This is a genomic window from Mycolicibacter arupensis, assembly GCF_002086515.1.
Lineage (GTDB): Bacteria > Actinomycetota > Actinomycetes > Mycobacteriales > Mycobacteriaceae > Mycobacterium > Mycobacterium arupense.
On record NZ_MVHH01000017.1, the window covers coordinates 1 to 57,671 of the forward strand.

The 57,671-nt window shown below is 68.7% G+C and carries 49 protein-coding genes, 1 tRNA gene and 1 pseudogene (1 of these 51 running past the window's edge); 26 read left to right on the forward strand and 25 right to left on the reverse strand.

Translation table 11 applies throughout. The features are described 5' to 3' along the window. Positions 1–63 precede the first annotated feature (63 nt). Positions 64–2,037: an acetate--CoA ligase gene (gene acs / locus BST15_RS10395; RefSeq protein ID WP_046191266.1), complete on the reverse strand. Its 1,974-nt coding sequence runs from the start codon at positions 2,035–2,037 to the stop codon at positions 64–66. Between the two features lie 41 nt (positions 2,038–2,078). Here acs and BST15_RS10400 point away from each other — a divergent pair, with 41 nt between their 5' ends. After that, entirely contained in the window at positions 2,079–2,825 is a 747-nt protein-coding gene (locus tag BST15_RS10400; RefSeq protein WP_046191267.1) for a hypothetical protein, read from the forward strand. A gap of 426 nt (positions 2,826–3,251) precedes the next feature. Here the strand turns inward: BST15_RS10400 and BST15_RS10410 are convergent, their stop codons facing one another. Then, positions 3,252–4,082, reverse strand: coding sequence for an HAD-IB family hydrolase (locus BST15_RS10410; RefSeq protein ID WP_046191270.1), 831 nt, complete (start codon positions 4,080–4,082; stop codon positions 3,252–3,254). Between the two features lie 454 nt (positions 4,083–4,536). On the opposite strand from BST15_RS10410, the gene ssd reads away from it, so the two are divergent. The 7 genes from ssd (at position 4,537) to BST15_RS10445 (ending at position 9,152) form a co-directional block, all read left to right on the forward strand. Then, positions 4,537–5,619, forward strand: a complete 1,083-nt coding sequence (gene ssd, locus BST15_RS10415; RefSeq protein WP_083070933.1) for a septum site-determining protein Ssd — start codon at positions 4,537–4,539, stop codon at positions 5,617–5,619. Further along, a complete protein-coding gene (locus BST15_RS10420; protein WP_046191268.1) occupies positions 5,616–6,791 on the forward strand; it encodes a TadA family conjugal transfer-associated ATPase in 1,176 nt (391 codons plus the stop codon). The genes ssd and BST15_RS10420 overlap by 4 nt, the downstream gene beginning before the upstream one ends. Next, the gene (locus BST15_RS10425) at positions 6,788–7,600 is read left to right on the forward strand and encodes a type II secretion system F family protein (protein ID WP_083070934.1); all 813 of its coding nucleotides are present in this window, start codon (positions 6,788–6,790) and stop codon (positions 7,598–7,600) included. The genes BST15_RS10420 and BST15_RS10425 overlap by 4 nt, the downstream gene beginning before the upstream one ends. After that, a complete protein-coding gene (locus tag BST15_RS10430; RefSeq protein WP_188108760.1) occupies positions 7,597–8,187 on the forward strand; it encodes a type II secretion system F family protein in 591 nt (196 codons plus the stop codon). The genes BST15_RS10425 and BST15_RS10430 overlap by 4 nt, the downstream gene beginning before the upstream one ends. Before the next feature lie 73 nt (positions 8,188–8,260). After that, complete coding sequence (locus BST15_RS10435; protein ID WP_046191415.1) at positions 8,261–8,470, forward strand: DUF4244 domain-containing protein; 210 nt, start codon at positions 8,261–8,263, stop codon at positions 8,468–8,470. Positions 8,471–8,476: 6 nt separating this feature from the next. Beyond that, the gene (locus BST15_RS10440) at positions 8,477–8,824 is read left to right on the forward strand and encodes a TadE family type IV pilus minor pilin (RefSeq protein ID WP_083070935.1); all 348 of its coding nucleotides are present in this window, start codon (positions 8,477–8,479) and stop codon (positions 8,822–8,824) included. Positions 8,825–8,840: 16 nt separating this feature from the next. Continuing rightward, on the forward strand, positions 8,841–9,152 hold the full coding sequence (locus BST15_RS10445) for an Rv3654c family TadE-like protein (RefSeq protein ID WP_234708298.1): 312 nt from the start codon (positions 8,841–8,843) through the stop codon (positions 9,150–9,152). Here the strand turns inward: BST15_RS10445 and BST15_RS10450 are convergent. Both BST15_RS10450 and BST15_RS10455 read right to left on the reverse strand, forming a co-directional pair. Continuing rightward, positions 9,149–10,180, reverse strand: a complete 1,032-nt coding sequence (locus BST15_RS10450; RefSeq protein WP_046191414.1) for a PAS domain-containing protein — start codon at positions 10,178–10,180, stop codon at positions 9,149–9,151. The two genes, BST15_RS10445 and BST15_RS10450, sit on opposite strands and share 4 nt — an antisense overlap. A gap of 298 nt (positions 10,181–10,478) precedes the next feature. After that, positions 10,479–12,839, reverse strand: a complete 2,361-nt coding sequence (locus tag BST15_RS10455) for a DEAD/DEAH box helicase (RefSeq protein ID WP_046686428.1) — start codon at positions 12,837–12,839, stop codon at positions 10,479–10,481. Between the two features lie 367 nt (positions 12,840–13,206). On the opposite strand from BST15_RS10455, the gene BST15_RS10460 reads away from it, so the two are divergent. From BST15_RS10460 to topA, 3 genes are all read left to right on the forward strand, one after another. Continuing rightward, complete coding sequence (locus BST15_RS10460; RefSeq protein ID WP_005138711.1) at positions 13,207–13,410, forward strand: cold-shock protein; 204 nt, start codon at positions 13,207–13,209, stop codon at positions 13,408–13,410. Positions 13,411–13,535: 125 nt separating this feature from the next. Further along, positions 13,536–14,147: a hypothetical protein gene (locus tag BST15_RS10465; RefSeq protein WP_046189716.1), complete on the forward strand. Its 612-nt coding sequence runs from the start codon at positions 13,536–13,538 to the stop codon at positions 14,145–14,147. A gap of 116 nt (positions 14,148–14,263) precedes the next feature. Then, positions 14,264–17,065, forward strand: a complete 2,802-nt coding sequence (topA, locus tag BST15_RS10470) for a type I DNA topoisomerase (RefSeq protein WP_046189722.1) — start codon at positions 14,264–14,266, stop codon at positions 17,063–17,065. Between the two features lies 1 nt (position 17,066). Here the strand turns inward: topA and BST15_RS10475 are convergent, their stop codons facing one another. Continuing rightward, positions 17,067–18,713 carry an adenylate/guanylate cyclase domain-containing protein gene (locus BST15_RS10475; protein ID WP_046189721.1) on the reverse strand — a complete coding sequence of 549 codons (1,647 nt, stop codon included), beginning with the start codon at positions 18,711–18,713 and terminating at the stop codon, positions 17,067–17,069. 69 nt (positions 18,714–18,782) lie between these two features. Between BST15_RS10475 and BST15_RS10480 the strand changes: the two genes are divergently transcribed. Beyond that, on the forward strand, positions 18,783–20,009 hold the full coding sequence (locus tag BST15_RS10480; protein ID WP_198528303.1) for a DNA polymerase III subunit delta': 1,227 nt from the start codon (positions 18,783–18,785) through the stop codon (positions 20,007–20,009). Positions 20,010–20,038: 29 nt separating this feature from the next. Continuing rightward, positions 20,039–20,114, forward strand: a tRNA-Thr gene (locus BST15_RS10485). 13 nt (positions 20,115–20,127) lie between these two features. Here the strand turns inward: BST15_RS10485 and BST15_RS10490 are convergent. Together BST15_RS10490 and BST15_RS10495 are read right to left on the reverse strand one after the other, a co-directional pair. After that, positions 20,128–20,763, reverse strand: a complete 636-nt coding sequence (locus BST15_RS10490; protein ID WP_046189714.1) for a maleylpyruvate isomerase family mycothiol-dependent enzyme — start codon at positions 20,761–20,763, stop codon at positions 20,128–20,130. Beyond that, on the reverse strand, positions 20,747–21,646 hold the full coding sequence (locus BST15_RS10495; RefSeq protein ID WP_046189713.1) for an alpha/beta hydrolase: 900 nt from the start codon (positions 21,644–21,646) through the stop codon (positions 20,747–20,749). Before BST15_RS10495 ends, BST15_RS10490 begins: the two co-directional genes overlap by 17 nt. Positions 21,647–21,719: 73 nt before the next feature. Here BST15_RS10495 and BST15_RS10500 point away from each other — a divergent pair, with 73 nt between their 5' ends. Both BST15_RS10500 and BST15_RS10505 read left to right on the forward strand, forming a co-directional pair. Beyond that, on the forward strand, positions 21,720–22,355 hold the full coding sequence (locus BST15_RS10500) for a TetR/AcrR family transcriptional regulator (RefSeq protein ID WP_046189720.1): 636 nt from the start codon (positions 21,720–21,722) through the stop codon (positions 22,353–22,355). Between the two features lie 91 nt (positions 22,356–22,446). Continuing rightward, positions 22,447–23,262: pseudogene (locus tag BST15_RS10505) on the forward strand (class I SAM-dependent methyltransferase); the annotation flags it as partial. A gap of 4 nt (positions 23,263–23,266) precedes the next feature. On the opposite strand, the gene epsC reads toward BST15_RS10505, so the two are convergent. Genes epsC through BST15_RS10525 form a run of 4 tightly spaced genes read right to left on the reverse strand, consistent with a single transcriptional unit; the run spans position 23,267 to position 27,398 of the window. After that, on the reverse strand, positions 23,267–23,854 hold the full coding sequence (gene epsC / locus BST15_RS10510) for a serine O-acetyltransferase EpsC (protein ID WP_046189719.1): 588 nt from the start codon (positions 23,852–23,854) through the stop codon (positions 23,267–23,269). Positions 23,855–23,862: 8 nt separating this feature from the next. Beyond that, the gene (gene cysK / locus BST15_RS10515; RefSeq protein ID WP_046189711.1) at positions 23,863–24,798 is read right to left on the reverse strand and encodes a cysteine synthase A; all 936 of its coding nucleotides are present in this window, start codon (positions 24,796–24,798) and stop codon (positions 23,863–23,865) included. Positions 24,799–24,832: 34 nt separating this feature from the next. After that, the gene (locus BST15_RS10520; protein ID WP_046189710.1) at positions 24,833–26,488 is read right to left on the reverse strand and encodes a family 2A encapsulin nanocompartment cargo protein cysteine desulfurase; all 1,656 of its coding nucleotides are present in this window, start codon (positions 26,486–26,488) and stop codon (positions 24,833–24,835) included. Next, complete coding sequence (locus BST15_RS10525; RefSeq protein WP_046189709.1) at positions 26,475–27,398, reverse strand: family 2A encapsulin nanocompartment shell protein; 924 nt, start codon at positions 27,396–27,398, stop codon at positions 26,475–26,477. Before BST15_RS10525 ends, BST15_RS10520 begins: the two co-directional genes overlap by 14 nt. 286 nt (positions 27,399–27,684) lie before the next feature. Between BST15_RS10525 and BST15_RS10530 the strand changes: the two genes are divergently transcribed. Beyond that, positions 27,685–28,977 carry a TQXA domain-containing protein gene (locus tag BST15_RS10530; RefSeq protein ID WP_046189708.1) on the forward strand — a complete coding sequence of 431 codons (1,293 nt, stop codon included), beginning with the start codon at positions 27,685–27,687 and terminating at the stop codon, positions 28,975–28,977. Positions 28,978–28,986: 9 nt separating this feature from the next. Here BST15_RS10530 and BST15_RS10535 read toward each other — a convergent pair whose 3' ends face one another. The 5 genes from BST15_RS10535 to BST15_RS10555 all read right to left on the reverse strand — a co-directional run bounded on the left by BST15_RS10535 (position 28,987) and on the right by BST15_RS10555 (position 38,214). After that, the gene (locus BST15_RS10535) at positions 28,987–30,342 is read right to left on the reverse strand and encodes a M1 family metallopeptidase (RefSeq protein WP_046189707.1); all 1,356 of its coding nucleotides are present in this window, start codon (positions 30,340–30,342) and stop codon (positions 28,987–28,989) included. Then, the gene (locus BST15_RS10540; protein ID WP_046189706.1) at positions 30,339–34,262 is read right to left on the reverse strand and encodes a Pls/PosA family non-ribosomal peptide synthetase; all 3,924 of its coding nucleotides are present in this window, start codon (positions 34,260–34,262) and stop codon (positions 30,339–30,341) included. Before BST15_RS10540 ends, BST15_RS10535 begins: the two co-directional genes overlap by 4 nt. Positions 34,263–34,355: 93 nt before the next feature. Beyond that, the gene (locus tag BST15_RS10545; protein ID WP_046189705.1) at positions 34,356–35,621 is read right to left on the reverse strand and encodes an APC family permease; all 1,266 of its coding nucleotides are present in this window, start codon (positions 35,619–35,621) and stop codon (positions 34,356–34,358) included. A 17-nt stretch (positions 35,622–35,638) separates the two neighbouring features. Next, on the reverse strand, positions 35,639–36,355 hold the full coding sequence (locus tag BST15_RS10550; protein ID WP_046189718.1) for a VIT1/CCC1 transporter family protein: 717 nt from the start codon (positions 36,353–36,355) through the stop codon (positions 35,639–35,641). Positions 36,356–36,420: 65 nt separating this feature from the next. Further along, a complete protein-coding gene (locus BST15_RS10555) occupies positions 36,421–38,214 on the reverse strand; it encodes a hypothetical protein (protein ID WP_046189704.1) in 1,794 nt (597 codons plus the stop codon). Between the two features lie 32 nt (positions 38,215–38,246). On the opposite strand from BST15_RS10555, the gene BST15_RS10560 reads away from it, so the two are divergent. Beyond that, the gene (locus BST15_RS10560) at positions 38,247–39,191 is read left to right on the forward strand and encodes an NAD-dependent epimerase/dehydratase family protein (RefSeq protein WP_046189703.1); all 945 of its coding nucleotides are present in this window, start codon (positions 38,247–38,249) and stop codon (positions 39,189–39,191) included. A 148-nt stretch (positions 39,192–39,339) separates the two neighbouring features. Further along, positions 39,340–43,956 (forward strand): cation-translocating P-type ATPase, encoded by a 4,617-nt coding sequence (locus tag BST15_RS10565; RefSeq protein ID WP_083070937.1) that lies wholly within the window; start codon positions 39,340–39,342, stop codon positions 43,954–43,956. A 10-nt stretch (positions 43,957–43,966) separates the two neighbouring features. On the opposite strand, the gene BST15_RS22085 is transcribed toward BST15_RS10565, so the two are convergent. The 4 genes from BST15_RS22085 to BST15_RS10580 form a co-directional block, all read right to left on the reverse strand. Further along, positions 43,967–44,137 (reverse strand): Rv1535 domain-containing protein, encoded by a 171-nt coding sequence (locus tag BST15_RS22085; RefSeq protein ID WP_165757114.1) that lies wholly within the window; start codon positions 44,135–44,137, stop codon positions 43,967–43,969. 87 nt (positions 44,138–44,224) lie between these two features. Then, positions 44,225–44,578, reverse strand: a complete 354-nt coding sequence (locus tag BST15_RS10570; RefSeq protein ID WP_046191108.1) for a DUF2304 domain-containing protein — start codon at positions 44,576–44,578, stop codon at positions 44,225–44,227. A gap of 30 nt (positions 44,579–44,608) precedes the next feature. Then, entirely contained in the window at positions 44,609–45,307 is a 699-nt protein-coding gene (locus BST15_RS10575) for a glycosyltransferase family 2 protein (protein WP_046191109.1), read from the reverse strand. A 27-nt stretch (positions 45,308–45,334) separates the two neighbouring features. Then, positions 45,335–46,534, reverse strand: coding sequence for a polysaccharide biosynthesis protein (locus BST15_RS10580; protein ID WP_046191115.1), 1,200 nt, complete (start codon positions 46,532–46,534; stop codon positions 45,335–45,337). Positions 46,535–46,687: 153 nt separating this feature from the next. Between BST15_RS10580 and BST15_RS10585 the strand changes: the two genes are divergently transcribed. Further along, entirely contained in the window at positions 46,688–47,701 is a 1,014-nt protein-coding gene (locus BST15_RS10585; protein WP_046191110.1) for a TerC family protein, read from the forward strand. Positions 47,702–47,766: 65 nt separating this feature from the next. On the opposite strand, the gene BST15_RS10590 is transcribed toward BST15_RS10585, so the two are convergent. Next, positions 47,767–48,255, reverse strand: a complete 489-nt coding sequence (locus BST15_RS10590) for an inorganic diphosphatase (RefSeq protein WP_046191111.1) — start codon at positions 48,253–48,255, stop codon at positions 47,767–47,769. An 82-nt stretch (positions 48,256–48,337) separates the two neighbouring features. Between BST15_RS10590 and dacB the strand changes: the two genes are divergently transcribed. The 7 genes from dacB to BST15_RS10625 all read left to right on the forward strand — a co-directional run bounded on the left by dacB (position 48,338) and on the right by BST15_RS10625 (position 56,014). After that, complete coding sequence (gene dacB / locus BST15_RS10595; RefSeq protein WP_046191112.1) at positions 48,338–49,714, forward strand: D-alanyl-D-alanine carboxypeptidase/D-alanyl-D-alanine endopeptidase; 1,377 nt, start codon at positions 48,338–48,340, stop codon at positions 49,712–49,714. Continuing rightward, complete coding sequence (locus BST15_RS10600) at positions 49,711–50,757, forward strand: zinc-dependent metalloprotease (protein ID WP_046191113.1); 1,047 nt, start codon at positions 49,711–49,713, stop codon at positions 50,755–50,757. Before dacB ends, BST15_RS10600 begins: the two co-directional genes overlap by 4 nt. Continuing rightward, a complete protein-coding gene (gene tilS, locus BST15_RS10605; protein ID WP_046294137.1) occupies positions 50,736–51,698 on the forward strand; it encodes a tRNA lysidine(34) synthetase TilS in 963 nt (320 codons plus the stop codon). Before BST15_RS10600 ends, tilS begins: the two co-directional genes overlap by 22 nt. Before the next feature lie 27 nt (positions 51,699–51,725). Beyond that, positions 51,726–52,352: a hypoxanthine phosphoribosyltransferase gene (gene hpt, locus BST15_RS10610; protein ID WP_046190354.1), complete on the forward strand. Its 627-nt coding sequence runs from the start codon at positions 51,726–51,728 to the stop codon at positions 52,350–52,352. Between the two features lie 280 nt (positions 52,353–52,632). Continuing rightward, positions 52,633–54,177 (forward strand): circularly permuted type 2 ATP-grasp protein, encoded by a 1,545-nt coding sequence (locus tag BST15_RS10615; protein ID WP_082103888.1) that lies wholly within the window; start codon positions 52,633–52,635, stop codon positions 54,175–54,177. Further along, complete coding sequence (locus tag BST15_RS10620) at positions 54,177–55,169, forward strand: alpha-E domain-containing protein (protein WP_109370838.1); 993 nt, start codon at positions 54,177–54,179, stop codon at positions 55,167–55,169. The genes BST15_RS10615 and BST15_RS10620 overlap by 1 nt, the downstream gene beginning before the upstream one ends. Next, the gene (locus tag BST15_RS10625) at positions 55,166–56,014 is read left to right on the forward strand and encodes a transglutaminase family protein (protein ID WP_046190350.1); all 849 of its coding nucleotides are present in this window, start codon (positions 55,166–55,168) and stop codon (positions 56,012–56,014) included. Before BST15_RS10620 ends, BST15_RS10625 begins: the two co-directional genes overlap by 4 nt. A gap of 20 nt (positions 56,015–56,034) precedes the next feature. On the opposite strand, the gene BST15_RS21725 is transcribed toward BST15_RS10625, so the two are convergent. The 4 genes from BST15_RS21725 to BST15_RS10640 all read right to left on the reverse strand — a co-directional run. Continuing rightward, positions 56,035–56,538, reverse strand: coding sequence for a hypothetical protein (locus BST15_RS21725; protein ID WP_133053193.1), 504 nt, complete (start codon positions 56,536–56,538; stop codon positions 56,035–56,037). Positions 56,539–56,595: 57 nt separating this feature from the next. Beyond that, positions 56,596–57,075 carry a DUF5994 family protein gene (locus BST15_RS10630; RefSeq protein WP_046190349.1) on the reverse strand — a complete coding sequence of 160 codons (480 nt, stop codon included), beginning with the start codon at positions 57,073–57,075 and terminating at the stop codon, positions 56,596–56,598. A gap of 199 nt (positions 57,076–57,274) precedes the next feature. Next, positions 57,275–57,409 carry a WS/DGAT domain-containing protein gene (locus tag BST15_RS23260; RefSeq protein WP_083070938.1) on the reverse strand — a complete coding sequence of 45 codons (135 nt, stop codon included), beginning with the start codon at positions 57,407–57,409 and terminating at the stop codon, positions 57,275–57,277. A 46-nt stretch (positions 57,410–57,455) separates the two neighbouring features. Next, positions 57,456–57,671 carry the 3' portion of a heavy-metal-associated domain-containing protein gene (locus tag BST15_RS10640; protein WP_131701211.1) on the reverse strand. Its footprint extends 117 nt past the window's final position, so the window shows 216 of its 333 coding nt (coding positions 118–333); its start codon lies beyond the right edge, outside the window; it ends in the stop codon at positions 57,456–57,458.

The window sequence follows — 57,671 nt, forward strand, 5'->3', positions numbered from 1 at the left end:
CTTCATGTCACCACGCCACGCCGTACCTAACGTCCGTGGTCACAACAGCTAGCCCGGTGTGGCCTAGTCGGCCGCCCGGATAGCGTCGAACACGCTGGGGTCCACCAGCGTTGAGGTGTCGCCGAGATCGCGTCCGTCTGCCACGTCGCGCAGCAGCCGCCGCATGATCTTGCCGCTGCGGGTTTTGGGCAGCTCGGGCACCACATGGACGTTGCGGGGCTTGGCGATCGGTGAGATCTCTATCGAGACGCGCTCGCGAAGCTCGCCGACGATCGAATTGCCGAGGCTGCTGTGCGACGCGGCGAGCACCACGAACGCGCAGATCCGTTGGCCGGTCTGCTGGTCGATGGCGCCGACCACCGCGGCTTCGGCCACCGCTTCGTGGCTGACCAAGGCGGATTCCACCTCTGCGGTGGAGATGCGGTGCCCGGACACGTTCATCACGTCATCGATCCGGCCCAGCACCCAGATGTCGCCGTCGGCGTCGTAGCGGGCGCCGTCACCGGCGAAATACCAGCCCTGCTCGGCGAACCGCGACCAGTAGGTGTCGATGAAGCGTTGCCGGTCACCCCAGATGCCGCGTGTCATGGACGGCCACGGCTGGTCGATGACCAGGTAACCCGACACCGGTTCCCCGCCGGCATCGTCCGGAGACAACTGATCGCCGTGGTCGTCGACGATGCGAGCGGAGATCCCGGGCAGTGGCGTCATCGCGGCGCCCGGCTTGGCCGCGGCCACCCCGGGCAGCGGGGTGATCATCGCCGCGCCGGTCTCGGTCTGCCACCACGTGTCGACCACCGGCACCGCATCGGCGCCGATCACCCGGCGGTACCAGCGCCAGGCCTCGGGGTTGATCGGTTCGCCGACCGAACCCAGCAGACGCAGGCTGGACAGATCGTGAGCATCGGGCACCTCCCGGCCCCACTTCATGAACGTGCGGATCAACGTTGGTGCGGTGTAATAGATTGTCACACCGTACTTTTCGATGATCTGGAAATGCCGGTGGTGGTCCGGAAAATCGGGGGTGCCCTCGTAGATCACCTCGGTGGCGCCGTTGGCCAGCGGCCCGTACACCGCATAGGTGTGGCCGGTGACCCACCCGACGTCGGCGGTGCACCAGAAGACGTCGGATGCGGCTTTGAGGTCGAAGACGTTGTGGTGGGTGTAGGCGGCCTGGGTCAGGTAGCCGCCGCTGGTGTGCACGATGCCCTTGGGCTTACCCGTGGTGCCCGACGTGTAGAGCAGGAACAGCGGCTGCTCGGCCTCGAAAGCCTCGGGGGTGTGCTGCGATGCCGCGGGCTCCACCACGTCGTGCCACCACAGGTCGCGATCGGGATTCCACGAGACGTCGCCTCCGGTGCGACGCACCACGAGCACGTGCTCGACACTGCTGTGCTCGGCGGCGTCGTCCAAAGCCTCGTCGACCGCGGGCTTGAGCGGTGCCGGTTGGCCGCGGCGGAACTGACCGTCGGAGGTGATGACCACCTTGGCCTGGGCGTCGTCGATCCGGGAACGCAGCGCGTGCGCGGAGAAGCCGGCGAACACCACGGTGTGCAAGACACCCAGCCGCGCGCATGCCAGCATCGCGATGACGGCTTCGGGGATCATCGGCAGGTAGATGGCCACCCGGTCACCGGCGACCAGTCCCAGCCCGGTCAGCGCGTTCGCGGCGCGCGAGACTTCGGCCAGCAGGTCGGCGTAGGTGATGGTGCGGGTATCGCCGACGGGCTCACCCTCCCAGTGGATCGCCACCCGGTCGCCGTGGCCTTGTTCCACGTGGCGATCCACGCAGTTGTAGGCCACGTTGAGCCTGCCGTCGGCGAACCAGCGCGCGAACGGGGCGTCGGTGTAGTCGAGGACCTCGGTGAACGGGGTTGCCCAGCTCAACCGGTTGGCCTGCTCGGCCCAGAATGCGAGGCGATCGGAATCGGCTGCACGGTACAACTCGGGACCCGCGTTGGCCTGTGCGGCGAACTGCGCCGACGGCGGATACGTCGATGCTGCGGGGGCGGGAGAGGTGTCTGAGTTGCTGCTCACCGTCAGGAGCCTAATCACCGCGGCGGTAGTGTCTATAGCCCGTGACCAATGCCCGGGATCCACTCGCCCCATTACTGGCGTTGCCCGGTGTGGCCGAGGCCAGTGAGCAGGTCCGCGACGAGTTGGCGCGGGTGCACCGGCACAAGACGAACATGCGGGGCTGGCCGGTCAGCGCCGCGGAGGCTTCCCTGCGGGCGGCGCGGGCCTCATCAGTGCTCGACGGGGGGCCCGCGGCCGTGGATGCCGCGGCGACTTCCGATCCGGTGTTCGCCGGTGCCCTGCGGGTTGCCCAGGCGTTGGAGGGCGGAGAGACCACGTTGGTCGAGGTGTGGCGGCGTGCGCCGCTGCAGGCCTTGGCGCGGCTGCACGTGTTGGCCGCCGCGGACCTCGTCGAGGAGGACCGCCTTGGGCGGCCCGAGGGCGGTGCGGCCGTGGGCCGGCGACTGGAGATGCTGGCCGACCTCGCCACCGGGGGCACTTCGGTGGCCGCACCGGTTTTCGCCGCGGTGGTGCACGGTGAACTGCTGACACTGGCGCCGTTCGGCAGTGCCGATGGGGTGGTGGCTCGCGGCGCGGCCCGGCTGGTCACGATCGCCAGCGGGTTGGACAGGCACGGACTGGGCGTACCCGAGGTGAGCTGGATGCGCCAGGCGCGCGACTACCGGCGGGCCGCGCAGGAGTTCGCGAGTGGTTCGGCTGAGGGTGTCACCGCGTGGCTGCTGCTGTGTTGCGGCGCGATGCGCACTGGTGCGCTTGATGCTCTGGGGATTGCTGAGGCAGGTCGCTAGGCGCCTGTGGCGACCCTGCAGAACGTACGAAGCGGGCGGCGATCCGAAGGGATTCGGCTCGCCGCCCGCTAGTACGGTACACGGTTACCAAGCGTCCAACGTGGGCTGCGTGGGTGGCCTCGGCGCTCCTGCGGTGTTCTTCGGCTGCAACCCCACCCAAAGGGCTGCTAACACCGATCACGTTCCGCAATTACGCAGGCCCGCAACACTTCTGCCATCTTCGCGGCTGTGGCTCCGCGTGGGTACCGCTCTCCGTACTGGGAAGTGCGGCTCGGGAGATCGATCCTTCTCTTCCGGGTCGACCCTGGCCTTGCCGGCTTCCGTGCTTCCTTTGTACTACGTGATGCACGCCACAGCAAGGGTCAATCGCGCACAGTGCGCGCGGTGTCATCGGATTGTGACCAGTGATGTTTGCTGGCAGGTGGGTCAGCGCGCGAATCGACGCAGCACGGAGTAGGTCAGGGCTCCGGCGGCCAGTGCGCTGATTCCGACGGCTGCGGTGGTGGCCAGGGCGGCACCGGACGGTGCCGGAATCCGGTCCCGCAGCGAGACCGGACGCGAGAAGGTCAGTATCGGCCAGCCGTGGGCGAGCGCTTCCTTGCGCAGCGCGCGGTCGGGGTTGACCGCCGACGGATGCCCGACCACCTGCAGCATGGGCAGGTCTGTGATCGAGTCCGAGTACGCATAGCAGTGCTCGAGCGGGTAGCCCTCGCGAGCGGCCAGCTCGCGGATCGCCTGCACCTTGCCTTCGCCGTAGCAGTAGAACGCGATCTCCCCGGTGTACTTGCCGTCGGCGACGACCATCCTGGTCGCCATGGCGTGCGTCGCGCCCAACGCGCGGGCGATCGGCGCGACGATCTCCTCGCCGGAGGCCGACACCACCACCACGTCCCGGCCGCACAGCTTGTGGTCGGCGATCAGTTCGGCCGCCTCGGCGAAGATCAGCGGCGTGACCACGTCGTGAATCGTCTCGTTGACGATCGCCTTGACCTGATCCACATTCCAGCCCGTGCACATGTTGGTCAGGTGGGCCCGCATCCGCTCCATCTGGTCATGGTCGGCACCCGAGAGCAGCATGAGAAATTGCGCGTAGCTCGACTTGAGAACCGTACGACGATTGATCAGTCCCTGGTCCATAAAGGGTTTGCTGAACGCCAGCGCGCTGGACTTCGCGATCACCGTCTGGTCGAGGTCCAGAAAGGCTGCGGTACGGGTCCTAGGTGGCCCGGAAAGATCGGTGGGGGCCGCCGACGGGATAGGTGGTGACTGCGGCTGCGGGGTGGATGCGGTCACCGCTTCAGCATAGGTCGGCGGCCTCAACCAAGCGGGCGCTACGCCCGAAAGAGCACCTCACGCACAGTGAGGCACAGCCGGCGTGCATTTGATGTAACACTTGCGCCCGACCACCCAGTCATGTGTATAGTGGCATCACTCGGCTTATGCCGAGGGTGTATCGGCCCGACCCCCCGGGGTTGATACGCGACGACCTCCGCCTCCTCCCCCCCTGGCGGGGGTCGTCTTTTTTCACCGGTAAAAAATTCGCCGGAGCCTCCTCCCGTTGACTGAAACGTGTTTCAGATCTGGCTATGCATACGAATAGTTTGATTTATTCGTCCTAGCATTACCCCGGGTTATCCACAGTCGGATTTTTCATCCACAGTTGGCATGGTCGTCATGGCGCTCAGGGGCGCTGTCGCGCCACGGTGAGGCGGTGAACGCCGCCACCGGCCTGTTGTCCCTCGTCACCCAAGCCGCCCTGCGCGACGAAGTCGATCGGGTGGCCGCGGCGGTCGGTATGCGCGTGATCCACCTCGGCCCCGCCATGCCGAGCCGCAGAGCCTGGTCGGCGGCGTCGGCCGTCGTGCTTGACCGCGAGGCCGCCGCTCGGTGTGGTCCGGCCAGGCTGCCGCGCCGCCCCCATGTGGTGGTGCTCACCGGCGTTTCGCCCACTGCGGCCGACTGGCAGGCCGGGGTGGCAGCAGGTGCGCAAGGCGTGCTGGCATTGCCCGTCGACGCCCACGAGTTGGTGACCGAGCTGGCCGAGGCGGGCGAGTCGGTGCGCGACGGCGGCCGTTGCGGCGATGTCATCGCCGTGATCGGCGCGCGCGGCGGGGCAGGGGCTTCGCTGCTGGCCGCGGCACTGGCGCAGAGCGCTGGAGACGCACTGCTGGTGGACTTGGATGCGTGGGGCGGGGGCATCGACCTGCTGGTCGGAACCGAGCGCACCTCCGGCCTGCGCTGGCGTGACCTGACGCAGCGCAGCGGGCGACTGACCTGGCCGGCGCTGCGCGCCGCGCTACCCCGCCAGCGTGGGGTGAGTGTCCTGTCGGCCGCATCGATCGGCCACCCCGAGGCTGACGTGCCCGACATCGACAGCGGCACCGTCGAAGCCGTCGTGGATGCGGCCCGTCGCGGCGGGGTCACCGTGGTCTGCGACCTACCGCGGACGTGGACCGATCCGGTCGAGGCGGCCTTAGGGGCCGCAGATCTGGCTGTGCTCGTGAGCCCCTGCGACGTGCGTTCGTGTGCCGCGGGCGCCTCGATCGCGTCGCGACTTCGGGCGCTGAACCCCAATGTCGGACTCGTCGCGCGTGGACCGGCCCCGGGCGGCCTGCGCGCTGCCGAGGTGGCCGACATCGTCGGGCTCCCCCTGCTGACCTCGCTACGGGCCGAGCCGCGGCTGTCTCACCGGCTGGAGTACACGGGTCTGAGGTTGCATCGCCGTGCCCCGCTGGCCGTGGCGGCGGCGCGAGTCCTTGCCGTTCTGCCCCAGCGGAAAGCCTTGGTGTCATGAGGGATTCGCTGATCGACCGCGTCCGGGAGCGTCTCGCGGCGCAGTCGGGGGAGTCGTCGGCATTGCGGCCGCAGATGGTGGCGGCAGCGATCCGCGCCGAATCCGGCGGCGTCCTGGGCGACACCGAGATGCTGTCCAGTCTGCGGGTGCTGCAGACCGAGCTGACCGGCGCCGGAGTGCTGGAGCCCCTGCTGTGTGCGGCCGGCACCACCGACGTGCTGGTCACCGCCCCGGATGCGGTGTGGGTCGACGACGGTGGCGGCCTGCGGCGTACCGAGATCCGCTTTGCCGACGAAGCTGCGGTTCGGCGGCTGGCCCAGCGGCTGGCGGTAGCCGCGGGGCGCCGGCTCGACGACGCTCAACCCTGGGTGGACGGACAACTGCGCGGGATCGGCACCGGCGAATTCACCGTGCGCCTGCATGCGATCCTGCCGCCCATCGCCGCCGACGGCACCTGTCTGTCGTTACGGGTGCTGCGGCCGGCCACCCAGGATCTTGCCGCCCTTATCGAGGTGGGCGCCATCGCACCGCAGGCTGCCGAGTTGCTGTCCGACGTCATTGCCGCGCGGCTGGCGTTCCTGGTCTCCGGTGGGACCGGAGCAGGCAAGACGACGCTGCTGTCCGCACTGCTCGGCTCGGTCGGTGACGGGGAGCGCCTGATCTGCGTCGAGGATGCACCCGAGCTACAGCCCCGCCACCCGCATCTGGTCCGACTGGTGGCGCGCGCGGCCAACGTCGAAGGCGCCGGTGCGGTGGAGTTACGCGACCTGGTTCGGCAGGCCCTGCGGATGCGCCCGGACCGGTTGGTGATCGGAGAGGTGCGGGGCGCAGAAGTGGTCGATCTGCTCGCGGCCTTGAACACCGGCCACGACGGCGGCGCCGGAACAGTGCATGCCAACAACCCAGCCGACGTGCCCGCCCGGCTTGAAGCGCTCGCCGCGCTGGGTGGTCTGGACCGTGTCGGCCTGCACAGCCAACTGGCGGCAGCCGTCCAAGTGCTGGTGCACGTCGCACGGGGGCCTGACGGCAGACGCCGGCTCACCGACATCTCACTGCTGCGCCGTGCCGATTCCTGGCAGGTCCAGGCGGCACCGGTATGGCAGGCCGGGATCGGCCTGACTCGCCATGCCGGCGAGTTGCACGACCTGCTGCGCGATCGGTTGCCCGCATGATCGGACCGGCGAGTTCCGCGCTGGCGTTGGCCATGGCGCTGCTGCTGGGCGTGTCACCGCGCGGCCGTCTTGCACCTGACAGCCGCCCGCGCCACGGACAGGGGCGCCGTGGGGCCGTTCGGTGGGGCCTTATCAGCGTGACGATCGGCGCGGTTGCGCTCGCTGGGATCGTCCTACCGCTCGGCGTTTGGCTGGCCGGTCTGGTGGTGGTGGCCACGGCCGCGGTACGACGCCGCCGTAGCAGCCGGCACCGGCGGGCGGCGGCGGAGTCGCGGGCCTGGGAAGCCGCGCTGGAGGTCCTGGCCGGTGAGCTGCGTATTGGCGCACATCCGCTGCGGGCATTCGCCGTCGCGGCCGCCGAATCCACCCACCGCGGGGTTGCGGCAGGTCTGGGCGGCGTCGCCGCTCGGGCCCGGCTGGGCGCCGACGTCGCGCACGGCCTGCGCGATGCGGCGCGCGCGTCGGCGCTGCCCGGGCAGTGGGAGCGGCTCGCCGCCTACTGGGAGCTCGGGGGGCGCCACGGCGTGGCGATCGCCAGCTTGATGCAGGCCGCGCAGAACGACATGACTGCCCGACACCGATTCTCGGCGCGCACCGCAGCCGGGATGGCCGGCGCTCGCGCCTCGGCGACACTTCTGGCCGGCCTGCCGGTGCTCGGGGTGCTGCTGGGCCAAGTGATCGGCGCGCGTCCGGTCCCGTTCCTGCTCAGCGAATCGGGAGGAGTGCTGGCCCTGATAGGGGTGAGTCTGGTCTGCGCGGGCCTGCTGTGGTCGGATCGGATCACCAGCGGGCTGGGTGGCGGCGCGTGAGCGGCGCCGCGCTGTTGCTGGCCCTGGCGATACTTGCCGCTGCAGGGCCGGCGACGGTCCGGTCACGTGCTGGATCACTGCGAGCGCAGCCCCCGCCGCTGCGCGCGGCTGATCGGGGAGTCGACGCGCTGGCGCTCGCCGCGGACCTGGAGGTGTTCGCGCTGTGTCTGAACGCGGGAATGTCGGTCTCGGGAGCGGCCGCCGCCACTGCCCGGCATGCGCCGCCACAGCTGGCGGCGGCCCTGCGCCGGGGCTCGGATCTGTTAGCGCTCGGTGCCGAACCGGGAATCGCCTGGTCGGAGCCCAACAGCCGCGATGGCGGTGGCCTCGACTCGACGACCACCGCAGTGCTGCGCCTGGCCCGAAGATCCGGGTCCTCCGGTGTGGCGTTGGCTACTGGTCTCGGCGAGCTCGCCGTCCAGTGCCGATCCGAGGCTTCGGATTCTGCCACGGCCGCCGCGGAGCGGGCCGGGGTGCTGATCGCCGGCCCACTGGGGTTGTGCTTCCTGCCTGCCTTTGTCTGCCTGGGCATCGTGCCGGTGGTGGCCGGTCTGGCCGGCGATGTCCTGCGATCGGGTCTGCTGTGATCGCGCCGATGCTTCGCGGGCCGGCCGCGGAAACCCGACGGGTGTTGATCAAGGAGGAGCGATGAAAAGTTTTATGCCGCAAGCACGTAGCGTGGTCCGCGGTCTCGGTGCGAAGCTGGCGCTACTGGCTTATGACGAATCCGGGATGTCCACGGTGGAGTACGCGATCGGCACCGTGGCCGCAGCGGCGTTCGGCGCGATCCTGTACACGGTGGTCACCGGCGATTCGATCGTGTCGGCGTTGAATCGGGTCATCGCCCGTGCGTTGAGCACCAAAGTCTGACAGGCGATGTGCGGCCATGCGCCCTGCGCCGACGACGCCGGCGCCAGCACGGTCGAGGCGGCATTCGCGCTGGCGGCGCTGGTCTCGGTGCTTGTGCTGTGTGTGGCCGGGATCAGCGCGGTATCTACCCAGATCCGGTGCATCGACGCAGCACGCGAAGCGGCCCGGCTGGGGGCGCGCGGTGATGTCTCCGCGGTCACCGTCGTGGTGCGGCAGATCGCCCCGGCCGGTGCGACGGTGCAGCTGCATGCCGAAGGTGACCTGGTGGTGGCGCGGGTCACCGCTCGCCCGATCCTGTTGCCCGGCTTGGCCGTCGCGGCCGAGTCCGTCTCGGCGCTCGAACCGCCGGGGTGAGGCCGGCGCAGCCACCGTGGCCGCCGCCGCGATGGTCGCCACGCTGCTGAGCCTTACCGGCGGTGGATTCCTGCTCGGCGGCGCGGTCATCGCGCGGCACCGTGCGCAGGCCGTGGCCGACCTGGCCGCACTGGCCGGCGCAAGCGGGGTTCCGGCTGGGCCGGCGAGCGCCTGCGAGCAAGCCGTCAGGCTGGGCTCGCGGATGCGGGCCGGTGAAATCAACTGCGCTGTAGAGGGACTCGATGTGGTGATCGCTGTGGCGATACCCGTGCCCGGCTGGCGGTTCGGTCCCGCCCGTGCGGCCGCGCGCGCCGGGCCAGCCGGTTAGGGAGATCCGGAGGTACCCAAACCCGCCCCGTTGACTTCGGCCTCGGTGGGCACGCGGAGCGCGACCAAGGCGGCCATGGTGCCTTCGTCGAGTTCCACCTGGGTGACGGTCACATGGACGGGTGCCCATCCGCCGTCCTGCTGAAGCAGCCGCAGCACGCCGCTGACCGGTGCCTGCGAGCGAGCCATGTCGTTCTCCATCCGGGCGGCCTGCTCCTGGTCGTCTGGGTGAACTCGTGATGCCGCCGGACTGCGCCAGTCGTAGAGCGGGCACGGCTCGTCGAGCCACTTCAGCAGCCGCCGGTTGGACAGATCGCCCATGGCCCGGTACACGCCCGGCTGCGCCAGCGCGTGCAGGATCTGCTGCGCCAGGAAATCGGGTCGCGCAGGCGCGCCCTCGAACTGGCTGCGCCAGTTCATCCCGCGCGACACCAGATGTTCGCGACCACCGGCAACGGACTCACGTGCCGTGCGCACCACGAATCCCACCCGGATGGGCTCGCCACGGAAATCGGTGACATCCCAGCTGCTGCAGAGGGCCTGGCCGGCTTCGGCCCGGATCGCCAGGGCCAGCACCTTGTTCTCGTTGGGGGTGAATTCGCGGGCGGGTAACTCCTCGATGAACGCCCGGCCGTGGGTGGCCTCCACCTCAGGGTCCTTGCCGCTGTTGGCCAGCGACTCTGGGGTATCGGTGGCCACCCCCAGGGTCAGGTCCCACTTCAGCGGGCCTGGGATGGGCCGCTCGGGCGGCTCCATGTCGGCCGGCCCGGTCCAGACGTGCACGCCGTGCACCCGGCCGTCGGACATCACCACCGGCTCGGTGCGAATCACGCGATCGCGGCGCGTTGTGATGCTGGCCAAGGCCTGCCCGGAGCGAACCGACTCGGCGATCGCCGTCTGGATCGACGGCAGGTGTGGGCTGCGTCGCAGAAACTGCGCGAGCGGCACCAGATTCTTCACCTGACGGCCCTGCGCGACTACTGCCGGTTCACCACCGAGCGTCTCCACCAGTAACCAGTCGTGCGCCATAATTCGTCGATATTACGGGAAGTGGGCTTCTACCAGCATCAACAGCGAATAATTTCCCGGAATTGGGGCGAATTTCGCGCAATCGGGCGCCTTGTCGAGTTGCGAAGGATCCGGTGTAGCCGGTAACTTACGGCCGCATCCGGTCCTGTACCGGATTGGGAACGGATCGCATCTCTCGACCGTTCGTCTTACTGTCCCGCGTGATTCTGCGCGCGCCAGACGCCCGTCGCTGCGATGCAGCTGGCGGGGTAAGGGCTCGGGGGAGTCGGCCGTTCGGGGGGTCGGCCGACTCCCGCAGTCAGTCAGGGTCACCGCGCGAGCCGTCGAGCTCGTCGAGTACCAGTCGCAGCACCCGCACCGCGCCGTCCTTGTGCAGGGGATCGTTGCCGTTGCCGCATTTGGGTGACTGCACACACGAGGGACAGCCCTGTGGGCATTCGCAGGATTCGATCGTCTCTGCCGTCGCGGTCAGCCAGGTGGTCGCAGCCCGGAATCCCCGCTCGGCGAAGCCCGCCCCGCCAGGATGGCCGTCATAGACGAAGACGCTGGGCAGACCGCCGAGGCCTTCGGGACCCACCGCGGTGGACAGGCCGCCGATGTCGCCCCGATCGCAGCTGGCCACCAGCGGCAGCAGGCCGATCGCCGCATGCTCGGCGGCATGCAAGGCCCCTGGGATGGCGGGCTCGTCCACCCCGCAGCCGGCCAGGGCCTCAACGGTGACGGTGTAGACCACCGCCATGGTGGGCAGCGTTGCCGGGGGCACATCCAAGTCAACGAAGTCCAGGACCTCGCCGGTCGGCAGGCGCCGCAGGTAACCGACGATCTGGTGGGTCACGGTCACTGGAACCAGGCCAAGACAGACCGGGCCGAACCGGCGTCGTTCCCCTTCACCGGTCACCTCGATGGCGGTGATCTCCCGTGCGAACGTGGCGTAACCGGGATCCTCGGCGTGGACGAAGGCGATCTGGCGTTCGGGGTCCAGCGAATCGACCAGATAGCTCTCACCCTGATGCAGATACACCGCCCCGGTGTGGACGGTGGCCGCCGCGCGGCCCGCGTCGACGCTGCCCAGCAGTCGCCCGGTGTCGGCTTCGACGATCACGACCTGCCCGCCGGCCGAGCCGCGGATGTCCACCGTCGCGTGCGGGTCCAGTCCCGGCGCCGGGAAGTACTTCTCGGCGCGGCGCCGCAGCGATCCCTCGGCGACCAGGTCTGCGGCCACCTGCTCTGCGCCCAGCTGCGTCACCTCGGCGGTGGTCAGCGGCAGTTCGGCTGCCGCGCAGAGCAGCTGCGGCCCCAACACGTAGGGGTTGACCGGGTCGATCACCACCTGCTCGATCGGTTTGTCCAGCAGGGCCTCGGGATGATGCACCAGATAGGTGTCCAGCGGGTCGTCACGGGCAACCAGCACGATCAGCGCGGTCTGCCCGCGCCGGCCCGACCGTCCGGCCTGCTGCCAGAACGAGGTGACGGTGCCGGGAAATCCGGCGATCACGACGGCGTCCAAGCCGGCGATGTCCACGCCGAGTTCCAGTGCATTGGTGGTCGCCAACCCGTAGAGCCGGCCGTCGGCCAGCGCGCGCTCCAGGGCGCGTCGGTCCTCGGCCAGGTATCCGGCCCGGTAGGAGGCCACCTTGTCGACCAGGGCCGGCGCAATCGATTCCAGTCGGGTGCGCGCGGCCAACGCGGTGAGTTCTGCACCGCGCCGGGAGCGCACGAAGGTCAGGGTGCGCGCCCCCTCGGCGATCAGGTCCGCCATCACCCGGGCCGCTTCGGAACCTGCGGCGCGCCGCACCGGCGCGCCGTGCTCGCCGGTCACGTCGGTGCGCAGGGCGGGCTCCCATAACGCCACCGTCCGCGCCCCATGCGGCGACCCGTCCTCGGTGACCTCCGCGACGGGCTGTCCGATCAGTGCCGACGCGCTGGCGCTCGGCGACGCGGTGGTGGCGCTGGCGAAGATCACCGTCGGCGGTGCCGACCCGGGTGCCGCATAACGCTCACAGAGTCGCAGCAGTCGTCGCAACACCATTGCCACGTGCGAGCCGAAGATTCCCCGGTAGTAGTGACATTCGTCGACGACCACGAAACGCAGCCCGCGCAGAAAGACCGCCCAGCGGGCGTGATTGCGCAGCAGTGACAGGTGGATCATGTCGGGGTTGGAGAACACCCAGCGTGATCGTTCCCGGGCGAACCGGCGTATCTCGGCGGCACTGTCGCCGTCGTAGGCGGTGGGCGCCACCGCACCGGCCGCCCCGGCCAGTCGCGGAACCGCGGCGCTCAGGCTGTGCGCCGCACGCAGCTGGTCGTGTCCCAGTGCCTTGGTCGGTGACAGGTAGAGCACCCGGGCGCGAGGATCGCTCGCCAGGGCCTGCAGCGCCGGAAGCTGGTAGGCGAGCGATTTTCCGGACGCCGTGCCGGTGCTGATCACCACGTGGCGCCCGGCGTGCGCCAGTTCGGCGGCGGCCAGCTGATGCGACCACGGGGCCTCGATTCCGCGTCCGGTGAAGGCACCGATCACGTCGTGATCGGCCCAACCGGGCCAACTGCCCACGCGGCCCGCGGACGCCGGCAGATCGGCGACATGCCGCAGGGGATCTTCACCGGCGTCGACCCCGGCGAGAGCGGCGGCCAGCAATTCGCCGCCGAAATTCGCCGTCATTCGTCCGTCCTCAATTACCCGGTTTATCCGGCGGTCCCAGCTTCGCTCTCTTACGTCGCGTCTCGCTGAACCGCCGGCCGTGAAAGCCCGCCGCCGTATTGTTCACCCTTCGGCCGAGATTTCGACACCGCAGTCTGTCCTCAGCGCCATGAACATGGTTGACTGATGGCGGTCGTAGCTTCTGTGTTCGTGTTAAGCCTTCGCAGGATCTGTGGTTGCGGCCGCAGTTCCCGCGGGGATTGGTTGGGTGGCAACACCGGCCGACCGCCAGGGTACGGCGGTCGGAACAGGCCCGGGGCAGCGAAATGCGGTGCTCCGAACAACGGTGCCCCGGCACCGAGCAAGAAGAGTAAGGAAAGATCGACAAATGCCACAGGGAACTGTGAAGTGGTTCAACGCGGAAAAGGGCTTCGGCTTCATCGCACCAGAGGACGGCTCGGCTGACGTGTTTGTCCACTACACGGAGATCCAGGGAAGCGGCTTTCGCACCCTTGAGGAGAACCAGCGGGTGGAGTTCGAGGTTGGGCAGAGCCCCAAGGGCCCCCAGGCCACGGGCGTCCGCGCCGTCTGAGCCACGGAATTTGACGTCACCCCCCGGGCAGCTCCCGCCAATGGAGCTCAACCGGGGGGTTTCGTTTCGGGTGGGTAAGCGCGCCCCGGACGCCGCCGGATGGTGGACCGCTTACTGTCGGTGACGTGAGCCAGCTTTCCTTCTTTTCGGCCGAGTCGGTGCCGCCCAGCGTTGCCGATCTCGCTGGGCTGCTGGCTGGCCCGGGACAGATCGTCCTGGTGGGTGACGGGGCCCGCCTGTCAGTGGTCGTCGACTCCCGGTGGCGCGCCGTGGCGCTGGCTGAGCTGATCGGCGAGGCCGGTCTGGCGCCGGAAGTGACCCGCACCGAGGAGGACACCCCGCTGGTGCGGACTGCGGTCGACGCACGCCTGCGTCCCCTGGCCCAGGCGTGGACGCGCGGCGCGGTCAAGACCGTGCCGCCGCAGTGGCTGCCCGGTCCGCGTGAGCTGCGTGCTTGGACGCTGGCGGCCGGAACGGCCGAGGACGACCGGTATCTGCTCGGGCTCGACCCGCACGCGCCGGACACGTTCGAGCCGCTGGCCTCGGCCATGATGCGGGCCGGTATCGCGCCCACCCTGATCGGCACCCGGGGGAGCCACCCGGCGCTGCGGATCACCGGCCGGCGCAGGCTGTCGCGGCTGGTGGAAAACGTCGGGGAATCACCTGCTGACCCCGACGCGTCGAGTCAATGGCCGCGTGTCGGAGCCTCGATCCCGGGGCATAGGGACGGGCTTTGACAGAATGCACTGCTGAACGCCGGTTTGCATCGGCGCGGTCGTGAGTGCGAGATTGTCAGTTGTCCACCGGCAACGTGACCTGGCGGTGCGGACGGAAGTGGAGTGGTAAGCGCAACGTGGCTGACTCTAAGACGGTGAGCGCCCGCAACGGCGATAAGACACCCGTCCGGCGGCTCGTCATAGTCGAGTCGCCTACCAAGGCGCGGAAAATTGCGGGCTACCTGGGCAGCAACTACGTTGTCGAATCTTCCCGAGGGCACATTCGCGACTTGCCGCGCAACGCTGCCGATGTGCCGGCCAAATACAAGACGGAGGCCTGGGCGCGCCTGGGTGTCAACGTCGACGCCGACTTCGAGCCGCTGTACATCGTCAGCCCCGACAAGAAGGCCACCGTCACCGAGCTCAAGGGCCTGCTCAAAGATGTCGACGAGCTCTACCTGGCCACCGATGGTGACCGGGAGGGCGAGGCGATCGCCTGGCACCTGCTGGAGACGCTGAAGCCGCGTATCCCGGTCAAACGGATGGTGTTCCACGAGATCACCGAGCCGGCGATCCGCAACGCCGCCGAGAACCCCCGTGACCTGGACATCGATCTGGTGGACGCGCAGGAGACCCGGCGCGTGCTGGACCGGCTGTACGGCTACGAGGTCAGCCCGGTGCTGTGGAAGAAGGTCGCACCGAAGCTGTCGGCCGGCCGGGTGCAGTCGGTGGCTACCCGGATCATCGTGCAGCGCGAACGTGAGCGGATGGCGTTCCGCAGTGCCTCCTACTGGGACGTGGTCGCCCAACTGGACGCCAGCGTCTCCGATCCCACCGCCTCGCCGCCCACCTTCACCGCGCGGCTGGTCGCGGTCGACGAGCTGCGAGTGGCCAGCGGCCGTGACTTCGACTCGCTGGGGGCTTTGAAGAAGCCGGACGAGGTGCGGGTGCTCGACGAGGCCGCGGCCACGTCGCTGGCGGCCGGGCTGCAGGGCGCCTCGCTGGCCGTGACGTCGGTCGAGGAGAAGCCGTACACCCGGCGGCCCTATGCGCCGTTCATGACCTCGACGCTGCAGCAGGAGGCGGGCCGCAAGCTGCGGTACTCCGCCGAGCGGACCATGAGCATTGCCCAGCGGCTCTATGAGAACGGCTACATCACCTACATGCGTACCGACTCGACGACGCTGTCGCAGTCGGCCATCGATGCGGCCCGCACGCAGGCGCGCCAGCTTTACGGCGAGGAATACGTCTCGCCGTCGCCACGCCAGTACACCCGCAAGGTCAAGAACGCCCAGGAAGCCCACGAGGCCATCCGGCCGGCCGGCGAGACCTTCGCCACCCCCGATGCGGTGCGCAACGAGCTGGGCAGCGACGAGTTCCGGCTCTACGAGCTGATCTGGCAGCGCACGGTCGCCTCGCAGATGGCCGACGCTCGCGGCACCACGTTGAGCCTGCGAATCGGCGGGAACTCCGGGGCGTCGCAGGTGACGTTTGCCGCCAGCGGCCGCACCATCACCTTCGCGGGCTTCCTCAAGGCTTACGTGGAGACCGTCGATGAGTTGGCCGGCGGTGAAGCCGACGACGCCGAGCGGCGGCTGCCGCAGCTGACCCAGGGCCAGCGGGTGGACGCCGCCGAGGCGAACCCCGACGGCCACGCCACCAACCCTCCGGCGCGGTACACCGAAGCGTCGCTGGTCAAGTCGCTCGAAGAGCTGGGCATCGGGCGGCCCTCGACGTACTCCTCGATCATCAAGACCATCCAGGACCGCGGCTACGTCTACAAAAAAGGCAGCGCGCTGGTCCCGACGTGGGTGGCGTTCGCGGTGATCGGACTACTCGAGCGGCACTTCGGCCGACTGGTCGACTACGACTTCACCGCGGCCATGGAGGACGAGCTCGACGGGATCGCCGCCGGGCGTCAGCGCCGCACCGACTGGCTGCACAACTTCTACTTCGGCGGCGACTACGGGGTGGAAGGCTCGATCTCGCGGGCCGGCGGGCTCAAGAAGCTGGTCGGGGTCAACCTGGAGGGCATCGACGCCCGCGAGATCAACTCCATCAAGCTGTTCGACGACGCCGAGGGCAGGCCGGTCTATGTGCGGGTGGGCAAGAACGGGCCCTACCTGGAGCGCATGGTCACCGGTGACGACGGTGAGCCGACTCCGCAGCGAGCCAACCTCGATGACTCACTTCCGCCCGACGAGCTGACCCTGGCGCTGGCCGAGGAACGCTTCGCCACCCCGCAGGAAGGCCGGTCACTGGGGGTCGACCCGGCCACCGGACACGAGATCGTCGCCAAGGACGGCCGATACGGTCCGTACGTCACCGAAGTCCTGCCGCCGCCCCCCGACGACGAGTCCGGCGCCGCGGCCAAGAAGGGCAAGAAGCCGGTCGGCCCTAAGCCCCGCACCGGATCGTTGCTGCGCAGCATGAACCTGGAGACCGTCACTCTCGACGACGCGCTGAAGCTGCTGTCGTTGCCCCGGGTGGTGGGTGTCGACCCGGAGTCCGGCGACGAGATCACCGCGCAGAACGGCCGCTATGGGCCGTATCTCAAGCGCGGCACCGACTCTCGGTCGCTGGCCACCGAGGAGCAGATCTTTGAGATCTCCCTTGAGGAGGCGCTGAAGATCTACGCCGAGCCCAAGCGTCGTGGCCGCCAGTCGGCTGCGGCTCCGCCCCTGCGTGAACTGGGCGCCGATCCGGCAAGCGGCAAGCCGATGGTGATCAAGGACGGCCGGTTCGGCCCGTACGTCACCGACGGCGAGACCAATGCCAGCCTGCGTAAGGGCGACGAGGTGGCCTCGATCACCGACGAGCGTGCCGCGGAACTGCTGGCCGACCGGCGAGCCCGCGGACCGGTCAAGAAGGCCGCCAAGAAGACGGTCCGCAAGACCCCGGCGAAAAAGGCACCGGCCAAAAAAGCCGCGAAGCGCTGAGTCAGTCCGTAGCAGCCGAGGCCGCAGCGGACTCGGTGTCCTCGGCGCTCTCGGGGGCCAGCACCTCGTCCAGAGCGGCGAGGTGCAACGGTCGCGCAAGCTGAGTGAAAGCAGCGCGACCGCGCAGTTCGACGATCTCGCCGACCTCCCAGCACAGTGCTTCGGCGTCCACCGCACCACTGACCGCGACCGCCGAGGCCAGTACGTGGCCAGCCTCCAGCTTGGCCAGCTCGGTCAGCCTGGCAGCCTCATTGACCGGGTCGCCGATCACCGTGTACTCGAAGCGGGCTCGCGCGCCGATGTGGCCGGCGATGGCGCGCCCGGCCGACACCCCGATACCGAACTCCTCCGATCCGAGCACCGGAAGCAGGCCGTCATGCAGTTCACGGGCGGCCGCCAGTGCGGCGCTGGAGGCGTCCGGGTGCTCGATGGGCGCCCCGAAGATGGCCAGCGCCGCGTCACCCTGGAATTTGTTGACGAAACCGCCGTGCCGGCCGACGGCCTCGACCACCACCCGGAAGAACTCGTTGAGCAGGTTGACGACCTCGCTGGGCGGTCGCGTCGCGGCCAGCTGGGTGGAGCCCACCAGATCGATGAACAGCACCGCCACGTCGCGCTCCTGGCCGCCCAGCTCGGTGCCGCGTTCCAGGGCACGCCGGGCCACGTCCTCGCCGACGTAGCGCCCGAACAGGTCGCGCAGCCGCTGCCGCTCGGCCAGGTCGCGGACCATGTCGTTGAACCCGGCCTGCAGCAGGCCCAGTTCGCTGGCGTCGTAGATCTGCATGTGCGCGTTGTAGTTGCCGCGTTGCACCTCGCCCAGCGCCCACCGCAACTGGCGCAGCGGGTCGGCGATCGACATGGACACCAGCACCGTGCCGGCCAGACCGATCACCAGGGCGGCCAGCGCCATCAGCAGGATCGGGGTGAACAGCTTGTCCGGTGAGGCGTTGAGCAACGACGCCTTGCCGGCCAGGACCGACAGCACGATCGCCAGTACCGGCACGCCGGTGGACAGCAGCCAGGTCAGCAGCTGGCGCAGGATGACGCCGGGTGCGCGCAGTTTCTCCGGGGTGCCGTCGCGCAGGGCGGCGACGGCCACCGGCCGCAACACCCGCTCGGACTGCAGGTAGCCGATGATCGCGGTGGCGGCCGCACCGAGGGCGGTCGCGGTGACCACCACCGGAACGACATCGTGGACCACCTGCCAGCTGATCGCGACGAATACCACCCCGCCCACGGCCCAGTAACAGATGCTGATCAGCGAGCGGTAGAACGGCATCCGGAGCGCCCGCGACCGCGCCAGTTCAGTGTCGGCGGGGTCGGAGTCGCCGTTGGTCTCCAGGTCGGCCAGCAGCGCCTCACGGCGTTGCCAGCGGAACACCGGCATCAGGAGTGCGGTGCTGATCGAAAAGCCGAAGGCGAACAGGCAAAAGAGCACCACGCCGAAGAGCGCCAGGTTGAGGCGAGGCAGGTCCTGCAGGTTGATGCGATCTTCGTCGGGCAGGCCGAACCGCAGGAAGCCGAACACGAACAAGGAGCCGATGATGTCGGCTTGCAGCATGCTCAGCGTGAAGACCGGCCAGGGTGTGCGCACGACCCAGCGGACGAATCGGTTGATCCGCCCGACCAGGGTCGTGGTGCTCACCAGCACACCGTATCCGGCGAGGCGACAAAGCCCGAGTCCAAATGTCCGGTCAAGCCACTACTGTGACCGATGATGTCCGGGGTTTTCGCGCGATTGGTGGGCCAGCAGACGGTGGAAGCCGAGCTGCTGGCTGCGGCGCGGGCCGCGCGGCATGATTCGGCTCACAGTGGGATGACGGCCGGCGGTATGTCACATGCCTGGCTGATCACCGGCCCGCCCGGATCGGGGCGCTCGATCGCGGCGGTGTGTTTCGCCGCGGCGTTGCAGTGCATCGCCGACGATTCCGACGGCGGACCCGGCTGTGGCCGCTGCCGGGCCTGCACCACGACCATGGCCGGCACCCACGCCGACGTGCGCCGCGTGGTGCCGGAGGGGCTGTCCATCGGGGTCGACGAGATGCGGGCCATCGTGCAGACCGCGTCGCGCCGCCCCGGCACGGGCCGCTGGCAGATCGTCGTGGTCGAGGACGCTGACCGCCTTACCGAGGGCGCCGCCAATGCGCTGCTGAAGGTCGTCGAGGAACCGCCGCCCTCGACGGTGTTCCTGTTGTGCGCCCCGTCGGTCGATCCCGAGGACATCGCGATCACGTTGCGGTCCCGGTGCCGCCATGTGGCTCTGGTGACGCCTCCTCCCGAAGCGATCGCTCAGGTGCTGATCGAGGCCGACGGGCTCGATCGTGAGACGGCGGACTGGGCTGCCGCGGTCAGCGGCGGCCACGTGGGACGGGCCCGGAGATTGGCCACCGACCCGGAGGCCCGCCAGCGACGCCAGCGGGCGTTGTCGCTGGCGCGTGAGGCCGCCACTCCCTCGCGCGCGTTCACCGCGGTCGACGAGTTGGTGGCCGCCGCGGAGTCCGAAGCCCGGGACCTGACCCTGGAGCGCGCGGAGATCGAGACCGAGGAGCTGCGCACCGCGCTGGGCGCCGGCGGAACCGGAAAGGGCACCGCCGGGACTCTGCGAGGCACTGCCGGGGTGATCAAGGACTTGGAGCGCCGGCAGAAGTCCCGCCAGACCCGGGCCTCGCGTGATGCCTTGGACCGGGCCCTGATCGACCTGGCCACCTACTTTCGTGATGCCCTGGTGGCCGCTGCCGCCCCCGCCGGCGTCGCCCGCCCCAATCATCCGGACATGACCGATGCGGTGGCGGCGATGGCTTCCCACGCGTCGCCGGATCGGCTGCTGCGCTGCATCGAGGCGGTGCTCGAGTGCCGCGACGCGCTGGCCGCCAACGTCAAGCCCCGCTTCGCTGTCGGAGCCATGGTGGCCACCGTTGGACAGGCCCTGCGCGACGGCCTGTAGACTGGCCCGGCCCGGTTCAGGCCGGGCGCGCCACCTTAGCTCAGTCGGTAGAGCAATTCACTCGTAATGAATAGGTCAGGAGTTCGATTCTCCTAGGTGGCTCCATCGCGGTATGGGCTCAGGCCAACCGCTTGCGCAACAGGTCCACGCCGTCCCCGCTGAGATGCCGCAGCGCCCACGGGCGGCCCGCCAACACCGAGGCCAGGTGAGCCGCGTCTCCGCGAACGCCGGGCCCGGCTCCGTGCGTCCAGCCGATGTCGTCGGCGCGCAACGCCAGGCCGCGGGCCCAAGTCCTCGAGGGGATGAACGGATTCGGCAGCTGCACCTGGGTGGTCAGTACGGCGACCAACTGGGCCGGCCCGGCGGCGGATTCCAGCCCAGCAGCAAAGCGGATGTCCAGCTCGTGGATCACGTGATCGCCCAGGAGCAGCCGTCGTGGGAAGACCCTGCCCACGCCGCGGGGGTTCGACATCGCGCTGGCGAGCTGGGCCAGCAGCTCGCTCGGGGTGCGCTGCCGTGCAAGCCTTTGCGCGAGAGCGGCGTTGGCGCGGTCGAACGACCCGCCGTGGCGCGCCCATGCGAGCCCCATCTCCGCCGGCGAGGCCTGATATCCCAGTGCCAGGTGAGCAAGTACGTCGTGGTTGGTCCATTGAGCGCACAGGCTGGGCTTCGCCCACAGTTCCTGCGGCCAGTGACTGGCTGCGGCGATGAAACGGATATCGTTGTCGTACAGTAGTTTACGCGATGGCAGCATCGAAGCTCCTCTGCAAGAACTCGGTCTGGTCGGCGAGTATGCGAGTCAGCAGGGGTGGGTGATAGACCTCGAAGTGGTCGCTGTCGTAGTGGCGGGCCTGTCCGCGTGGGGCGCGCTGCGCCACCGTGACGGCGTGGCGCGGGTCCATCAGGTTGTCACGCTCAGACACGCACACCAGCAGCGGCGCCGCGATCTGGCGGGACGACCGCAGGGCGCTGGTGAACGCGATGCCGAGTACATCCGAGGCGCCGACCCTGTTGTCGAATGATCCGCCGGGCGAGACCACGCCGCGCCAGCCCTGCAGGGCGCCGGCGGCCGTGACCGCGGCCGTGCTGCCTGCTGGGCCCACGATGGGAACGTAGTGCGGGGTGGCACCGACCAGGCGCCGCGCGGCATCGGCGAGCATCGCCGGCCCCAGGCGCAGGGCTGCTCCGAGACCGAGTCGACGCAGTGTCGCCGGTCCATCGACGATCGGGCACTGCACTACGACAGCGGCCAGATCGGGGCGGCCGGCGGCGACCTTGAGTGCGTGCATGGCGCCGAGACTGCTGCCCCACAAGGCGATCCGGGTGGCATCCAACTCGGGTCGGCCGCGGGCGAAGTCGATCGCCGCGTGGATGTCCTGACGGTGGTTGCGCAGGCTGAGGCGTTGCCGAGGTAGGCCACCGGAGTCGCCGGTGTGGCGGTAGTCGAAAGCCAGCGTCGCGATACCCGCCTGGCTGAAGTGCTGCTCGTACTGGCCGAGCGACATGGTGTGGTTTGCCCCGAATCCGTGAGCCAGAACGACCACCGGATGGGGGCCGGGTCGCGGCGGAAGGGTGAGCCAGGCGGCGCACCGCGTGCCCTGTGAGTCGAAGTGCGTGGTGGTGGTGTCGGGAGTCATACCGATTCCTCTCATACGTACGATGTACGTGTTGTATATTACGTACGACGTACGTGTCAAGAGGAAGGTGGCGATGCGGCCCCGATTCACGCTGGCCGAAGTTCAGGCGGCGGCGCTGCGCATTGTGGATGGCGACGGCTTATCGGGCCTGAGCATGCGGTCGCTGGCCGCGGCGTTGGGTACCGGCCCGATGACGCTCTATAACTACGTGTCCAACCGCGAGGGTCTCGAGGATCTGGTCGCCGAGGCGGTGATCGCCGGCGTAGAGATTCCGCCGCCGAGTGACGCCTGGGTCGACGACGTACGGTCGATCGCGACGGCGCTGTGGCGGGCGGTTCGCAGTCACCCCAACGCGATTCCGCTGGTGCTGACCCGCCGCACGGTATCGCCCTCGAGTTACCCGGCCGCCGAGTATCTGATCGACGCGCTGAGCCGCGGAGGATTGTCTGACCGCGGGCTGCTCGTCGCATTTCGGGCCGTGCTGAGCCTGGTCATGGGCAGTGCGCAGGTCGAGTTGGCGCGGCTTGTGCCCGAAGGGGAGCGTGACCAAGAACAACGCGAGATCGCCGGACGCATCGGCGAGCTGGCAGGCGGTGCCCACCGGCACATCGCGGCGCTGAGCAGGGTCAGTCAGCGGTCGAATGCGACCGAAGACTTCGCGGGGGCCCTGGAGCTGCTGCTGGCGGGGATTGGGGCGCAAGCCGGCTGAGCCTGCGACTTATTGACAATGATTGTCAATAAGTGTCCAATCGGGGGACTCCGATTTTCCGCACACCCCAGGCCCGCACGCCCGCCGGGGCGCCCGACACCCGAGACGAAGTGAGTTACGCTTGCACGCCAGCCCCAAACCCACAGTGTCCGCGCTCTTTCGGCACGTCGAGACCCTGCAGGGCGACCGACCCTGGGGCGCCATGCTGGATGCCGGCGCCGGAGTGAAGTCCCTGCAATGGATCCAATCGCTTGCGACCGACCGTTGGACGGCCGTCACCGCCGCGCCCAGCATGGCCGAGGCGACGCGTGCGGCACTGGGCGACGGGATCCGGCCACAAGACCGGCTGGTGGTGGGCAACTGGATCGATGAAACACTGCTCGCCGGTGAGACATTCGACACCGTCCTGGTGGACTACCTCGTCGGCGCCATCGAGGGCTTTGCCCCCTACTGGCAGGACCACGTGTTCGACAGGCTCCGGCCGCTGGTCGCCAACGGTGGCCGACTTTATGTCACCGGGCTGGAGCCCTACGTGCCCTACACGCCCACCACCGACAGTGGCCGCATCATCTGCGAGATCGGCAGGGTGCGCGACGCGTGCCTGCTACTGGCCGGTGAGCGCACCTACCGGGAATTCCCCCTCGACTGGGTGTTGCGGTATCTGGAGCGGGCCGGATTCCGGATCGTGGAAAGTCGGCGGTTTCCGATCCGCTACGGCGCCCGTCATGTCAACGGCCAGCTTGATATGTGCCGCAGGCGTTTAGAGCGCTTCGGGTCTGCGGCGCTGGGAAACTCGATGCTGCACTATGTCGAAGAACTGCGGCTGCGGGCGCTGCTCGTCCTCGCGCGTGATGGCGGACTGCGGCATGGTCACGACTATGTGGTCGCCGCGGAACCCTCGTCCTGACTCCTCAGATGTACATCGCCGGGTCGATGTAGCTGGTCGGATCCACCAGGGGTTCGCGCTGCTTCTCGGTGCGATGGCGCACCGCCGCCGGGATTCCGGTGGCGATGCAGTCCGCCGGGACATTCTGGGTGACAACGGCGTTGGCTCCGATTGCGCTGCCGTCGCCGACGGTGATGGGGCCGAGAACCTTGGCGCCGGCGCCCACCGTGACGCCGTTGCCGATGGTCGGGTGGCGTTTGCCGTGACTCAGTGAGCGCCCACCGAGCGTGACGCCGTGGTAGACCATGACGTCATCGCCGATCTCGGTGGTCTCACCGATCACCACGCCCAGGCCGTGGTCGATGAAGAATCTCCGGCCGATGGTCGCGCCCGGATGAATCTCGATGCCGGTGGCGAATCGGGTGGCCTGGGCCAGTACACGAGCCACCCCACGCAGCGCCGGCTTGGCCCACAGCCGGTGCGCGACCCGGTGCGACCAGATCGCATGCAGACCGGAGTAGACCAACGCGTTCTCGAAGTCCCCGCGCGCGGCGGGGTCATGGTTGCGCGCGTTGCGCAGGTCCTCGCGCAGGGTCCTCCACACGCCTCTCATCGGCGTGATCATTCCCGAATGTGCTCGAACAGCGCCGTGGAGATGTAACGCTCGCCGAAGTCCGGCACCACCACCACGATCAGCTTCCCGGCGTTCTCGGGTCGTTTGGCCAGTTCCAGGGCGGCCCAGACATTGGCGCCGGCCGAGATTCCACCGAGGATGCCTTCCTCGGTGCCCAGGGCCCGTGCCACGCGAATCGCGTCGTCGAACTGGGCGTCGATGATCTCGTCATAGCAGTCGCGGTCGAGTACCTCGGGCACGAAGTTGGCCCCAAGGCCCTGGATCTTGTGCGGTCCGGGGTCGGCACCGTGCAGGATCGCGGAGTCCTTGGGCTCGACGCCGACGATCTGAACCTCGGGCTTGTGAGCTTTGAGGGTGTGTGACACACCGGTCAGCGTGCCGCCGGTACCGATGCCAGCGACGAAGATGTCGACCGCGCCGCCGGTGTCCTTCCACACCTCCTCGCCGGTGGTCCGCTCGTGAATGGCCGGGTTGGCCGGATTGGCGAATTGGTTGGCAGACAGGGCGTTGTGGGTGTTGGCGACGATCTGCTTGGCCTTGGCCACCGCACCTGCCATGCCCTCAGAGCCGGGGGTCAGCACGATCTCCGCGCCGTACGCGCGCAGCATGACCCGCCGCTCGGTGGACATGGTGTCGGGCATGGTCAGAATCACCTTGTAGCCGCGGGCGGCGCCCACCATCGCCAGGGCGATACCGGTGTTCCCGCTGGTGGCCTCGACAATGGTGCCGCCCGGGCGCAACTGGCCGGATTTCTCGGCGGCATCGATGATCGCGACGCCGATACGGTCCTTGACGCTGTTGGCGGGGTTGTAGAACTCGAGTTTGGCCACCACTTGGGCACCCAGACCCTCGGTCAGCCGGTTGAGCCGCACCAAAGGGGTATGGCCGATCAACTCGGTGACGTTGTCGTAGATCCTGCCCATCACATGCCCTTTCCTATCAAGGCCGCCATAGGTGCTAAGCGCTCCCTTCGGCGATGCGCCGCACGGCCTTGATGAAGACGTCAATCTCTTCGAAAGTGTTGTAGAACGCGAACGACGGTCGCACAGTGGCCTCCAAGCCGTAGCGGCGCAGGATCGGCTGCGCGCAGTGATGCCCGGCGCGCACCGCGATGCCCTCGGAATTGAGCGCCTTGCCCACTTCCAGCGGTTCGTGACCGGCGAGCACAAACGACAACACGCTGGCCTTCTCGTCGGCGGTGCCCACGATCCGCACCCCGGGAATGTCCGCCAGGCGTGGCGTGGCGTACTCCAGCAGGGCGTGCTCGTAGGCGGCGATGCGTTCGACGCCCACGCGCTCCACGTAACGCAGTGCTTCACCCAGGCCGACCGCGTCGGCGATGTTGCCAGTGCCCGCCTCGAACTTATTCGGCGGATCTTGGTAAATGGAGCGTTCCAGGGTGACGTCGGCGATCATGTTGCCTCCACCCTGCCACGGCGGCGTCTCGTCCAGCGCCTCGGCGGTGCCGTAGAGCGCACCGATCCCGGTGGGGCCGAAGACCTTGTGCCCGGAGAACACGAAGAAGTCTGCGCCCAGCGATTGCACGTCGATCGGGATGTGGGGGATGGACTGCGCACCGTCGATCAACACCCGGGCGCCGTAGCGGTGGCCGAGCTCGACGATCTCGTGCACCGGAGTGACGGTGCCCAGCGCGTTGGAGACGTGGGTGGCCGCAACCAGCTTGGTCCGCGGGCCCAATAGGTCTTCGAACTCGCCCAGCAACAGATTGCCCGCATCGTCGACCGGGGCAACCCGCAGGACCGCACCGGTCTTCTTGGCGATCAATTGCCACGGAACGATGTTCGCGTGATGCTCCAGGTGGGTGATGACGATCTCGTCGCCGGGACCCAGATTCTTGCCGCCCCAGGAGTAGGCAACCAGGTTGATCGCCTCGGTGGTACCGCGCACAAAGACGATGTCCTCGCTGCGCGGCGCCCCCAGAAACCGCCGCACCGTGTCACGGGCGTCCTCGTAGGCATCGGTGGCGCGGGCGGCCAGTTCGTGAGCCGCCCGGTGGATGTTGGAGTTCTCATGGGCATAGAAGTACGACAGCCGATCGATCACCGACTGCGGCTTCTGCGTGGTCGCGGCGTTGTCGAACCAGATCAACGGCTTGCCGTTGACCGTCTCGCGCAGGATCGGGAAGTCCGCGCGCACCGCATGGACGTCGAACACCTCGTGGGAGTCCGGCGCCGTCGGAACAGGCTCAACGGCCGGCACGGGACGGGTCAGGAAGGCGTAGTTCGCCTCGTCACCGCCCGCCGCCGGGGTGGGGGAGTCGTGCCAGTTCAGTTGAGGAACTCCCGGGGCGCCCCCCGGCCAACCGGGCACTGATCCGCGCGGCGCGACCGGTGCCGAAGCACCGGCCGGTGAGCCGGCCAGCACTCCGGGCACGGTGGGAACGATCCCGCTCGGCACGGCGAAGGCACCGAGGTCGGCCACCCCCGGCGGCAGCAGCCCGGACGGGGTCGGCGCGCCGCCCCGCGGTGCCACCACCGTGGTCTGCGGCGGGGAGTCGGGACCGGGCCGGACGGCATACAGCTGGTTGGCCAGTACCTCCAGCTCAGCGGCGCTGACCGGTGGATTTACCGGCCTGGGATCACTTGTACTCATGGAAACGGTCCACCGAGACGTCGTCGAGCACGGCGAGCGCATCGTCGGTGAGCACGGCCAGCGAGTTGTACAGCGTGACCAGGTAAGACGCGATCGCCGACCGGTTGATTCCGGTGAACCGCACCGACAGGCCCGGTGCCTGCTCTCCGACCAGGCCAGGCTGGAACAGTCCGACGACGCCCTGGCGCTCCTCACCGGTGCGCACCAGCAGGAACTTGGTCTTGGAGTCCTCCACCGGCACCTTGTCGCTGGGCACGATCGGGATGCCACGCCAGGTGATGAACTGGGCGCCGAACAGGTTCACCACCACCGGCGGCACGCCGCGGCGAGTGGCTTCGCGGCCGAAGGCGGCCACACCCAGCGGGTGGGTCAAGAAAAAGCCCGGTGTCTTCCACACCTTGGTGATCAGCGAGTCCAGGTCGTCGGGGGTGGGCGGGCCGGTCAGGGTGGAGATGGTCTGCTCGGGCGTGGCCTGCGCCAGCAGGCCGTACTCCGGGTTGTTGACCAGCTCGAACTCCTGGCGCTCCTTGATGGTCTCGATGGTCAGGCGCAGCTGCTGGGCGACCTGGTCGTGCGGGCTCGAGTACAGATCGGAGACCCGGGTGTGGACATCGAGAATCGTGGAGATCGACCGCAGCGTGTACTCCCGCGGGCTGGTCTCGTAGTCCACGAACGTCTGCGGCAGCGGCTCGGTCGAACCGGCGCCCTGCTCGGCTGCGATGGCGACCTGGCCGGGGTTGACCACCCGGTTCACCCGGTAAATACCTGCTTCGACCGGGACCCAGTTCAGCAGGTGCAGCAACCAGCGCGGCGTGATCGTGGCCAGTTGCGGGACAGTCTTGGTCGCATTGGCGAGTTGCCGTGCGGCCAGGTCCCCGAGCGCCTGAGATTCATTCTGAGCGGACGTCATTGCTTTCCTCCTGATGAGTGACGGCGCCAATCATGGACCATCGTCTGAGTTTGCCCACCAGTTGCGCTCACGGCGAATTGAATACCTCGCAAGTCGCGCGGCTGCGGTACATGTCGTAGGGTATGTCTATGTCGAACATCACGCTGCCACAGCCGCACGCTTTGTGCCGCCGCGCCGCGTGTTGTTGTTGTTGATTCTCTGACGCCCTGATTCCTTAGCGTCGCAGCCCGCCCCTATCTCGGCGAGGTGCTGCCGTGCGCGCTTCAGACCAGAAAGTCGACTCGGCATGACCGATTCCACCTCAGTACTTCCCGTTCGCCACGCCACACCCGCGGTGGTCGTCCGTCGCAGGGTGCAACCCCGCCCGGCCGTCGACATCGACCGGCTGACGCGATATCACGGTGGCACGTATTCGCACACCGTTGACCGCATCGTGTTCACCGACGGGACAAGTGCGCGCACGGACCTGATCCGGCTCAACCCCGGCATCGCGGCGTATTCGCTGGATTTCCACGGCATCGCTCCCACCCGCCCGTCGGCCTACCGGATCGACACCTGGTCGGCGGTGCCGCACCTGAATTCCCGAGACCCTCGCGAGGTGCAGGTCGACTGGATCCTGCGCAACTCCGTACCGCGATTGAGCACCATCGAGGTGAGCCGTCGGCTGCGAGAGGGCGGCTACCTCTCGAGCCGGGGCAACATCTCCGAGCATGAGGCGATCGCCGCCACCCAGGCCGCGATCTGGCGACTGACCAACGGATTGGAACTGGACACCCGTGCGCGCACGGAGCCGGTCCGGGTGCGCCGCGACGGCGACGGTGTGACCGTCGAATTCGACGAGGCGCTGGAGTTGGGCGGCTACACCCTGGAACTGGTGGCCTCGGAGCCGGTCACGGTGGCGCTGCACAAATCCGACGACGGCCGGACGTGGCGGGAAGTGCCGTCGTCGCTGCTGGTCACCGGTGCCTCCGGGACGCAGCGTAAGGCGCTCGGAGTGGGCGCCACGGTCGGTGGCCACCGCTTCTACCGCCTGTCGGTGGCCGGACCCGGCAAGCCCGCGACCATCGGCGATATCGGCTTCTGGCTCAACGGCACCAGCACCTATCGCAATGCCGATCGCATCGTTGCGCTCTACCGGTACCTGCTCGACGGTGCCGCCCGGGCACGCACCACCGCCCCCGGACTGAACGTCGCGACGGCCGCCCTGGTCGACGGGGTGGTGGGGCCACTGCGGCTCTCGGTCGCCGACTCCGCGGCCCTGAGTGCTCAGGGCGCCGAGCTGCTGGACGCCGACGGCAACGAACTGACCGGATCGGTGGAGCCGGGCGGCGTTTTCTACCTGCGACCGCAGCCGGGTGCGGTGTCGGCTCGGGTGCGGGTCACGGTCCCCGGTACCGAGGACGGCTACGGCGGCCGGGTTCTCACCGGGATCGCCGGCGATGGCCAGTCGCCGATGTTCACCCCGGTGGCGCTGGCGGTTCCGGCCGCCCTGGTGGTCGACTTCCACCTGCGCTGGTCGGCCCCGCGGGCCTTGCCGCACCGGTCACGACGAACGCGTTCAGCGGCCCGATCCGCCTAGCGCGCCCGGTCAACCCGGCGCGGACAGTGGGGGAACGGCGGTGGAATACAACCAGGCCTGCCACAGCGGTTGCAGCGATCCCGTCGCGTAGCCGGCAGCCAGCGAGGTGAAGTCTTCGGTGCCGGCGTTGCCGTGGCGGTGGCGCGACGTCCAATCGCGCAACAAGGCGAAGAAGGCGTCGTCGCCCACGATGCCGCGCAGCAGATGCAGGGTCAGGGCGCCGCGCTTGTAGACCCGGTCATCGAACATGTCGGCCGGCCCGGGATCGGCCAACAGCAGATCCTGTGGCAGACCGGCCAGTTGCCGGTGGTAGCGCCGCGCCAGCTGGTCGGCGCTGGGCCCGCCAGAATGCTCCGACCACAGCCATTCGGCGTAGCAGGCGAATCCCTCGTGCAGCCAGATGTCGCTCCAGCGCCGCACCGTGACACTGTTTCCGAACCACTGATGGGCCAGCTCGTGAGCGATCAGCCGCTCAGATCTGCCGGTACCGTCGCAGTGGTTGGCTCCGAAGATTGAGATCCCCTGTGCTTCAAGGGGAATCTCCAGGCTGTCATCGGTGACCAGCACCGTGTAGCCCGATGCCAGTGGGTAGGGTCCGAACAGTCGCACAAACAGTTCCATCATCTGCGACTGGTGTGCGAAATCCCGTTCGAACTCCGACTGCAGGCGGGCGGGCAACACCGCGCGGATAGCCACCGCCGAACCCGGAACCCGGCGAGTCAGATACCGCCCGATCTGCAGGGTGACCAGGTAGGTCGGTGTCGGTTCGGGCAGCTCATAGGTCCAGGTGGTCCGCGTCGCCCGGACCCTCCGCGAGATCAGCTCGCCGTTGGCGACCGTGTAATACGGGCTGTCGGTGCTGATCTGGATTCGATAGCTGGCCTTGGCGTAGGGGTGATCGTCGCAGGGGAACCACGACGGTGCGCCGTTGGGCTGTCCGGAGACCAGAGCGCCATCTGACAACTCTTCGAAACCGACTTCTCCCCACAGCGTTTCGCTGGGTCGCGGGGATCCCGAGTAGCGGACCGCGATCACCAGGGCGGCGCCGGTCGGCACGGTGGTGGCCAGGGTGATCCGCAGCTTTGCCGACGAGCTGGCGAATCGGGCCGGTGGCCGGCCGTTGACCCATACCTTGGCCACCGACAGGGTGTCGGCAAGGTCGAGAGTGACTTCGCGCAGTGCGTCGAGTGCCACCGCGGTGATAGTCGCGGTGCCCGAGAGCCGGTTGCTGTTGACCTTGTACTCCAGGTCGAGTTCGTAGCGGGAGACTCGATAACCAGTGTTGCCGCTGTCGGGGAGGTAGGGGTCAAGGACTGGCGCCGGCGCCTTGGCCGCCTTGGCGGACGCTTTGGTGGGTTTGCTCATGCCGCGGGCTCCTGCTTGGTGGAACCCGACGATCCGCGCTTCTTGCCCGACGCGGGCCACGGTGCGATCGGGTTGCCCTGCCAGCGGGTCGCCGGCGGCACCTCGTCGCCACGCATCACCAGGGAAGCTGGCCCGACGGTCGCACCGGTGCCCAGGCGGGCGGCGGGCAACGCCACGCAGTTGGGGCCCAGGGTGGATCCTGCCTCCAGCATGACGGTGTCCATCTGCATGATTCGGTCGTGGAACAGGTGCGTCTGCACCACGCACCCGCGATTCACGGTGGCGCCGGTGGCCAGCGTCACCAAGTCGGCCTCGGGCAGCCAGTACGTCTCGCACCACACTCCACGGCCGATGGTGGCGCCCAGCGCCCGCAACCACAGGTTCATCACCGGGGTGCCGGTCGCGGCGCGGGCGAACCAGGGCGCGGCAACGGTCTCGACAAAGGCGTCGGCGACTTCGTTGCGCCACACGAACGACGACCACAGCGGGCACTGCGTCGCCCGGATCCGGCCGACGATCAGCCACTTCGCCACCACTGCGCTGCCCCCGGCCACCGCACCCGCCGCCAGCAGTGTCACACCGCTGATCAGAGCGGCCCAGCCGTAGCCGAATCGCACCGCCGCCCACTGCAGGGCGCCGAGCACCCCGACACCGATCGCGAAGGTCACCATGACGGGAATCAGCCGGAAGGTCTCCACCACGGCGCGCATCACCCACAGCCGTCGCGGCGGGTGGAAGGTGCGCTCGGCATCGAGGTCGGCGGCCTTGCGGCGCAGCCTGACCGGCGGGCTGCCCAGCCACGAGGAGCCGGTTTTGGCTTTGTACGGTGCGGTGGAAAGCACCGCCACCAGGGCGTTGTCGGGTACTCGACGGCCGGGCTGGGTGATCCCGGAATTGCCCAGGAATGCGCGTTTGCCGATAGTGGCCGGCGCGACGTGGATCCAGCCGCCGCCGAGTTCGTAGGAGGCGACCATGGTGTCGTCCGCCAGGAATGCGCCGTCGGCGATCACGGTGTATTTCGGGATCAGCAGTGCGGTGGAGATCTCGGTGCCTTTGCCGACCTTCGCGCCCAACAACCGCAGCCACCACGGCGTGATCAGCCCGGCGTAGAGCGGGAACAGGTAGTCGCGCGCGGCGTCCATCAGCCGTTCGGTGGCCCATAACTGCCAGCCCACCCGGCTGCGCACCGGGTGGTAGCCGTCGCGCAGCCCGATCGACAACACCCGGACGGCGATCACGGTCATCACGGCGTAGCTGAACATCGCCACCAGTGCGGCCGGCGGGGTCGCCAGCGCCGCGGGCCGGAGGGCATCGGCCAGGGTCTGGCTGTCACGAACCGCCCAGCCCAGCACGGCCAGGCCGGCGCCCAGGGCCAGCAGGGGCAGGCCGCCGAGCAACAACGAGGTCACCCCGTAGACTGCGGCCCACACCGGCCGCGGCGGTGGCCGATGATCTGGCCAGGGGTGGTGTGCCTTACCGGATTTCACCGCCGGTGAACCGGTCCAGTATTGGCCCTTCTTCACCTCGCCGACGACACCCGAGCCGGGAGCGACGTCGGCGTCCTTGCCGACGGAGGCCCCGGGCAGCAGCGTGGTGCGGGCACCGATGGTGGCGTCGTTGCCGACGGTGATCGGGCCGACGTGAAACTCGTCTCCGTCGATCCAATGTCCCGTCAGATCTACCTCCGGTTCGATGGAGCACCGGTGGCCCAGGGTCAACATCCCGGTCACCGGTGGGGCGGAGTGCAGGTCCACGCCCTCGCCGATCTTGTTACCCAGCGCCCGTGCGTAATACACCAACCACGGCGCACCGGAGAGATTCTCGGCGCCGCTGGCGCTGGCAAGACGTTCGGCGATCCAGACCCGCAGGTGCTCGGGGCCGCCGCGCCGATAGGTTCCCGGCTCCAGGTTGGCCAGCAGTAGGCGGGCGCCCAGGGTGGCGATCCCCATGCGGCCCAGCGGGGTCACGAACAGTACGAAGGCGGCGATCACCCACCACCAGTCCAGGCGCACCAGCCAGGGCAGTGGATGCAGGGCCGACACCGCGTTGTTGATCAGTGCCAGCCAACTGACCCACTGCAATCCGGTCAGGGTGGCCAGCGGCACCGACAGCAGCACCTGCGTCGCTTGGGTCGCCCAGGGGGTCGGGGCCACCGAGCGGGAGGCGGCCTGAGCGCCGGGCTCGCTGCGGTCCAGATCGTCCAGGAACCCGGCCAGGGAGCCCAGCCGGGGCCGGTCGTAGAGCTGTGCGACGGTGGTCTGCGGGTACCGCTGCCGCACCGCGGCCACCAGCTGTGCGGCTTGCAGCGATCCGCCGCCCAGGGCGAAGAAATCGGCCTGTTCGTCGTGGATCGGTGCGCCCAGCACGTCGCGCCACAGCCCCGCCAGCCAGCCCAGCGTGCTGTCTGGATCATCGGCGCCGACCAGGCTCGCGTCCCCCGACTCCGACCCCACCGGCCACGGCAACGCATCGCGGTCCACCTTGCCCGAGGTGCGGGTGGGCAGCTCGTCGACCAGCACCAGCCGGGGCACGAGCGCGGCGGGCAGCCGCCGGCCCAGCTCGGCTCGCGCGGCAGCGAGGTCGAAATCCGGGTCGGCGCTGACCAGGTATCCGACCAGCAGCGCGGTGCCGGCGGCGCTGGTGCGCACCGCCGCCGCGCCGCCGCTGACGCCGGGCAGCGTCACCAGGGCACTGTCCACCTCGCCCAGTTCGATGCGCCGGCCGCCGACTTTGACCTGGTCATCGGCGCGGCCGCAGAAGATCAGCCCGTCGGCGTCCAGACGGACCAGGTCGCCGCTGCGGTAGGCCCGCGGCCACTCCAGCGTGGGTAGCGGCGCGTACTTCTCGGCGTCCCGGTCGGGGTCCAGGTAGCGGCCCAGCCCGACACCACCGATCACCAGTTCCCCGACCTCCCCGGTGGCCACGGGTTCCCCGTCGGGGCCGAGCACGGCCAGGTCCCAGCCCACTAAGGGCAGTCCGATCTGAACTGGTCCGCTGCCGTCCAGTCGTGCCGCGCAGGCCACGACGGTGGTCTCGGTGGGGCCGTAGGTGTTCCACACCTCGCGGCCGTCGACGGCCAGGCGGGCCACCAGCTCCGGCGGGCAGGCCTCACCGCCGAAGATCAGCAGCCGGACTGCCTCGAGTGCCTCGGCCGGCCACAAGGCCGCCAGGGTGGGCACGGTGGAGACCACCGTCACGTCACGCGCCACCAGCCAGGGACCCAGGTCCATCCCGCTGCGCACCAGCGACCGGGGCGCGGGCACCAGGCAGGCGCCGTAGCGCCATGCCAGCCACATCTCCTCGCAGGACGCGTCGAATGCGACCGACAACCCGGCCAGCACCCGATCGCCCGGCCCGATCGGGCTGTCTTGCAGGAACAGCTGAGCTTCGGCATCGACGAACGCGGCCGCGTTGCGGTGCGTGATCGCCACGCCTTTCGGGGTGCCGGTGGATCCCGAGGTGAAGATGATCCAGGCGTCGTCCTCGATCTGGGGTGCCGTCGCGGGCCAGCCACGTGACGTCCCCGGGCCGGGGATCAAGCCCTGCTCGGTGATCACCGCCGCGACCTGGGCCTCGTTGAACACCAGCTCGGCGCGTTCGGGCGGATCGTCGGCGTCCACCGGTACGTACGCCGCCCCGGTGGCCAAGGCGGACAGGATCGCGACGTAGAGCGCGTAATTGCCTGACGGCATCCGGATCCCGATCCGGTCGCCGCGGCCCAGGCCGCGCGCGGCCAGCCACGCCACGCTGTCGGTGATGTCGTCGACCAGTTCCGCGTACGTCAGCACCACGTTGCCGTCGTCGATCGCCGGCGCGTCGGGGAAGCGGGCCGCGGTCGCGTGCAGGATGTCGATCAGGGTGCGGGCCTGCGGCGCCGAGGAGGCGCGCAGATACTGCGCGGGGACATCCAGTGGGGGCACGACTGTAGAACGTACCGAGCAGGGTCTGGGTGTGCAGCGCGTCGTCGCCACCTCGGCGCGTTGGAGGTCGGCTCCACCGCTCAGGTGCTGGGTCTACGGGGTTGCGCGCAGCCGCGTGATCCGCCCGTGGGCGCCGTAGGCGACGACGCCGAGGCCCAAGACCACGAGCCCGGCCAGGACCGAGGCCAACGGCAAGGCGAACGCTACAACGGTGCAGCCGAGCAGGCCGACGAGCGGGATCAGGCGCGGCGGTCGGCCCTCGGCGGGCGTCAGGGTCCACGCTGCTGCGTTGGCCACGGCGTAGTAGACCAGGACCGCGAACGAGGAAAAACCTATGGCGCCGCGGATATCGGTGGTGGCGGCCAGCACCGCGATCACCAGCCCCACGGTGATCTCGGCGCGATGCGGCACTCCGAGCCGGGGATGCACCACAGACAGGTACCCGGGCAGATACCCGTCCCGGGCCATGGCCAGGGTGGTGCGCGACACCCCGAGAATCAGGGCCAGCAGCGAACCGCCGGCAGCCAATATCGCCCCGATCTGGACCGCCACGGCCAGCCTGCCGGCACCGGCAACGGTCACGACCTGCACCAGGGGCGCGGGGGCGCTGGCCAGGCCCTGCGGCCCGAGGACCTTCAGGGCCGCGGATGCCACCAGTGCGTAGACCGCCAGGGTGATGCCCAACGCGATCGGGACAGCGCGGGGGATGGTGCGAGCCGGGTCCCGTACCTCCTCACCCAACGTGGCGATGCGGGCATAGCCGGCGAACGCGAAGAACAACAGGCCCGCAGCCTGGAGTACCCCCGGAACCGACGCGGGAGAATCCGAGAATGTCACCGGCACAGCCTCTTTGACGCCCAATGCGGCCACCACCACCGCTGCCAGCACGGCCAGCACCGCCGCAACGATCACGCGGCTCAGCCATGCTGATCGCTGTACCCCCGCCACGTTCACCGCGGTCAGTCCCAGCACGGTGGCCACGGCGATCGCGTGCCCGTGAGCCGGCCAGGCATAGCACCCGACGGTCAGCGCCATCGCCGCGCACGACGCCGTCTTGCCGACGATGAAGCCCCACCCAGCCAGGTAACCGAAGAACGGGCCCAGGCGTTCGCGGCCGTAGACGTAGGTGCCGCCGGAGGTCGGATAGCGGGCGGCCAGGCGCGCCGAGGACGTCGCGTTGCAGTAGGCGATGAGGGCGGCCACCACCAGGCTGATCAGCATCGCGTGACCGGCGGCCCGTGCGGCCGGCGCCAGCGCCACGAAGATGCCGGCGCCGATCATCGAGGCCAGCCCGATCGTTACTGCGTCCAACACGCCCAGCTGCCGGCGCAGCGTAGGCCCTTGGCGGTCGGGCTCCATCGTGACGCCGACCGGCCTTAGCCGATCGTCTGACCGACGAGGTGGCCGATCAGGTACGTGGTGCCCAGTGCGAGTGCGCCGCCGGTGGTGTTGCGCAGCAAAGCCTTTCCGACGTCGGCCCCACCAAGACGCGCAGAGACCACGCCGGTGAGCATCAGCGCCAGCAGTACTACCGCGACGGTGACCGGGACCCGCCACGCCGTCGGCGGTGCCAGGATCGCCACCATGGGCAGCAGTGCTCCGAGGGTGAACGCCAGGGCCGAGGCGGCGGCGGCCTGCCACGGGTTGGTCAGATCTTCGGGGTCGATGCCCAGTTCCACCTCGGCATGTGCGGCGAAGGCATCATGACGGGTCAGCTCTTGGGCCACCGTCATAGCGGTGGCCGACGAGAGTCCCTTCGCTTGGTACAGGCCCGCAAGTTCGTCGAGCTCGGCGGCGGGATCGTCTCGCAGTTCGCGCCGTTCCTGATGGAGCACGGCCCGTTCGGTGTCACGCTGGGTACTCACCGAGACGTACTCACCCAACGCCATCGACACCGCCCCGGCGGCCACCCCGGCGATGCCGGCGGTGAAGATCGGACCCCGCTGCACCGTCGCCGCGGCCACGCCGACCACGATGCCGGCCACCGACACGATGCCGTCATTGGCGCCCAGCACCCCGGCGCGCAGCCAGTTCAGCTTTGCCGTCAGCGAACCGTCGTGCGGCTCGGCGGTGTGCGCGGGACGTAGGGGCATGAGCGTCACGGTAGCCGTGTCCCCGGGCCGAGACCAGGGGAAACGGTCACCAGATGAGCGCAGATTCAGCGCGGAGCCAGGTAGCCGACCGGGCCCACCGCGATACAGACCGAGAGGGCAGCGGTATCGGCGCGTGCACTCACGTTGTGTCCGGCACCGGGAAGCCGTACGAAGACGCGGTTGAGGCCGGGGCGGACCCGGACCCGGACCTCGGGTCCGTCGGTCAGCGACAGTGTCATCGCGCCGTCGACGTTGGCCAGGTAATTGATCTCTGCGGTCCAGTCCGCGGGCAGCAGGGGGCCGTCCAATGCCAGCGTTGCCGGGCGGTCCTGTTGCACCAGATATCCGCATCGCGGCACCGGGCCGGCCACCAGGGAGCGAACCCAGGTGACCTGTGCGTCGACCACCGTCCCGGAGCCGGTCAGCATCCGCAGTTCGGTTGTCGACGAGGCGAATTCGGGACGGTCGTGAACCAGCGCGAACAGATGGCTGGCCAGGTTCTCGGGGTAGACGACTCGCTGCAGCACCAGGGGGTCCACCTCCTGGTCGAGCAGCGGCGCATCGGAGACGCGGTGGGCGGTCGCCAGGTCGCGCAGCGCATTGTGCAGGTAGCCACGGGCGGGATCGTCTCGCCAGCAGGCCAAGAACGTCACCGTCGAGTACAGGCTGCTGGCGGTGAACGCGGTGGCCAGTACGGCCACCGCGGCTGCGCGCCGGGCTGAGGCGTTGAGCCACCGCGAGGAATCCCGGTTCGGCGCGGCGAGGCCGACGGCACCCAGAATGGCCAGCACCACGACGAGCTCGGCCAGGTAGCGCAGGGTCTGGGCCAGCTCTAACGCGGTGAATGCCGAGGACCGCATCAGGTAGATCGGGACCTGGCAGGCCACCGCATACCCTGCCGCGGCCAGCCACACCGGCGTCAGGCGATGCTTGCGTGCCAGCGACAGCGCCAGCAGCCCGGCCAGCACCAGCCAGCCGAGCGTCATCACCAGCGGGCCCGGCAACGCCCACGGCGAAGCGGGGGCCCACCGTGCCCAGGCCCACGGCCCGCCGGCCAGGCTGGGGACGATGCCGTGTGTGATCGAGCGCAGCAGCAGGTCGCGGGTCATCTCGAGGTCGAAGCTCCAGCGCTTCTGATTGACCACCATCAAGTAGACCCCGATCCACGCGGCGGTCACGGCCAACAGTGCCGTCCACAGCCGGGTGCCCGCGCGCCACACACCGCTGACGGCTGCGCCCGGCGTCTCCCCGCGGACGTAGGCCAACAATGCGGTCACCGCGAACGCGACGAAGGGGATCACCGCTGCCTTCTCGAAGAACAGCAGCCCGCCCAGAAACGCCGCCGTGCCGGTGTACGCGTAGCGCCGATTCCCCGTGCGCACGAACAGGATTGCGTCGGCGCACACCCAGGGCAGTGCCGCGCACAGCGGTAGTGAGTTCAATGCCGCCGCCCACCATGCGAAGGCCGGCAGGCCCAACGGGGACCACACCGCGAAGGTCAGCGGGATCAGCAGCACCGGGCGCCAGCCCAGGATCACCCACAGCACGCGCAGCAGCGCGCACGACGACAGCAGCTGGAGGCCCACCAGGCTGACCGCCGGCGCGGCCCACTGCAAGGGCCAGATCTTGGTGAGCGATCCGGCCACCAGGTAGGCGCCGGGCATCACGTGACCGTCGTGATCGTCGAACAGGTAGGACGGCGACAACAGGGCGTGAGTGCCGGCCCGGCCGATCAGGATCAGGTCGTCCCAGTAGAAGTAGCCCCCGAACGCCACCACGGCCCGGACCAGCAGCTGGGCGGCGATCAGTCCCACCGCCGCCCAGCAGACCCAGGGCAGGGCAGTGAAACGCGTGCGCATCCGTCTTTCTTACCTGTCGGTATGGTGGGCCGGTGCGAGCACTGGTCACCGGGGCAGCCGGGTTCATCGGATCAACGTTGGTCGACCGCCTGCGGGCGGACGGCCATCACGTGGTCGGCCTGGACAATTTCGCCACCGGCCGCGCCCTGAACATCGAGCACCTGGCCGACGACGCCGGGTTCAGCTTCGTCGAGGCCGACATCGTCTCCGCGGACCTGAGCGCGATCCTCGCCCAGCACCAGCCCGAGGTGGTTTTCCACCTTGCCGCTCAGATCGACGTCCGCCACTCGGTGGCCGACCCGGTCTTCGATGCCTCGGTCAACGTCGTGGGGACGATCCGGCTCGCCGAAGCCGCGCGGGCGGCCGGGGTGCGCAAGATCGTGCACACCTCCTCCGGCGGTTCGATCTACGGCACCCCGCCGAGCTATCCGACCAGTGAAGACGTCCCGACCGACCCCGCTTCGCCCTATGCCGCAGGCAAGGTGGCCGGTGAGATTTACCTCAACACTTATCGGCACCTGTACGGGCTGCAGTGTTCGCACATCGCGCCGGCCAACGTCTACGGCCCCCGCCAGGACCCGCATGGTGAAGCCGGGGTGGTGGCGATCTTCGCCCAGGCGCTGCTGGAAGGTAGGCCCACCAAGGTCTTCGGGGACGGATCCAACACCCGCGACTACGTGTTCGTCGAGGACGTGGTGGATGCCTTCGTACGGGCATCGGGCGAGGCCGGCGACGGGCAGCGGTTCAATGTCGGAACCGGGGTGGAAACCTCCGATCGGCAGCTGCATGCGGCGGTGGCCGCGGCCGTCGGCGGACCCGACGACCCGGAGTTCCATCCGCCGCGCCTGGGCGACCTGAAGCGCTCCTGCCTGGACATCGAACGGGCTAGGCGAGTGCTGGGATGGAGCCCGCAGGTGGCCCTGGCAGACGGGGTGACACGCACCGTGGAGTACTTCCGGCAGATGAAGTCCAGCTGAACTTTTGTGGCATACTGGCCGGTCGGAGGGGAGTATTCCCCAATTCGCAGTGTCGTCATCACGTCGCCCGTCATCGGGTGACCGGGGCTGTGGGCCGGGCAACCGGCGGAAGAGACCTCCAGCGCACCAAAGACGCTGGAGGCAATCCATGGATGTTTTCGCACTTGGCCGTTTCGGTCTGGACGCAGTAGGGGCCGCCGCATCGGCGAGCCTGGATCTGGCCGCCATCCCGTTGCGCGAAGGCGCCAAGATCCTGGCCGGGCAGAGCTCGGATCTGACCAGTCGGCGCAGCTGGCGGGGCGCCGGGCGGGCCTGGATCGACGTGCGCGGACTTGATTCCCCGGACGGTGCCGACATCGGCGCCGAGATCCTGCAAGCCCTGCGCGCGGAGTCCGGCGTCACCTCGGTGCGGCTGAACCGTCCGCTGTCGCGGGTGATCGTGGAGATCAGCGACGATGTGTCGCTGGCCGACCTGTGTGCCGCGGTGGATGCCGTCGAGAAGCGCGTCGAACTGACCGCGGCCGAGTCCGCGGCGCTGCCGGGTGACGGGCTGCTGCTGGCGACCAAAGGCGCGATGGTGGGGGCCAACGCGGTAGGCCTGGCGATCGCCACCGTGGGCAGCGCGATGCGCCTGCCCGCCGCACCCAAGATCTTCGACGCCGCGGTGTCGGTGGCCCGCTATCAGCCGCTGGTTCGCAAAGCGTTGGCAAGCCAGATCGGCCCGGCGAAGGCCGACAGGGCGCTGTCCCTGCTCTCCCTCGGGTCGCACGTGATCACCATGTCACCGGCGATCCTGGCGGTGGACATGATGGTGGAGGGCCTGAAAGCCTCCGAGACCCGCGCGGGGGCGCTGGCCTGGAATCGCTACGAGCCGGCGCTGGCGCGATTCGCCGAACACCCGGATGTGCACATCACGGAGAGGCCTGTCCCGCGGCCCGAGGGTGTGGCCGAGCGCTATCTGAAGGGCACCGCGGTAGCTCAGCTGGTCAGTGCCGGCGTGGTGGGTGCGCTGACCCGCAACCTGGACATGACTTCGAGCGCCATCTTGGCCACCTCGCCCAAAGCGGTGCGCACCAGTTGCGAATCGTTCGCTGCGACGCTCGGGCACGGACTGGCGGAGGCGCACGGGGTGCTGCCGCTGCGGCCGGAAAGCCTGCGCCGCCTCGACAAGATCGACACCGTGGTCATCGACCCGCGTGCGCTGACCGGCGAGCAACGTCGGGTGGTGCAGATCCGCGGCGCCAGCGAGCATGAGCTGCCGAAGGCATGGAACAACGCGCAGGCCCTGCTCGACGACGCCGGTCTGCGCCCGGGCTGGCACCGGGTTCCCGGGATGACGGTTCGTGGGTCGACCCGCAAGGAGCCGGTGGATGCGCTGATCCTGCCCGCCCATCACGCGCTGGCCTCCGCCGTGGTGCTCGAAGGGCGCGCCTCGGGCGCGGAGCTGGTCACGGTGGACGCCGAGATCCTCGGCGAGTTGCGGCCCGGTTTCGACGACATTCGTCCGCTCTCCGGCGAGGACATCGACGGCGCCCTGGCCGCGGCCGTGACCGATCTGCAGCGGGCCGGACGTACCGTCGCGGTGCTGTCCACGTCGGCCGCGCGGGCGCTGGCGGCAGCGGATCTGGGTTTGGGCGTCATGCCGACGAGTGAAAATGACTCCCTGCCTCCGCCTTTTTACGCCGACCTGCTGTTGGCCGACCTGGCCGGCGCCTGGCAGCTGTTGCGTGCGCTGCCGGCCGCCCGGACGGCCGCCGAGCGTGGGGTCGCGATCTCGATCGGGGCGTCGTCCATCGCCGGGCTGTTGCTGGTTCGCGGGGTCCGGGCGACCATCCCCGGCGTCGGGCCTGCGCCCAGCCGCGGTCCGGGGCCGGTGACCGTCGGTGCCGGCGCCGGAATGCTGTCGGGGTACCTGCTGGCCCGCCGTGTGCTGCGGGCGAACGCGCCGAAACCGGCCCCGGCCTACGAGTGGCACGCCATGACGGTGGAGCAGGCGCGTGAGCTGCTGATGCCCGACACAGTGCTGCCGCTGACCCAACGCGCTCCGGTCGACGCGGAATCCGAGGGCATGTTCTGGCCGTACTTCCACGCCGTGCGTGAGGAGCTGTCCGACCCGATGACGCCCATCCTGGCGCTGTGCTCGGCGGCGACGGCCATGCTGGGCTCGCCGATCGATGCGGTGATGGTGGGCACGGTGCTCACCGGCAACGCCATGCTGGCCGCCTACCAGCGGTTGCGGGCCGAGAGCCGGCTGAACACATTGCTGGCTCAGCAGGCCCCGCCGGCCCGGGTGGTCTCTATCGGTGCCGACGGCACCCCGATTTACCACGAGATCGCCGCAGAACAGCTGCTGCCCGGTGACCTGATCGAGGTGCGCAGCAATGAGGTGGTGCCCGCGGACGCCCGCGTCATCGAGGTGGCCGACGTCGAGGTCGACGAATCCTCGCTGACCGGCGAATCGCTGTCGGTCGGCAAACAGCTGGACCCCACTCCCGGCGCCGAACTGGCCGAGCGCAGCTCCATGCTCTACGCGGGCACCACGGTGATCGCAGGCAAGGCGCTGGCGATGGTGACCGCGGTCGGCGCTGAAACCCAGGCCCGCCGGGCCTCCGAGCTGGCTTCTGGAGAACTTCCCGAGGTCGGCCTGCAGCACCACCTGTCCCAGCTGATGTACCGGACCTTCCCCTACAGCGCTGCCGGTGGTGTGGCGGTCGGTGCGTTGGGTCTGCTGCGCCAGGGCGGGCTGCGCGTGGCGCTCGGAAATGCGATCGCGGTCGCGATCGCCGCGGTGCCCGAGGGCATGCCGCTGATGGCCACCCTGGCCCAGCATGCGTCCTCGCAGCGGTTGAGCAAAACCGGTGCGCTGGTGCGTATTCCGCGCTCAGTGGAGGCGCTCGGCCGGGTCGACGTGGTCTGCTTCGACAAGACCGGAACGCTCAGTGAGAACCGGCTGCGGGTCGCCACGGTGCGCCCGCTGGCGGGGTACTCGAACGACGACGTCCTCGGCACGGCCGCGCAGGCGGCCCCGGCGCCCGATGGCGCGGCGCATGCACACGCCACCGACCAGGCCATCGTCGAGGGCGCGGCGGGCGCGGCCGGGGCACGGGCATGGATCGAACCCGACGCGCACCTGCCGTTCCGCTCCGGCCGCGCCTTCTCGGCCTCCGTGCTGGGATCGGAGCTGCTGGTCAAGGGCGCCCCGGAAGTGGTGCTGGGGGCCTGCACGAACGCCGGCGCCAAGGTCGAGCAGCAGGTGGCCGAGATGGCGGCCCAGGGGCTGCGGGTGATCGCGGTCGCGCAGGGCGAACTGACCGCCGCTCAGGTGCGCCAGGTGTGCGACGATTCCGACCGGATCACCGAGTGCAGTGCCTCCGGCCTGACGCTGATCGGGTTCCTCGGCTTGGCCGACACGCCCCGGGCCGACGCTCCGCAACTGCTGGCCGATCTGGCCGCCCGCGGCGTCGACATCCGGATGATCACCGGTGACCACCCGATCACGGCCACCGCGATCGCCGCTGAGATGGGTGTGACCGTCGCTCCCGAGCAGGTCATCACCGGCTCGGAATGGAATGCCTTGAACCGCAAGGAACAAGAGCAGGTGGTCTGCGATCGGGTGATCTTCGCGCGGATGTCGCCGGAGAACAAGGTTCAGATCGTTCAAACTCTGGAGCGCGCCGGACGGGTGTCGGCGATGGTGGGCGACGGCGCCAACGACGCCGCCGCGATCCGCGCTGCCACGGTCGGGCTGGGTGTCGTCGCACACGGCAGCGACTCGGCACACGCCACCGCCGACGTGGTGCTGACCGACGGCCGGATCGGTGCCCTGGTCGACGCGATCGACGAGGGCCGGCGGCTGTGGCGGGGCGTGCAACTGGCGATCTCCGGGCTGCTGGGCGGCAATGCCGGTGAGGTGATGTTCTCGGTGATCGGCACGGCCATCACCGGAAATTCGCCGTTGAACACCCGCCAGTTGCTGTTGATGAACACCCTGACCGACGCGCTGCCCGCCACCGCGGTGGCGGTGAGCACACCGGCCGGGCCGATCGGTGATGCGGTGCCTGGACTCGATGAGCGCAAGCTGTGGCGTGCGGTGGCCTTCCGCGGCGGGGTGACCGCCGCGGCGGGGACGGCGGCCTGGGCGATGGCCTCAGCAACGGGTCTGCCGCAGCGGGCGGCGACGGTGGCGCTGATCTCGCTGGTGACCACCGAGCTCGGTCAGACCGTGGTCGATTCGCGGGCGCCGATGGTGTTGGCCACCGCGGCAGGATCGTTCGCACTGTTCGCCGGCATCGTCTCTACGCCCGGGGTCAGTCAGCTGTTGGGCTGCACGCCGGTCGGTCCGATCGGCTGGGCTCAGGGCCTCGGCACGGCCGCGGCGGCCACCGCTGCGGTGGCCGTGGCGAGCCGGTTCTCGGCCCCGGCCAAGGAGATCGCTGCGCCCAGTGTGCAGATCGCGGCCCTCGCTCCGCAGGTCGCCGCCGTTCCCGCGACGACGACCCCGGCCGCGAAGAAGGCCGCACCGGCCAAGAGGGCTCCGGCCGCCAAGAAGGCAGCGCCGGCCAAAAAGACAGCGCCGGTCACAAAGGTTCCCGCTGCGAAGAAGGCCGCGCCGGTCAAGAAGGCTCCCGCCGCCAAGAAGGCCGTGCCTGCCGAGAACGGCGTGGCGGCAAAGAAGACCCCGGCCAAGAAGACCCCGGCCAAGAAGACCCCGGTCAAGAAGGCCACCGCGAAGAAGTCGTCGGCCAAGTTGGAGCTGGTGCGCTGAGGTCGTCTCGCTACGCCGGCTGACGCGCAGGCACCGGTTCGAGTGCCCGCCTGGATGCCGGAAGCCGAACGTCGAGCAGGCCGGCCCGCCAGGCCAGCGCATACAACTCGACCATCGGAACTGTCAGCAGCACCCCTGTCACGTCGGCCAGGGGTTCTGCCAGGACTTCGGTGGCCCGCATAGCTACCACGGTGCAGGCTCGAAGGGGCCGCGCGGCAAACCCGCTGTGACCTCTGGGACAACTGTTGCCGAATTGCTGTGGTTCGGGCTAACCCGCCGCGTCGGGCGGTTCGGGGGGTTGGGCGTGCGCCAGCGCGATCACCCTCGCCAGCCGGGCGTAGCGCAGTTCCAGGTCGCGAAAGCGCATGTAGGTGCTCAGTGTGGTGAAGGCAAACACCATGACCAGCACGTAGAGCATCAGATCGGTGCCGCGGCGCACCCCGAGCCAATTGGCCACGACGGTGGTGTCGTCGGGGCGCAGCACCGCATAGATACCGGCCACCACGAACACCAGGTAACCGACCTTCACCCAGGCCCTCGATTGGGCGGAACCGCGGGATAGCAGCAGGTAGATCAGCAGCGCCAAAACCGCCGCGATCAGCAGGACTTTGATCCAGTTCAAGGAAGGACCCTCTTCATTCCGCGCCGCCGCTTATCGGGACATCCGCTTGCGCAGCAATCCGTCGAACGCGATGTTGACCCCGTTGAGCAGTGGCTGTCCCTTCGCCTTGGAGTAGTCGGTGTAGAGCACTTCGACCGGCTCTTCTCCCACCCGCCAACGGTTCTCGGCGATCAGGGCGATGAACTCCCCGGCGTGGCTCATGCCGTTCATGGTGAGGTCGAGCCGGTCGGCCACCCGGTGGTTGAACACCCGCAGGCCGTTGTGGGCGTCCGAGAGTCCGAGGCGGCGAATCCGTGGGCTCAGAGCCACCGCGGCGCGCAGTACCAGGCGTTTGAGCGCCGGTACCGACGCGGTGGCCGCGGGGGTGCCGAATCGCGTGCCGATGACGATGTCGAGGTCGTCGGTGTCGAGACGGTCGATCATGCGCACCAGATCGGCGACCCGGTGCTGGCCGTCGGCGTCGAAGGTGGCGAACAGGCGCGCACCGGGCTGATGGCGGGCGAACTCGACCCCGGTCTGGATCGCCGCGCCCTGACCGAGGTTGATCGGATGACGCACCACATAGGCCCCCGCCGCCCGGGCAAGAGCGGCGGTGTCGTCGGAGCTGCCGTCGTCCACGCAGACCACGGAGTCGAATACCGCACGGATCCCGGCGATCACGTCACCGATGACGGTCGCCTCGTTAAACGCCGGAACGATAATCCAGACATCGGGGTAGCGGGTGTCGATGTTGTAGAAAGTACACGCTTGACGGGATCACGAATCGGTGCGCAACGCGGTCAGATGCACCGCGATCCCCACCAGCGGGCCACACATCAGGGCCACCACGGTTCTGATCGGCAGCTCCAACGGGAGCAGCAGGAGCAGGGTGGAGACCACCGTCGCGCCCACCCAGCCCAGCGCGTAGGCACGATGCAGTGCCGCGGCCACCGTCGCGGCGCCGGTCAACGTCAACAGGGCGATCGCGGTGGCCGCCGTGGTCAGTCCGGCCAACAGCAGGCCGTCGGCGCGATAGTCCGGGCCGAACACGGTGCGCAGCAGCCAGGGGCCGAGCAGGGCCGCTGCCACTGCGCCCACCGCTCCCAGGGCGGCGATGGCGGCCGCCGGTGTGCTCAGCGCCCGCAGCCGGCGGCCGCGCTGGTCCACGAAGTGTGCGATCAGATTGCCCTGCATGGCGGTCAGCGGCACCAGCAGCGGCGCCCGGGTCACCGTCACCGCCAGGATCACCACACCGCCCGCGGCGCCCAGTTCGCCATAGGTGGCCTGCAGCAGCACCGGAAAACCCATCACCAGGATCGCGCTGGCCCCGGCGGCGGTGATCGAATGCGCCGCACCGCGGAGGAACTCGACTGTGCGCACCGGTGTGATCAGTCGGGCCGCTGAGCGGGCCGTCGGGGAGGCGGCCAGCAGCAACAGCCAGGCCAGTGCGCCGGCGACGGTGGCCCACAAGAACCCGACCAGGCCCCAGCCGATGGCGAATGTCGCGGTGGCCACGGCCACCCGGATGCCTGCATCGGTCACCATCAGCGCGCCGTACTGCGTCCACCGGTTGGCCCCGGCCAGCATGCCCAGCAGCGTGGCGTGCACCGCGAAGTTGGCCAGCCCGAAGCAGATCAACGCCACCGACAGCCAGCGCGCCTCGACGAACACGTGGCCACTCCACAGTGGGGAACTGGCGGCCACCACCCCGGCCGCCACCAGCCCGGTCAGACCCGCCACCCACAGCGGGCGGGTGTGCGGGGTGGACGCCGGGTCTGACCCTGCGTCTCGGGCGAAGCGGACTTCGCGGGTGGTTTCCTGCAACAGCCCGTTGGCGGCACCGTTGACCAGGCCGAATGCGCCCCAGAACACGCCGAATACCGAGAATCCGGCGGGATCGAGGTCACGGGCGGCCAGGTAGAGCACCGCGTAGCCGCACAGTGCGCTGAGCAGGGTCGCCGTGCCGACGCGGGCCATGCTGGCCCGGGCGACGGGGCCACTGGCCAGCCCGCGGGGAAACCCGGGGGATCCGGTACCACCCACATCGGTCACCACGGCGAAAATACTAAGCGGGCGACGGGGTACCGTCGGGCAGCCCGCTGAACCGACTCGACGACCGGAGGCCCATCGTTGGACCCGTCGCTGTTGGAATGGCTGCTGACCTTCGCCGGGCTGGCTGTGGTACTCGGCTTCGACCTGCTCATCATCGGTCGCCGGGTGCGCGAGCCCTCGTTCCGCGAGATCGCCGGATGGCTCACGTTCTATCTCAGCCTGGCGGTGGCCTTCGGCATCTGGGTCTGGTCCTATCACGGCCCCAAATACGGCATGCAGTTCTTCGCGGGGTGGTTGACCGAATACAGCCTGTCGGTCGACAACCTGTTCGTGTTCGTGATCATCATGAACAGCTTCAACGTGCCCAAGAAATACCGGCAGGAGGCGCTGTTCGTCGGGATCGTCATGGCGCTGTCGTTCCGGGCGGTGTTCATCGCCCTGGGCGGAGTCGCGGTCCAGCGGTTGTCGTGGACGTTTTACGTATTCGGTGCGTTCATGGCCTACACCGCGATCAAGCTGCTCCGCCACGAAGACCCCACCGGCGACGGCGAGGGGGAGGGCGGCAACAACTTCCTGGTGCGGTTTGCCCGCACCCACTTCAACGCCACAGATCAGTGGTCCGGAGTGCGGTTCTTCGTCCGCGACGGCGCCGGATCCTGGGCCATCACCCCGATGTTCCTGGTGGGGCTGGCGTTGGGCACCACCGACGTGGTGTTCGCGATGGACTCCATTCCAGCCATCTACGGACTGACCCGCCAGCCCTACCTGGTGTTCACCGCCAACGTGTTCGCACTGATGGGGCTGCGGCAGCTCTACTTCATTCTCGGCAAGCTGCTGGGCCGATTCGTCTACCTGTCCCAGGGACTCGCGGTGATCCTGGGATTCATCGGGGTGCGGATGGTGCTGCATGCGCTGCGCACCAATGACCTGTGGTTCATCAACTCAGGGCATCCCCTGGATGTCCCGGAGATCCCCACCCCGATCAGCCTGGGTGTGGTGGCCGGCGTGTTGGCGTTGACCACTGCGGCCAGCCTGGCCCGGACTCGCGGCTCCGCGTCAGCGCAGTGCGAAGAGAGGGAACCGCCCGGTTGACGCGGCGGGTTCATGCGGCGGTTCCAGCTTCGGCTCTCCTGCGTCGAGCCTCGCTAAACCGCCGGTCAGTGACCGCTGGCCTTGAACCGGTCGATGGACCGAGCGATCTCGGCCTCTGCTTCGGCCCGGTCCACCCAGTCGGCAGCCTTGACGAACTTGCCCGGCTCCAGGTCCTTGTAGTGCACGAAGAAGTGCTTGATCGCGTCCAGCTCATAGGCCGGGACGTCGGTGATGTCCTGAATGTGATCCCAACGGTGGTCACCGGCCGGCACGCACAGCACCTTGGCGTCGCCGCCGGCCTCATCGGTCATCTGGAACATCCCGACCGGGCGCGCCTCGACCAGGACACCCGGGAACACCGACTGCGGCAGGAGCACCATGGCGTCCAGCGGGTCGCCGTCCTCGCCGAGGGTGTCCTCGATAAAGCCGTAGTCGGTGGGGTAGCCCATCGGCGTGTACAGGTAGCGGTCGAGCTTGACCCGCCCGGTGGCGTGGTCGACCTCGTACTTGTTGCGCTGGCCCTTGGGGATTTCGATGGTCACGTCGAATTGCACGGAGACAGTCTAGAGCGGCCCGGATTGACGCCCGGAATCCGCCCGTCCGGCACAATTGCGGCTGACAGGGGAGGGACAAGAGATGCAACCCACTCGGTGGCGACACAGCGGCGCTCATCTGGGTATCGCCGCTGCGGTGTTGGCATTGGCCGCCGCGGTGGTAGTCGTGGCGGTGGCCGTGCTCCCCGACGAGTCCGGCGCGGGTGCACGCGTGGTGTCTCCCGCCCCGGTGGCGACCGCCAAACCCGGCGTGGTTCCGGTCTCCGAGGATGCCGCGGTGCCCGCCGGCAGCGCGCTCGCTGCGGCGCTGGCCCCCGCTCTGGCCGACCCGAATCTGGGCCGGCTGACCGGCCGGATCACCGACGCATTGACCGGCAAGGCGCTCTGGACGCAGCAGGAAGACCTGCCGATGCAGCCGGCCTCGACCAACAAGGTGCTCACCGCTGCGGCGGCCTTGCTGGCCCTGGACCCCAGCGCCCGGGTCACCACGCGGGTGACGGCGAGCGATCAGCCTGGGGTGGTGGTGCTGGTGGGAGACGGCGATCCGACGCTGTCCACGGCCGAGGTCGGTCAGGACACCTGGTATCGCGAGGCCGCGCGCATCAGCGATCTGGCCGATCAGGTGCGGCGCAGCGGTGTGGAGGTCTCCGAGGTTCAGGTCGACATCTCGGCATTCACCGGCCCGACGATGGCCCAGGGCTGGGACGCCGAGGACATCGAAGGCGGCGACATCGCCCCGATCGAGGCGGTGATGGTCGATGGTGGCCGTGTGCAGCCCACCACCGTCGAATCCCGGCGCTCGACTACCCCGGCGCTGGACGCCGGCAAAGCCCTGGCCGCGGAGTTGGGAGTCGATCCGGACCAGGTGAGCATCGTGTCTTCGTCGGTCACCGGGCGTGAATTGGGTGCGGTCCGATCGGCACCGTTGGTGGTGCGTCTCGGCGAGATGATGAACGCCTCCGACAACGTGATGGCCGAGTCCATCGCGCGCGAGGTCGCCGCGGCCATGGGCCGGCCACGGTCGTTCGCCGGTGCTGTCGATGCGGTGATCAACCGTTTGGCCACCGCCCACATCGCGGTCAGCGGAGCCTCTTTGCAGGACGCCAGCGGTTTGTCGGTCGATGACCGGTTGTCGGCGCGGACGCTGGATTCGGTGGTGCAGGCGGCCGCCGGGCCGGACCTGCCGGAGTTGCGTCCCCTGCTGGACATGCTGCCGGTCGCCGGCGGTAGTGGCACGCTCTCCGAGCGATTCCTCAACCCCAAGACCGGGCGCGGCGCCGCCGGCTGGCTGCGGGCCAAGACCGGCTCGCTGACCCGCACCAATGCGCTGGCCGGCATTGTCACCGACCGCGACCAGCGGGTGCTGACCTTTGCGTTCATCTCCAACGACGCCGGGCCCACTGGACGCACCGCGATCGACGCGCTGGCCGCGGTGCTGCGAACCTGCGGTTGCCGATGAGCGAATCCGAGGTCGGGAGCGCGGTGGACTTTGCCTTCGCCGCGACGGTCGGTGGCTGGCTGGCGCGTCCTGCGCCACCGATGACCGACTACACCCGCCGTCAGGTCATCGAGGAACTGCACACCTGTGCCCGCGCGGCCGAACCCCTGGTGCGCGAGGTCACCGGTCTTGGCGACGACGGCCCGGTACCCGACGCCCGCGTCATCGACCGCCGCCAGTGGATTGCCGCCGCGGCCGAGTCCATGCGGGTGATGATGGGCGGCTCCGAGCAGCCCGAGGGTTTCCTCAGCAGCCGGCTTACCGGGGCGCAGACCGGTGCCGTGCTGGCGTTCGTCTCCTCGGCGATCCTCGGCCAATACGACCCGTTCTGCGCGGACGACACCACCGGTGCAGGCCAGTTGCTGTTGGTCTACCCCAATGTGGTCGCCATCGAGCGGCAGCTGCAGGTCACTCCGGCGGACTTTCGGCTCTGGGTGTGCCTGCATGAGGTGACCCATCGCGTGCAGTTCAGCGTCAACCCGTGGCTGACGGGCTACATGGCGGACGCGCTGGCGGTACTGACCAGCTCCAGCGGCCCGGATCTCAACCAGGTGGTGGGGCGGCTGTCCGACCATCTGCGCGGCCGCCGCGACGCGGGCGAGTCGCCGGGCCCGTCGGGAATCCTGGGGTTGGTGCGGGCGGTGCAGTCCGAGGAGCAGCGCACCGCGCTGGACCAGCTGCTGATGCTGGGCACCCTGCTCGAAGGCCACGCCGATCACGTGATGGACGCGGTCGGACCACGGGCGGTGCCCTCGGTGGAGACCATTCGGAGCCGCTTCGAGGAACGTCGCCAGCGCAGCCAACCGCCCTTGCAACGATTGGTCCGAGCCTTGCTGGGCCTCGATGCAAAGCTGAGCCAGTACACCCGGGGCAAGGCCTTCGTCGACGCCGTTGTCGACCGCGTCGGCATGGACCGGTTCAACGCGGTGTGGTCGGGCCCGCAGACCCTGCCGCTGCCCGCTGAGATCGAAGAGCCGCAAGCGTGGATCGACCGGGTGCTCTAGCCCAGCTGCGGACCGCGCTGGGAGCGTTCGCCGGGCAGTACCTGGCCCCGGAGGGATCCTGGGCGGTCGGGCTGTCGGGCGGGCCGGACTCGCTGGCGCTGACCGCCGTCGCCGCCCGGATGCGTCCGACGACGGCGCTGATCGTCGATCACGGCTTACAGGCCGGTTCAGGCCAGGTGGCCGAGGCCGCACGTCGTCAGGCAGTGGAGCTGGGATGCGTTGATGCGCGGGTTATTCCGGTCACCGTCGGCGCCGCGGGCGGTCCGGAGGCGGCGGCCCGCACCGCCCGCTATGCCGCGCTGGCCGATGCCCGCGACGGGCAACCGGTGCTTCTGGGACACACGCTCGACGACCAAGCCGAGACGGTGCTGCTGGGGCTCGGTCGTGGTTCCGGAGCCCGCTCGATGGCCGGCATGCGGCCCTATGACCCGCCGTGGTGCCGGCCGCTGCTGGGGGTCCGGCGCGCCCGCACCGGGCAGGCCTGCGCCGAGCTGGGGCTGACGGCCTGGCTCGACCCGCACAACAGTGACAGCCGCTTCACGCGGGTACGGCTGCGCACCGAGGTGCTGCCGCTGCTTGAGGACGTGTTGGGCGGCGGGGTGGCCGAGGCCCTGGCCCGCACCGCGATCTCTCTGCGCGAGAACACCGAACTGGTCGATCTGCTCGCCGAGCAGGCGCTTCCGGGCGTCGTTGCGGACGCGGCGTTGGAGGTTGCCGCCTTGGAGGGGATGCCGGGACCGGTGCGTCGTGCGGTGATCCGGCGTTGGCTGCTCACCGGCGGCGGGCGTGATCTGAGCGACCTGCAGATTCGCGCGGTGGACCGGTTGGTCACCGCGTGGCGTGGGCAGGGCGGGGTGGCGGTCGCCTCTGACCTGGCCGGACACCGGTTGTTCGCGGTCCGCGGCGACGGGCTGTTGCGGTTGCGTGCCGAGCCGGTCTGATCGTCGGGCGTGAATTGGCCGTTGCAGTTGGTTGTCGCGCAGCGGGCATGGCACGCTGTGCTGGTGGCTGCGATCTTGCCGGGGGAAAAACCCGAGTTGTATGCGGGTGACATCAAATCGGTCCTGCTGACCGAGGAGCAGATCCAGACCCGCACTGCCGAACTCGCTGCGCAGATCGCGGCCGAGTACGCCGATGGCCGTGACGAGTGTGGCGACCTGGTGCTGATCACGGTGCTCAAGGGCGCGGTGCTGTTCGTGACCGATCTTGCCCGGGCCATCCCGTTGCCCACGCAGTTCGAGTTCATGGCGGTCAGCTCCTACGGCTCGTCGACGTCCTCGTCGGGGGTGGTGCGCATCCTCAAAGACCTCGACCGCGACATCAGCGACCGCGACGTGTTGATCGTCGAGGACGTCGTCGACTCCGGGCTGACCCTGTCGTGGCTGCTGCGCAACCTCGCGACCCGACGGCCCCGGTCGCTGCGCGTGTGCACCCTTTTGCGCAAACCCGACGCGCTGGGCGCCGACGTCGACATCGCCTACGTGGGCTTCGACATCCCGAACGACTTCGTGGTCGGCTACGGCCTGGACTACGCCGAGCGCTACCGCGACCTGCCCTATATCGGCACCTTGGACCCGCGCGTTTATCAAGGCTGAGCGCCTATTTCGCCCCCCGGTGCAACCGGTTCGTCGACAAGTTTGCTGTCACCGGGCAAACCCTGACTGAACCGATCAACAGCGTGCCGATAGGATCGTGCAACACGCCAACGATGCCGCGGTCAGAGCTCCGGGCTGCCCCAGGAGCGGATCTGTAGCAGGATCGGTAGGTGTGAAGGCTGTGCCAGCATCAACGCGAAGTGGACAGGCCCGTGTCGGCAAATCAATCTTCTCGGGCTATCAGCGGGCGGGCGGCAGCTATGGCGACAGCTTCGACGAGATGTTCGACAACAACGGTGCCCCCCGCGTCCCCTATCGGGGCATCCACAAAGCGCTGGCTCCTGCCGACAACGAAGAACTGCAGGCCCGGGTTGACGCGTTGGGGCGCGCGTTCATCGAGCAAGGTGTCACTTTCTCACTGTCGGGACAAGAGCGGCCCTTTCCGCTTGACCTTGTGCCACGGGTGATTTCGGCCAGCGAGTGGACCAAGCTGGAGCGCGGTATCGCGCAGCGGGTGCGAGCCCTGGAACGGTTCCTGGCCGACATCTATGACGACCAGGAGATCCTGCGCGATGGGGTGGTCCCCAAGCGGTTGGTCACCTCATGCGCCCACTTTCACCGTCAGGCCGCCGGCATCAAGCCGCCGAACGGGGTTCGCATCCATGTCGCGGGAATCGATCTGGTGCGTGATGACCAGGGCGAGTTCCGGGTGCTCGAGGACAACCTGCGGTCGCCCTCGGGTGTGTCCTATGTGATGGAGAATCGTCGCACCATGGCGCGGGTCTTTCCGGACCTGTTCGCCTCGCACCGGGTGCGGCAGGTCGGCGACTACGCCTCTCATCTGCTGCGGGCGCTGCGGGCCGCCGCGGCGTCCAACGAAGCCGACCCGACGGTTGCGGTGATGACGCCGGGTGCGTCCAACTCGGCCTATTTCGAGCATTCACTGCTGGCCCGTCAGATGGGCGTGGAGCTGGTCGAGGGACGAGACCTGTTCTGCCGGGACAACATCGTGTACATGAGCACCACCGAGGGTGAGCAGCGCGTCGACGTCATCTACCGCCGGATCGACGACGAGTATCTGGATCCGCTGCAGTTCCGGTCCGATTCGGTGCTCGGTGTGCCCGGACTGGTCAACGCGGCCCGCGCGGGCAACGTGGTGATCAGTAGCGCGGTGGGCAATGGGGTGGGCGACGACAAGCTCATCTACACCTATGTGCCGCAGATCATCAGGTACTACCTGGGTGAGAAGCCGATTCTGTCCAACGTCGATACGCTGCGCTGCTGGCTGGACGACGAATGCGACGAGGTCCTGGACCGTATCGAGGAATTGGTGATCAAACCCGTGGAGGGATCGGGCGGGTACGGCATCGTGTTCGGCCCGCAGGCAACGCGAAAGGAACTCAACGTCCTGGCCAAGAAGATCAAGGCCAACCCGCGGGATTGGATCGCGCAGCCGGTGGTGCAGCTGTCCACCGTCCCCACCAAGGTGGGAGATCGCTTGGCGCCCAGGCATGTCGACCTGCGCCCGTTCGCGGTCAACGACGGCGAGGACGTCTGGGTACTGCCCGGGGGCCTGACCCGGGTGGCGCTGACGGAGGGTTCCATGGTGGTCAACTCGAGCCAGGGCGGCGGCTCCAAGGACACCTGGGTGTTGGCGCCACGCCGCGCGGACAAGGAACACGAGCTGTCCGGTGATCAGCTGGTGCGGCACCGAGATCTGCCGACCGACAACGCCGCCGATCAGGGTCCGGGGCTGCCCGGGACCGACCTGCTGCAACAGCAACAGCAACAGCAACAGCAATCGGACGGTGGTGATAGCCGATGATGTTGGCCCGCAACGCCGAATCGTTGTTCTGGATCGGCCGCTACGTCGAGCGCGCCGACGACACCGCCCGCATCCTCGATGTGGCGGTGCATCAACTGCTCGAAGACGCCACGGTGGACCCCGACCGTACCTGCCGTCTGGTGATGCAGGTGTTGGGACTCGAACCACCCGAAGTCGGGCAGGCCCAGAACGTGTGGACCTTGACGGAGCGGGTGGCGTACGCCGGTGCCGGCTCGGGTTCGATCGCCGACAGTATTGCCCGGGCGCGTGAAAACGCTCGTGGTGCAAGAGAAGTCACATCCAGTGAGATGTGGGAGTGCCTGAACACCACCTTCAATGGCCTCAGTGAAGCCGAACGGGCCGCTCGCCGGCTGGGGCCCTACGAGTACCTGTCGTATGTGAAGAATCGGTCGGCGATGTTCGCCGGCCTGGCCGACGCCACCATGAGCCGCGACGACGGATACCGATTCCTGCTGCTGGGACGGTCCGTCGAGCGGGTCGACATGACCGTGCGGATGCTGCTCTCGCGTGCCGGCGATCGATCCGGGTCGCCGGCCTGGGTGACGGTGTTGCGGTCGGCCGGTGCTCATGACACCTATCTGCGCACCTATCGCGGCGCACTCGATGCGAACAGGGTGGTCGAATTCATGTTGCTGGACAGGTTGTTTCCCCGGTCGGTGTTCCACGCGATCACGCTTGCCGAACAGTGCCTGATGACGCTCGACAGCCGAAACGACAGCCGAGTGGGGGCTCGGGCCGAAGCGCAGCGCCTGATCGGCCGGGCGCGCAGCGCCCTGGAGTTCATGCCACCGGGGCTGCTGCTGGAAGACCTTCACGACCGTCTGACCGGGTTGCAGGAGACCTGCAAGGACGTCACCGAAGCGGTGACCCAGCAGTATTTCCATGTCACCCCGTACCTTTCCTGGGCGGGGGCCGGGGCCAGTGGAGGCCGCGACTACGACGGCCAAGTGATTGCGGAGGGTGACCGGTGAGCTGGCGAATGCGGGTAGTGCACTCGACCGGGTTCGCCTACAACGCACCGGTCACCTCGTCCTACAACGAGGCACGCATCACCCCTCGCAGCGGCAGCCGGCAGAACGTGATCTCCAGCCGGGTGGAGACCGTCCCCGCCACGCGGTCCTACCGGTATGTCGACTACTGGGGTACCGCCGTGACGGCATTCGACCTGCACGCGCCACATGAGGAACTCGAGGTGTCCGGCACGTCAGTGGTGGAGACCGAACCCGACATCTATCCCGACGACATCGATCCGGTGGACTGGAACGATCTGGCCGGCGAGTACGTCGTCGACCGCTTCTACGAATTTCTCACCCACACGGCCTACGTTCCCCGCAACCGCACACTGGCCGCCACCGCCCGAAGGCTGGTCAAGGGCCTCGATCCGCGTGACGCGGTCCAAGCGGTGTGCTCCTGGGTCTACTCGGAGATGGACTACGTGCCCGGCACCACCGGGGTGCACAGCTCGGCGATCGACGCCTGGACCGAGAAGAAGGGCGTCTGCCAGGACTACGCACACCTGACCCTGGTGTTATTGCGCAGCGTGGGAATCCCGGCGCGCTACGTCTCGGGATACCTGCACCCCAAGGCCGACGGTGCGATCGGGGAGACGGTCGAGGGCGAGAGTCACGCCTGGATCGAAGCGTGGACCGGGGCGTGGTCGGGTTACGACCCCACCAATGACGTGCCGATCACCGAACGGCACGTGTCCGTGGGACTGGGGCGTGATTATTCGGATGTGACTCCGTTGAAAGGCACCTATATCGGTGGCGACGCAACGGACTTGGACGTGATCGTGGAGATCACCCGGCTGGCCTGAGATCGGTTCGTCGTGCGCTCTTACTCCAGCCTGGGCGGCAACGGGCTGGAGCCCTGGGTGCTTTCTCGATGGGTAGGTCGTGAATGCGTAGGCGCTCGATGCCTGGCGCCGCCGGAACTATGCTCTGCTGCGGTGGCCTGCTGCCTGGCGAAGTTCACCAGATTGGTGACTTCAGTGCTGGTGGGAAGCCAGCCATCAGCCAGTCCGCTGGAAATGGCGGCAGAGATGGTGTGGTGATCCGGGGCGGAAAGCTCGGCGGTGAGTTCATCGACGATGTGCCATAGCCAGATGGCGCCAGTGTCGCTGTCCTTGTCGCGGAATGTCGTTGTCGGAGCCATCAGGGCCTCCGATGTTCTTGTTGGGTATTCACGTTCATTACCTTGCTGTTGTGTACGGGGCACAAAAGATCTTCGTGCCATGAGGAATTCAATGGCATGCACGGACGCTGCAACGGTTTCGGAATGCGTGCGCTGCATCTTCATGACAAGCGCGACATGTCCAATTCGCTCGCTGCATGCGGTCAAGTCATCGATGGGTGGCAGCGCAGTGCCCCGATTTCTGGGCCGTCCAGTAGTAAGTGGCTAACGGGGAAAGCCGCCCGCGGAAACCCATCGATTCTCCGCCTTTGCTCGTGCGCTGCGGGTTTCCCTTTCGCTGTCGCTGATCACGAGAAGTGCGTCGACACTCAAGTCGCTGCCGGGCTCAGCTGCACTCACCATCGTCGCGTGCGCCAGGTCAGGACTGGTGCGGGGCGGCACCACGAGCAGAACAATCCGGCTTCGGTCGGCACCGAAGACCTCCAGTGTGTTCACCGCCTGGCGTTCATAGCCGAACAGTCGAACTGCTCGCCCGTCGGCAATCAGTTGAGAAGGTGCTGGTGCCCATTCGCCTAGGTGGTACCGCACTCGGCGAATGATCCCTACTCGAGCCGACAACGCCGAGAGCAGGCCCGGGAGTTCGGTGGTCAGAGTGCCGCTCCAGGGCCACCAAGCCCCGTCGACATGTCGGGTCAGCGCCGTCCTCGGCTTCAGGAGCAACCGGGGGCGATGTTGCGGTGGCATGGGGTGTCGGCCCGTTGTTGAATGCGGCCTTAGCTGCGTCACTCGACGCTCCTGACTAGGCCGCGAATCGGCCGGTTACTTCACATCGGCGGCGATACAACCTAGAGCGGTCAGATGCGAAATACCGGCGACAACCTGATTGTACCCGTGTCTCGCCGATCGGCGCGGCCACGATCTGACGGAGCCGCCAATGCCGATCTCAGCCCCGGGAGGTGACTACTGGTCGAACTGAGCTGCGGCGTCCGTCGACCGGGATCGACAGCGCGTAGAGCTCGTCCAGGCGGTGCCCGTTCAAGTACAGCGGCACTCGAGACCCAGTCACGTTGGAGATCATCGCGTTTGGTGGTCGCCGTACGCTCCCGGTGGGTGTTGTTCGTCCCCTATCGAACAGTAAGGTCTTGGGTACGTCGGCTCTTGGACAGGAATCGAGCCAACCCGGCGATGCGCTTCACCGTCCCGCCGGCGATCTGGGGATCGGCTGCGGTGCGCGGGCGATCCGACCGCAGCTCAGCGTGGTAGCCGGCCTCTTCGATGGCCTCACACAGCTCGGCCACGCTGACCGTGGCGTCGGCGTCGATCGTGGCCGTGGCGCTCGG

Bases quoted from the DNA above. Each gene is read 5' to 3' on its own strand.
- cysK (WP_046189711.1), bottom strand. From the start codon at position 24,798: ATGGGCAGGATCTACGACAACGTCACCGAGTTGATCGGCCATACCCCT.
- BST15_RS10490 (WP_046189714.1), bottom strand. From the start codon at position 20,763: ATGCTGCCATCGCGTAAACTACTGTACGACAACGATATCCGTTTCATC.
- BST15_RS10550 (WP_046189718.1), bottom strand. From the start codon at position 36,355: ATGCCCCTACGTCCCGCGCACACCGCCGAGCCGCACGACGGTTCGCTG.
- BST15_RS10620 (WP_109370838.1), top strand. From the start codon at position 54,177: ATGTTGGCCCGCAACGCCGAATCGTTGTTCTGGATCGGCCGCTACGTC.
- BST15_RS10520 (WP_046189710.1), bottom strand. From the start codon at position 26,488: ATGAGTACAAGTGATCCCAGGCCGGTAAATCCACCGGTCAGCGCCGCT.
- dacB (WP_046191112.1), top strand. From the start codon at position 48,338: ATGCAACCCACTCGGTGGCGACACAGCGGCGCTCATCTGGGTATCGCC.
- BST15_RS10450 (WP_046191414.1), bottom strand. From the start codon at position 10,180: ATGGCGCACGACTGGTTACTGGTGGAGACGCTCGGTGGTGAACCGGCA.
- BST15_RS10425 (WP_083070934.1), top strand. From the start codon at position 6,788: ATGATCGGACCGGCGAGTTCCGCGCTGGCGTTGGCCATGGCGCTGCTG.
- BST15_RS10565 (WP_083070937.1), top strand. From the start codon at position 39,340: ATGGATGTTTTCGCACTTGGCCGTTTCGGTCTGGACGCAGTAGGGGCC.
- BST15_RS22085 (WP_165757114.1), bottom strand. From the start codon at position 44,137: ATGCGGGCCACCGAAGTCCTGGCAGAACCCCTGGCCGACGTGACAGGG.
- BST15_RS10580 (WP_046191115.1), bottom strand. From the start codon at position 46,534: ATGGCCCGCGTCGGCACGGCGACCCTGCTCAGCGCACTGTGCGGCTAC.
- BST15_RS10615 (WP_082103888.1), top strand. From the start codon at position 52,633: ATGTTCGACAACAACGGTGCCCCCCGCGTCCCCTATCGGGGCATCCAC.
- BST15_RS10530 (WP_046189708.1), top strand. From the start codon at position 27,685: ATGACCGATTCCACCTCAGTACTTCCCGTTCGCCACGCCACACCCGCG.
- BST15_RS10480 (WP_198528303.1), top strand. From the start codon at position 18,783: ATGTCCGGGGTTTTCGCGCGATTGGTGGGCCAGCAGACGGTGGAAGCC.
- BST15_RS10460 (WP_005138711.1), top strand. From the start codon at position 13,207: ATGCCACAGGGAACTGTGAAGTGGTTCAACGCGGAAAAGGGCTTCGGC.
- BST15_RS10440 (WP_083070935.1), top strand. From the start codon at position 8,477: ATGTGCGGCCATGCGCCCTGCGCCGACGACGCCGGCGCCAGCACGGTC.
- BST15_RS10535 (WP_046189707.1), bottom strand. From the start codon at position 30,342: ATGAGCAAACCCACCAAAGCGTCCGCCAAGGCGGCCAAGGCGCCGGCG.
- BST15_RS10555 (WP_046189704.1), bottom strand. From the start codon at position 38,214: ATGCGCACGCGTTTCACTGCCCTGCCCTGGGTCTGCTGGGCGGCGGTG.
- BST15_RS10600 (WP_046191113.1), top strand. From the start codon at position 49,711: ATGAGCGAATCCGAGGTCGGGAGCGCGGTGGACTTTGCCTTCGCCGCG.
- BST15_RS10420 (WP_046191268.1), top strand. From the start codon at position 5,616: ATGAGGGATTCGCTGATCGACCGCGTCCGGGAGCGTCTCGCGGCGCAG.
- BST15_RS10455 (WP_046686428.1), bottom strand. From the start codon at position 12,839: ATGACGGCGAATTTCGGCGGCGAATTGCTGGCCGCCGCTCTCGCCGGG.
- BST15_RS10435 (WP_046191415.1), top strand. From the start codon at position 8,261: ATGCCGCAAGCACGTAGCGTGGTCCGCGGTCTCGGTGCGAAGCTGGCG.
- BST15_RS23260 (WP_083070938.1), bottom strand. From the start codon at position 57,409: ATGATCTCCAACGTGACTGGGTCTCGAGTGCCGCTGTACTTGAACGGG.
- BST15_RS10495 (WP_046189713.1), bottom strand. From the start codon at position 21,646: ATGACTCCCGACACCACCACCACGCACTTCGACTCACAGGGCACGCGG.
- BST15_RS10630 (WP_046190349.1), bottom strand. From the start codon at position 57,075: ATGCCACCGCAACATCGCCCCCGGTTGCTCCTGAAGCCGAGGACGGCG.
- BST15_RS10525 (WP_046189709.1), bottom strand. From the start codon at position 27,398: ATGACGTCCGCTCAGAATGAATCTCAGGCGCTCGGGGACCTGGCCGCA.
- BST15_RS10500 (WP_046189720.1), top strand. From the start codon at position 21,720: ATGCGGCCCCGATTCACGCTGGCCGAAGTTCAGGCGGCGGCGCTGCGC.
- BST15_RS10545 (WP_046189705.1), bottom strand. From the start codon at position 35,621: ATGGAGCCCGACCGCCAAGGGCCTACGCTGCGCCGGCAGCTGGGCGTG.
- epsC (WP_046189719.1), bottom strand. From the start codon at position 23,854: ATGAGAGGCGTGTGGAGGACCCTGCGCGAGGACCTGCGCAACGCGCGC.